This is a genomic window from Fibrella aquatilis (assembly GCF_017353255.1).
In the GTDB taxonomy this organism is placed as follows: domain Bacteria; phylum Bacteroidota; class Bacteroidia; order Cytophagales; family Spirosomataceae; genus Fibrella; species Fibrella aquatilis.
In genome coordinates this window covers 56,929-114,599 of the sequence record NZ_JAFMYU010000005.1, presented here as the reverse complement: position 1 = coordinate 114,599, position 57,671 = coordinate 56,929, and the positions used below count along the sequence as shown (strand labels likewise).

Annotated in this window: 49 protein-coding genes and 1 pseudogene (2 of these 50 only partly in view); 33 read left to right on the top strand and 17 right to left on the bottom strand. The window is 49.5% G+C overall.

The genetic code is table 11. From position 1 onward, the window contains the following. The 6 genes from J2I48_RS08210 to J2I48_RS08185 form a co-directional block, all read left to right on the top strand. Nucleotides 1-144 carry the final stretch of a sensor histidine kinase gene (locus J2I48_RS08210; RefSeq protein WP_207334936.1) on the top strand. The gene continues 1,839 nt to the left of window position 1, outside the view, so 144 of the gene's 1,983 nt are visible here — the last part of the coding sequence; its start codon lies off the left edge, out of view; it ends in the stop codon at nucleotides 142-144. Nucleotides 145-149: 5 nt separating this feature from the next. Next, entirely contained in the window at nucleotides 150-836 is a 687-nt protein-coding gene (locus tag J2I48_RS08205; protein ID WP_207334935.1) for a response regulator transcription factor, read from the top strand. Nucleotides 837-1,003: 167 nt separating this feature from the next. After that, the gene (hemB, locus tag J2I48_RS08200) at nucleotides 1,004-1,978 is read left to right on the top strand and encodes a porphobilinogen synthase (RefSeq protein WP_207334934.1); all 975 of its coding nucleotides are present in this window, start codon (nucleotides 1,004-1,006) and stop codon (nucleotides 1,976-1,978) included. Beyond that, nucleotides 1,975-3,066 carry an AAA family ATPase gene (locus J2I48_RS08195; RefSeq protein ID WP_207334933.1) on the top strand — a complete coding sequence of 364 codons (1,092 nt, stop codon included), beginning with the start codon at nucleotides 1,975-1,977 and terminating at the stop codon, nucleotides 3,064-3,066. Before hemB ends, J2I48_RS08195 begins: the two co-directional genes overlap by 4 nt. A 2-nt stretch (nucleotides 3,067-3,068) precedes the next feature. Continuing rightward, nucleotides 3,069-3,680, top strand: coding sequence for a DUF3226 domain-containing protein (locus J2I48_RS08190; RefSeq protein WP_207334932.1), 612 nt, complete (start codon nucleotides 3,069-3,071; stop codon nucleotides 3,678-3,680). A gap of 2 nt (nucleotides 3,681-3,682) precedes the next feature. Further along, on the top strand, nucleotides 3,683-5,020 hold the full coding sequence (locus J2I48_RS08185; RefSeq protein WP_207334931.1) for a dihydroorotase: 1,338 nt from the start codon (nucleotides 3,683-3,685) through the stop codon (nucleotides 5,018-5,020). Nucleotides 5,021-5,025: 5 nt separating this feature from the next. Here J2I48_RS08185 and J2I48_RS08180 read toward each other — a convergent pair whose 3' ends face one another. The 8 genes from J2I48_RS08180 to hisH all read right to left on the bottom strand — a co-directional run bounded on the left by J2I48_RS08180 (nucleotide 5,026) and on the right by hisH (nucleotide 9,956). Continuing rightward, entirely contained in the window at nucleotides 5,026-5,733 is a 708-nt protein-coding gene (locus tag J2I48_RS08180) for a VIT1/CCC1 transporter family protein (protein ID WP_310587260.1), read from the bottom strand. An 11-nt stretch (nucleotides 5,734-5,744) separates the two neighbouring features. Beyond that, on the bottom strand, nucleotides 5,745-6,080 hold the full coding sequence (locus tag J2I48_RS08175; protein ID WP_207334930.1) for a phage holin family protein: 336 nt from the start codon (nucleotides 6,078-6,080) through the stop codon (nucleotides 5,745-5,747). Nucleotides 6,081-6,179: 99 nt separating this feature from the next. Continuing rightward, a complete protein-coding gene (gene hisIE, locus J2I48_RS08170; RefSeq protein WP_207334929.1) occupies nucleotides 6,180-6,782 on the bottom strand; it encodes a bifunctional phosphoribosyl-AMP cyclohydrolase/phosphoribosyl-ATP diphosphatase HisIE in 603 nt (200 codons plus the stop codon). A gap of 150 nt (nucleotides 6,783-6,932) precedes the next feature. Then, the gene (gene hisF, locus J2I48_RS08165; RefSeq protein ID WP_207334928.1) at nucleotides 6,933-7,694 is read right to left on the bottom strand and encodes an imidazole glycerol phosphate synthase subunit HisF; all 762 of its coding nucleotides are present in this window, start codon (nucleotides 7,692-7,694) and stop codon (nucleotides 6,933-6,935) included. 1 nt (nucleotide 7,695) lies between these two features. After that, nucleotides 7,696-8,142 (bottom strand): GNAT family N-acetyltransferase, encoded by a 447-nt coding sequence (locus tag J2I48_RS08160; protein WP_229375956.1) that lies wholly within the window; start codon nucleotides 8,140-8,142, stop codon nucleotides 7,696-7,698. Continuing rightward, entirely contained in the window at nucleotides 8,132-8,854 is a 723-nt protein-coding gene (gene hisA, locus J2I48_RS08155) for a 1-(5-phosphoribosyl)-5-[(5-phosphoribosylamino)methylideneamino]imidazole-4-carboxamide isomerase (protein WP_207334927.1), read from the bottom strand. Before hisA ends, J2I48_RS08160 begins: the two co-directional genes overlap by 11 nt. Beyond that, nucleotides 8,854-9,306 (bottom strand): four helix bundle protein, encoded by a 453-nt coding sequence (locus J2I48_RS08150; RefSeq protein WP_207334926.1) that lies wholly within the window; start codon nucleotides 9,304-9,306, stop codon nucleotides 8,854-8,856. The genes hisA and J2I48_RS08150 overlap by 1 nt, the downstream gene beginning before the upstream one ends. Before the next feature lie 68 nt (nucleotides 9,307-9,374). Then, nucleotides 9,375-9,956 carry an imidazole glycerol phosphate synthase subunit HisH gene (gene hisH / locus J2I48_RS08145; protein ID WP_207334925.1) on the bottom strand — a complete coding sequence of 194 codons (582 nt, stop codon included), beginning with the start codon at nucleotides 9,954-9,956 and terminating at the stop codon, nucleotides 9,375-9,377. 243 nt (nucleotides 9,957-10,199) lie between these two features. Here hisH and J2I48_RS08140 point away from each other — a divergent pair, with 243 nt between their 5' ends. The 13 genes from J2I48_RS08140 (at nucleotide 10,200) to J2I48_RS08080 (ending at nucleotide 24,722) form a co-directional block, all read left to right on the top strand. Then, nucleotides 10,200-11,174 carry a GDP-mannose 4,6-dehydratase gene (locus J2I48_RS08140; protein WP_207334924.1) on the top strand — a complete coding sequence of 325 codons (975 nt, stop codon included), beginning with the start codon at nucleotides 10,200-10,202 and terminating at the stop codon, nucleotides 11,172-11,174. 71 nt (nucleotides 11,175-11,245) lie between these two features. Continuing rightward, nucleotides 11,246-13,636 carry an SLBB domain-containing protein gene (locus tag J2I48_RS08135; RefSeq protein ID WP_207334923.1) on the top strand — a complete coding sequence of 797 codons (2,391 nt, stop codon included), beginning with the start codon at nucleotides 11,246-11,248 and terminating at the stop codon, nucleotides 13,634-13,636. A 5-nt stretch (nucleotides 13,637-13,641) separates the two neighbouring features. After that, the gene (locus J2I48_RS08130; RefSeq protein ID WP_207334922.1) at nucleotides 13,642-14,715 is read left to right on the top strand and encodes a GNVR domain-containing protein; all 1,074 of its coding nucleotides are present in this window, start codon (nucleotides 13,642-13,644) and stop codon (nucleotides 14,713-14,715) included. 28 nt (nucleotides 14,716-14,743) lie between these two features. Beyond that, nucleotides 14,744-16,078 carry a flippase gene (locus J2I48_RS08125; RefSeq protein ID WP_207334921.1) on the top strand — a complete coding sequence of 445 codons (1,335 nt, stop codon included), beginning with the start codon at nucleotides 14,744-14,746 and terminating at the stop codon, nucleotides 16,076-16,078. A 32-nt stretch (nucleotides 16,079-16,110) separates the two neighbouring features. Next, nucleotides 16,111-16,842 (top strand): FkbM family methyltransferase, encoded by a 732-nt coding sequence (locus tag J2I48_RS08120; protein WP_207334920.1) that lies wholly within the window; start codon nucleotides 16,111-16,113, stop codon nucleotides 16,840-16,842. A gap of 10 nt (nucleotides 16,843-16,852) precedes the next feature. Then, nucleotides 16,853-17,785 (top strand): nucleotide-diphospho-sugar transferase, encoded by a 933-nt coding sequence (locus tag J2I48_RS08115; RefSeq protein ID WP_207334919.1) that lies wholly within the window; start codon nucleotides 16,853-16,855, stop codon nucleotides 17,783-17,785. A gap of 40 nt (nucleotides 17,786-17,825) precedes the next feature. Continuing rightward, nucleotides 17,826-18,602 carry a class I SAM-dependent methyltransferase gene (locus tag J2I48_RS08110; protein WP_207334918.1) on the top strand — a complete coding sequence of 259 codons (777 nt, stop codon included), beginning with the start codon at nucleotides 17,826-17,828 and terminating at the stop codon, nucleotides 18,600-18,602. A gap of 23 nt (nucleotides 18,603-18,625) precedes the next feature. Continuing rightward, a complete protein-coding gene (locus tag J2I48_RS08105; RefSeq protein ID WP_207334917.1) occupies nucleotides 18,626-19,723 on the top strand; it encodes a glycosyltransferase family 4 protein in 1,098 nt (365 codons plus the stop codon). Nucleotides 19,724-19,739: 16 nt separating this feature from the next. Then, a complete protein-coding gene (locus tag J2I48_RS08100) occupies nucleotides 19,740-20,474 on the top strand; it encodes a glycosyltransferase family 2 protein (RefSeq protein WP_207334916.1) in 735 nt (244 codons plus the stop codon). 72 nt (nucleotides 20,475-20,546) lie between these two features. After that, nucleotides 20,547-21,323, top strand: coding sequence for a glycosyltransferase (locus tag J2I48_RS08095; RefSeq protein WP_207334915.1), 777 nt, complete (start codon nucleotides 20,547-20,549; stop codon nucleotides 21,321-21,323). Nucleotides 21,324-21,406: 83 nt separating this feature from the next. Beyond that, nucleotides 21,407-22,741, top strand: a complete 1,335-nt coding sequence (locus tag J2I48_RS08090) for an oligosaccharide repeat unit polymerase (protein WP_207334914.1) — start codon at nucleotides 21,407-21,409, stop codon at nucleotides 22,739-22,741. A gap of 7 nt (nucleotides 22,742-22,748) precedes the next feature. Then, nucleotides 22,749-23,468 carry a glycosyltransferase family 2 protein gene (locus J2I48_RS08085; protein WP_207334913.1) on the top strand — a complete coding sequence of 240 codons (720 nt, stop codon included), beginning with the start codon at nucleotides 22,749-22,751 and terminating at the stop codon, nucleotides 23,466-23,468. Nucleotides 23,469-23,477: 9 nt separating this feature from the next. After that, on the top strand, nucleotides 23,478-24,722 hold the full coding sequence (locus tag J2I48_RS08080) for a WcaI family glycosyltransferase (protein WP_207334912.1): 1,245 nt from the start codon (nucleotides 23,478-23,480) through the stop codon (nucleotides 24,720-24,722). 22 nt (nucleotides 24,723-24,744) lie between these two features. Here J2I48_RS08080 and J2I48_RS08075 read toward each other — a convergent pair whose 3' ends face one another. The 3 genes and pseudogenes from J2I48_RS08075 to J2I48_RS28225 form a co-directional block, all read right to left on the bottom strand. Further along, the gene (locus J2I48_RS08075) at nucleotides 24,745-26,550 is read right to left on the bottom strand and encodes a hypothetical protein (protein ID WP_207334911.1); all 1,806 of its coding nucleotides are present in this window, start codon (nucleotides 26,548-26,550) and stop codon (nucleotides 24,745-24,747) included. Nucleotides 26,551-26,578: 28 nt separating this feature from the next. Then, the gene (locus tag J2I48_RS08070) at nucleotides 26,579-27,787 is read right to left on the bottom strand and encodes a hypothetical protein (RefSeq protein ID WP_229376021.1); all 1,209 of its coding nucleotides are present in this window, start codon (nucleotides 27,785-27,787) and stop codon (nucleotides 26,579-26,581) included. A 180-nt stretch (nucleotides 27,788-27,967) separates the two neighbouring features. Continuing rightward, nucleotides 27,968-28,207: pseudogene (locus J2I48_RS28225) on the bottom strand (glycosyl hydrolase family 28-related protein); the annotation flags it as partial. A gap of 83 nt (nucleotides 28,208-28,290) precedes the next feature. Between J2I48_RS28225 and J2I48_RS08065 the strand changes: the two are divergent. The 5 genes from J2I48_RS08065 (at nucleotide 28,291) to J2I48_RS08045 (ending at nucleotide 35,740) form a co-directional block, all read left to right on the top strand. Continuing rightward, nucleotides 28,291-30,138 carry a beta strand repeat-containing protein gene (locus J2I48_RS08065; protein ID WP_229375954.1) on the top strand — a complete coding sequence of 616 codons (1,848 nt, stop codon included), beginning with the start codon at nucleotides 28,291-28,293 and terminating at the stop codon, nucleotides 30,136-30,138. Between the two features lie 137 nt (nucleotides 30,139-30,275). Next, a complete protein-coding gene (locus J2I48_RS08060; RefSeq protein WP_207334909.1) occupies nucleotides 30,276-31,808 on the top strand; it encodes a capsule assembly Wzi family protein in 1,533 nt (510 codons plus the stop codon). Between the two features lie 155 nt (nucleotides 31,809-31,963). Continuing rightward, the gene (locus J2I48_RS08055; protein WP_207334908.1) at nucleotides 31,964-33,343 is read left to right on the top strand and encodes a sugar transferase; all 1,380 of its coding nucleotides are present in this window, start codon (nucleotides 31,964-31,966) and stop codon (nucleotides 33,341-33,343) included. 274 nt (nucleotides 33,344-33,617) lie between these two features. Next, nucleotides 33,618-34,763 (top strand): serine hydrolase domain-containing protein, encoded by a 1,146-nt coding sequence (locus J2I48_RS08050; RefSeq protein ID WP_510186075.1) that lies wholly within the window; start codon nucleotides 33,618-33,620, stop codon nucleotides 34,761-34,763. A gap of 56 nt (nucleotides 34,764-34,819) precedes the next feature. Beyond that, nucleotides 34,820-35,740, top strand: coding sequence for an alpha/beta hydrolase (locus J2I48_RS08045; protein WP_207334906.1), 921 nt, complete (start codon nucleotides 34,820-34,822; stop codon nucleotides 35,738-35,740). Nucleotides 35,741-35,833: 93 nt separating this feature from the next. Here the strand turns inward: J2I48_RS08045 and J2I48_RS08040 are convergent, their stop codons facing one another. After that, a complete protein-coding gene (locus J2I48_RS08040; RefSeq protein ID WP_445451882.1) occupies nucleotides 35,834-38,740 on the bottom strand; it encodes a serine hydrolase domain-containing protein in 2,907 nt (968 codons plus the stop codon). Between the two features lie 340 nt (nucleotides 38,741-39,080). Here J2I48_RS08040 and J2I48_RS08035 point away from each other — a divergent pair, with 340 nt between their 5' ends. Next, nucleotides 39,081-39,812, top strand: coding sequence for a DUF2490 domain-containing protein (locus J2I48_RS08035; protein ID WP_207334905.1), 732 nt, complete (start codon nucleotides 39,081-39,083; stop codon nucleotides 39,810-39,812). A gap of 1 nt (nucleotide 39,813) precedes the next feature. Continuing rightward, on the top strand, nucleotides 39,814-40,311 hold the full coding sequence (locus J2I48_RS08030) for a rhodanese-like domain-containing protein (RefSeq protein WP_207334904.1): 498 nt from the start codon (nucleotides 39,814-39,816) through the stop codon (nucleotides 40,309-40,311). Here J2I48_RS08030 and J2I48_RS08025 read toward each other — a convergent pair. After that, nucleotides 40,257-40,499: a hypothetical protein gene (locus J2I48_RS08025; RefSeq protein ID WP_207334903.1), complete on the bottom strand. Its 243-nt coding sequence runs from the start codon at nucleotides 40,497-40,499 to the stop codon at nucleotides 40,257-40,259. The two genes, J2I48_RS08030 and J2I48_RS08025, sit on opposite strands and share 55 nt — an antisense overlap. Nucleotides 40,500-40,687: 188 nt before the next feature. On the opposite strand from J2I48_RS08025, the gene J2I48_RS08020 reads away from it, so the two are divergent. Together J2I48_RS08020 and J2I48_RS08015 are read left to right on the top strand one after the other, a co-directional pair. Continuing rightward, nucleotides 40,688-41,218: a hypothetical protein gene (locus J2I48_RS08020; protein ID WP_207334902.1), complete on the top strand. Its 531-nt coding sequence runs from the start codon at nucleotides 40,688-40,690 to the stop codon at nucleotides 41,216-41,218. A 507-nt stretch (nucleotides 41,219-41,725) separates the two neighbouring features. Then, complete coding sequence (locus J2I48_RS08015) at nucleotides 41,726-42,286, top strand: low affinity iron permease family protein (RefSeq protein WP_207334901.1); 561 nt, start codon at nucleotides 41,726-41,728, stop codon at nucleotides 42,284-42,286. Here the strand turns inward: J2I48_RS08015 and J2I48_RS08010 are convergent. The 4 genes from J2I48_RS08010 to J2I48_RS07995 form a co-directional block, all read right to left on the bottom strand. Beyond that, nucleotides 42,283-44,433, bottom strand: a complete 2,151-nt coding sequence (locus J2I48_RS08010) for an ATP-binding protein (RefSeq protein ID WP_207334900.1) — start codon at nucleotides 44,431-44,433, stop codon at nucleotides 42,283-42,285. The two genes, J2I48_RS08015 and J2I48_RS08010, sit on opposite strands and share 4 nt — an antisense overlap. A gap of 155 nt (nucleotides 44,434-44,588) precedes the next feature. Further along, nucleotides 44,589-45,341: a succinate dehydrogenase/fumarate reductase iron-sulfur subunit gene (locus tag J2I48_RS08005; RefSeq protein WP_207334899.1), complete on the bottom strand. Its 753-nt coding sequence runs from the start codon at nucleotides 45,339-45,341 to the stop codon at nucleotides 44,589-44,591. Nucleotides 45,342-45,427: 86 nt separating this feature from the next. Next, entirely contained in the window at nucleotides 45,428-47,365 is a 1,938-nt protein-coding gene (locus J2I48_RS08000; protein WP_207334898.1) for a fumarate reductase/succinate dehydrogenase flavoprotein subunit, read from the bottom strand. Between the two features lie 25 nt (nucleotides 47,366-47,390). Beyond that, entirely contained in the window at nucleotides 47,391-48,089 is a 699-nt protein-coding gene (locus J2I48_RS07995) for a succinate dehydrogenase cytochrome b subunit (RefSeq protein WP_207334897.1), read from the bottom strand. Between the two features lie 426 nt (nucleotides 48,090-48,515). Between J2I48_RS07995 and J2I48_RS07990 the strand changes: the two genes are divergently transcribed. From J2I48_RS07990 to pbpC, 5 genes are all read left to right on the top strand, one after another. Further along, nucleotides 48,516-49,214: a hypothetical protein gene (locus J2I48_RS07990; RefSeq protein ID WP_207335130.1), complete on the top strand. Its 699-nt coding sequence runs from the start codon at nucleotides 48,516-48,518 to the stop codon at nucleotides 49,212-49,214. 258 nt (nucleotides 49,215-49,472) lie between these two features. Continuing rightward, nucleotides 49,473-52,370: a TonB-dependent receptor gene (locus J2I48_RS07985; RefSeq protein WP_229375952.1), complete on the top strand. Its 2,898-nt coding sequence runs from the start codon at nucleotides 49,473-49,475 to the stop codon at nucleotides 52,368-52,370. A 143-nt stretch (nucleotides 52,371-52,513) separates the two neighbouring features. Beyond that, on the top strand, nucleotides 52,514-55,402 hold the full coding sequence (locus J2I48_RS07980; RefSeq protein WP_207334896.1) for a TonB-dependent receptor: 2,889 nt from the start codon (nucleotides 52,514-52,516) through the stop codon (nucleotides 55,400-55,402). Between the two features lie 152 nt (nucleotides 55,403-55,554). Next, nucleotides 55,555-56,985, top strand: a complete 1,431-nt coding sequence (locus tag J2I48_RS07975; protein ID WP_207334895.1) for a DUF1501 domain-containing protein — start codon at nucleotides 55,555-55,557, stop codon at nucleotides 56,983-56,985. 7 nt (nucleotides 56,986-56,992) lie between these two features. After that, nucleotides 56,993-57,671, top strand: partial view of a penicillin-binding protein 1C gene (gene pbpC / locus J2I48_RS07970; protein WP_207334894.1) — the 5' end (the start) only. 1,625 nt of this gene lie beyond the right edge of the window; only the first 679 of its 2,304 coding nucleotides appear in the window; it begins with the start codon at nucleotides 56,993-56,995; its stop codon lies off the right edge, out of view.

The following is a 57,671-nucleotide window of genomic DNA, read 5'->3' as shown; positions in this document are numbered from 1 at the left end:
GGCAACCGCCACGACGTGAAAGGCTTTGGCCTGGGCCTGAGCTACGTAAAAAAAATGGCCGAAGAACACCACGGCCAAATCACCGTAACAAGCACCCCCGGTGAAGGCAGTGAATTTGAAATTGTTATACCGACCGCCCCCTGACCCTTATGCCCTCGATCCTACTTGTTGAAGACGACCCGAATCTGGGCCAGCTCACGCAGGAATACCTGACGATGAAAGGCTACCCCACCGACCGCGCCACCGACGGCAATGCGGGCCTGCAACAGTTTATGGCGGGGCAGTATGACCTCTGTATTCTGGACGTGATGATGCCCAAAAAGGACGGCTTCACCCTCGCCAAAGAACTCCGCATGGCCGGGCGCGACGTGCCGATTATTTTTCTCACGGCCAAGTCCATGCAGGAAGATACCATTCAGGGCCTCCGCGCCGGAGCCGATGATTACATGACCAAGCCGTTTAGCATGGAAGAGCTTTTGCTGCGTATCCAGGCCATTTTGCGGCGATACCAGCGCACCGGCTCCGTGCCTGACATGAACGTCTACGAGTTCGGCGCTTTCCGGTTCGACTACCCCCATCAGATGCTGTTTCGGGAGGGTGAACCCGCCGGGCAACGCCTCACCAGCAAAGAATCGGAGTTGCTGAAGCTGCTGGCACAGAACCTCAACCAGCCCCTGAGCCGCAGTTTTGCTTTAAAAATGGTCTGGGGCGATGACTCCTATTTCAATGCCCGCAGCATGGACGTTTACATTACCAAACTGCGCAAATACCTCAAAGAAGACGAACGTGTACAACTCGTAAACGTCCACGGCGAGGGATTTAAATTGGTGGTGTGATGGTTAACTGGTCATTCGCTTCGCTGTCATTGATCATTAGGCTTCGCCGTCATTTGTAACCGCTACCCTGGCCTGTGTCCCCACAGGCCGGGGTAGCGGGGCCAATGACGCCAAAGGCTAGTGACAGCGAAGCGAATGACTAATGACGCCCGCAGGGCTAATGACCAATGATTAATCTCCGTCGTCCCCGCCGCAACCGCCAGTCGGGTGTGTTGCGTGACATGGTGCAGGAAACGCGCCTGCACGTCTCTGATTTTATTCTACCCCTTTTTGTGCTGGAGGGGCGCAACGTTCGTACCGAAGTGGCCTCTATGCCAGGCATCTTCCGGCACTCGCCCGATCTGCTACTGGACGAAATTGGTCGGTGTATGGAACTGGGTATCAAGGCGTTTGATTTGTTTCCGAACCTGCCCGACGATAAGAAAGACTGCACCGCCAGCGAAAGCCACAACCCCGACGGGCTATACCTGCAAACGATCCAGCAGATCAAAGCCAAATACCCTGACGTGCTGCTCATGACCGACGTGGCCATGGACCCGTATAGCTCAGACGGACACGACGGGCTGGTGGAAAATGGGGTGATCCTCAACGACGAAACACTGGAGATTCTGGCCAAGATGGCCGTTGCCCAGGCACAAGCCGGTGCCGATCTGATTGGTCCTTCCGACATGATGGACGGGCGCGTGGGTTACCTGCGGCAGGCGCTGGATGGAGCGGGTTTTAAGCACATCGGCATCATCTCTTATTCGGCCAAATATGCCAGCGCGTTCTACGGCCCCTTCCGCGATGCGCTGGCCTCGGCACCCAAATTTGGCGACAAGAAAACGTACCAGATGAACCCCGCCAATAGCCGCGAAGCCCTCATCGAAGCCGAACTTGACACGCAGGAAGGCGCTGATATACTGATGGTTAAGCCCGCGCTGGCCTATCTGGACATCATCAGCCTGTTGCGCCAAAACAGCCAACTACCTATCGCCGCCTACAACGTTAGCGGAGAATATGCCATGATTAAAGCCGCCGCCCAAAACGGCTGGCTCGACGGCGAACGCGCCATGATGGAATCATTAATGGCCATCAAACGCGCCGGTGCCGACGTAATTTTGACTTACTTTGCCAAAGAAGCCGCGCAACTGCTCCGATGAATACGGATAAGCACATAAAAAGTATTGACATCGAAAACTTTCGAAGTTTCGACAAACTAACTGTTGAAGACTTTAGTCAGGTCAATGTTATTATTGGCCGTAACAATAGTGGTAAGACGGCACTCATGGAGGCTATTATTTTGGCTTTCATGAGTGCCGCTAATGAAGATATTTTATTTGCTTTGAATCAAATAAGAGGTATTACAAACAGAGACATCGAGAAAATACGGTTATTTTTTTTCAATCTTAATTTTTTAAATACTATTAAATTCAAAATAAATTTCAATAAAGAAGAAGAAAGACTAATAAGCATAAGAGCATTAGTCAGCAATCTGTATCCTTCGGAAAAGACTACTACGCAACATTTTGAAAAAAACAGTACAACGCTATTTTCAACACCTTCGTCATTTAATCAGATTATTATTTCAACAGAAATTGACTCATCCGGCAGATCGATTGATTTTTCATTTCTGTTCAACAAATCATCAAATACTTATTTAATCGATAAATCAAATGAAATTGATACGCTCAGATTTATTATTTACATTCCACCAACAAATACTGGATCTGCTGTACTCAATTTTGTCAAAGGATTAGTAAAGAGTAAACAGACTACTATGTTGCTATCTGCTTTACAATCAATTGACAAGCGAATACGGAATATAAGTGTGATTGGGGAAGAAATATTCTTTGATGTAGATGGTATAAGTGAGCTAATGCCCATGAGCCTAATGGGTGACGGCACAGAAAAAATTATATCCTGTCTTACTCCTGTAGTCGTTTCAAATACGTCAACCGCCGTTTTTATTGACGAAATAGAGAACGGTCTACATTATTCTGCCCATAAAACGCTTTGGAATGGGCTACTTGACCAGTCAAAAGAATCTGGTTGTCAGTTATTTGTAACGACACACAACATCGAAACGCTTCGTTATTTGGATGAAGCCTTATCTAACCGGCCTGATATGCAATCGAAGCTTCGTGTATTTGATCTTGTAAAAACTAAGAACGCTGGTTTTCAAGCATATAAGTACACCTATGAAGGTTTGAGTAATGCAATTGAGTTGGGAAACGAAATTCGATTATAAATATGGTTCGGCTATTTGTGGAAGGAGTAACAGACGTAAAGTTTCTGGAGGATTATATTTATTATAAATTTAACAGACGTATTATACAAGAGAATGACATCATAAAAACTGGAGGATATGGATCTTTATATTCAGAATCAAGTATTAATCAACTTCGTTACACACAAAATCAAGGTGGTATAAATTTGGTTATTTTCGATGCAGACTTAGATTTCGTTAATAGAAAAAATGAGTTAACAAAAAAATCAATTGACTATCAGATTGATTTAGAGTTGTTCCTATATCCTAATAACCAGGAGTCAGGTGACAGAGAAAGCCTGTTACAGAGCATAGCTAACCCAGAAAAATATGGCTCTTTTGCTACTTGTTTCGATCCATATGCTACTTGCATTGAAGCTTATAAAGCAGAATATGATTTACTGAATGCTCCTAAATTAACGCCGTTTCAGCAGAATAGTCGCAAAACAGCTATTCACAACTACCTAATTATGCACGGTCAGGAAGCGAGAGAAAAAAGCAGAAACTATGCAGATACAGCCTACTGGAACCTTGATAGTGACGCGCTGAATCCACTATACAGCTTTCTCGCTCCCCATTTTTCAAAGCCTATCTAAATATGCCCAATTACATCATCCGTAACGCCCGCCTTATCAACGAAGGCCGAATCATAGAAGCTGACCTGCGCACCGAAGATGGGTTCATTGCCGAAATCGGTCAGGCCGTGTCGGCGCGGGCGGGCGACGTGGTGATTGATGCGCAGGGGCAATATTTGATGCCGGGCGTAATTGACGATCAGGTGCATTTTCGGGAGCCGGGCCTGACACACAAAGCGACCATCGGCAGCGAGTCGCGGGCGGGCGTGGCGGGGGGCGTGACCACGTTTATGGAAATGCCTAACACCGTGCCCAACGCTCTGACGCAGCAGCTGTTGCAGGATAAATATGACATTGCCGAACGGACTGCTTTTGCCAACTACTCGTTTTTCATGGGTGCGTCAAACGACAACCTAGACGAGGTGCTACAGACTGATCCAGCTACGGTTTGCGGCGTGAAGGTGTTTATGGGGTCTTCAACGGGCAATATGCTGGTGGACAACGAGCAGACGCTGGATGCCCTGTTTCGGGAGTGCCCCATGCTGATTGCCACCCACTGCGAAGACGAGGCCACCGTGCGGGAAAACACCCAACGATTCCGGGCCGAGTACGGCGACAACCCGCCCGCCCGCATTCACCCCCTCGTGCGCGACGAACTGGCCTGCTACAGGTCGTCGAGCATGGCGGTGGAACTGGCCAAACGGCACAACACCCGGCTGCACATTCTGCACCTGACCACCGCCGATGAGCTTTCGTTGTTTCGTAATGACGTACCCCTAAGCCAGAAACGCATCACAGCAGAAGTATGCGTGCATCACCTCTGGTTTTCGGCAGATGATTACGAAACGCTTGGTAATCAGATCAAATGCAACCCCGCCATTAAGGCCCCGCACCACCGCACCGCGCTTTGGGAAGCCTTGCTGGACGACCGCCTCGATATCATCGCCACCGACCACGCGCCGCACACCTGGGACGAAAAACAGCAACCCTACTGGCCCGCTCCGTCGGGCTTGCCGCTGGTGCAGCACCCGTTGTTGCTGATGCTGGAAGCTGCCAAACAGGGTAAGATTTCGCCCGAAAAAGTGGTGCAGAAAATGGCCCACGCCCCCGCCGACTGTTTCCAGATTGACCGTAGAGGCTACCTCCGCGAGGGCTATTGGGCTGATTTAGTGCTTGTTGACCTTAATCAGTCTACCGCCGTTTCGCCCGAATCGATCCTCTACAAATGTGGCTGGTCACCGCTGACGGGCCAAATCTTCGGGCACAAGATCACGCACACGTTTGTGTCAGGCGAATTGGTCTATGCCAACGGCACTTTCCAGGCCGAACGGGCCGGGCAGCGGCTGGTCTTTGCGCGATAACCCTTTCACCCACCTACCAAGCGTGCAATGCCAAAGGCGGCAGCGGCGGCGAGAGCACCGATGAGCATGACTTTAATAGCCCCACCAATAGGCGGCTGGCCTGTCACTTTGCTTTTGAAATAGCCAAAAACAAATAGGCAAACGAGGGTGATCCCCGCCGAATAAAGTAGCCCCTCTTGCGGACTTTTGATCAAAAAATAGGGTGTAAGGGGAATCAGGCCACCCACCACATACGACAGGCCAATGGTGAAAGCGCTCTTGGTAGCACGGTTGGGGTCGGGTTCGTCGAGGCCGAGTTCGTACTTCATCATGAAGTCTACCCACTTCACTTTGTCTTTGGCCAGCTCGTCGGCAATGGTAATTTGGAGGGCGGGGCTGAGGCCCATTTCGGCGAAAACCTCACGAACTTCTTCCTTCTCTTTTTCGGGAACGGCCTCAACCTCAGCCACTTCGCGACGACGTTCAGAACTGTAATGATCTGCCTCCGTGCGGCCTGCCAGGTAGCCCCCCAGGCCCATAGCAATTGACCCCGCCACGATTTCGGCAATGCCCGCCGTGACCACCAATGATGAACTCGCCACGGCCCCGCTAAGGCCTGCCGCCAGTGCAAATGGCACGGTTAGCCCGTCAGACATGCCAATGACAATGTCGGAGATCACGTCGGAACTGCGGAGGTGTTCTTCGTGATGAACGTACCCGATGTCTGCTGCCACGAGCGGGTTTGTTAATTAACGACGGCGTCGATGAGCCAGGTTACTACAGATACTACGATACTAAACAGCAGGGCGGCAATGAACCCACTCACCCGGAAACCATCGACGAAGGCGGCGGTCAGGTACACCATCAATACGTTAAGTACAATGAGGAAAAGGCCCAGGGTCAGAATCGTGATCGGGATAGTCAGGATGGTGAGAATGGGTTTCACAAATGCGTTGAGCAGGCCCAGTACAATGGCCACAATAATGGCCGTGCCGAAACTGGCAACGCCTACGCCCGGCACAAATTTGCTGGCCGCAAAAACGGCTACGGCACTAATAAGGATACGGATAATGATGCCCATAAGTCAGGTCAACCGGTGCGCCGGTGCGGTTTAAGATTCAACGTTACACATGACCGAAGTCAATACCAAGACATCAAACCCCAAAGGAGGAACCCTTGTTTAGCTGGCGTGGCGTTGTTGTAGCACACCAATGATCTCGTCGAGGCTTATGTTCTTCTCTTCCAGCAGCACCAGGTAGTGAAAAAGCAAGTCGGCAGCTTCACCCCGAAACAGGTCGTCGTTGTTGTCTTTAGCTTCAATAACAAGCTCCACGGCCTCTTCGCCTACTTTCTGCGCAATCTTGTTCACGCCCTTTTTAAACAGTGACGCCGTGTAGGATTGGTCCGACGGGTTCACCTTCCGGTCATGGATAATGCCCTGCAAATAATTGAGGAACCGGCCTCTGCCCTGATTCACTTCGTTAAAACACGTATCGGCCCCGGTATGGCAGGTTGGCCCGTCGGGACTGGCTTTTATGAGCAGCGTGTCGCCGTCGCAGTCAACCAGTAACTCCTTCACATGTAGGAAGTTATTCGACGTTTCACCTTTGGTCCAGAGGCGCTGTTTACTACGGCTAAAGAAGGTCACGATGCCCTCTACCTGCGTTTTTTCGTAGGCTTCGGCGTTCATGTAGCCCAGCATTAGCACGTTGCCCGTTTGGTAGTCCTGCACCACGGCAGGCACCAGCCCATCCGGCGATTTTGTAAAGTCTATTGTGGTCATTGGTCATTGGTCGTTTCGTTGCGCTGTAATTCGGTAGTCAGTCAATGGCCATTCGATTGTCATTCAGTGTATTTACAACTAATGACCACTGAATGACAATCGAATGACCATTGACTGACTACCGGATGACAGCGCAAGGAAATGACTAGTTCAGTTTGTCAATCGCATCGGGATACCCTCGCCAGCTAGGTACTGTTTCAAGTCGGGAATACCAATTTCTTTAAAGTGAAAAATGCTGGCAGCCAGTCCGGCATCGGCTTTTCCAGTAGTGAACACCTCCGTGAAATGGGCCATTGTGCCCGCCCCACCTGAGGCAATCACAGGAATATTAGCCGCCGATGACACTGCCGCCGTCAGTTCCAGGGCGAAGCCCGCCTTGGTCCCATCGGTATCCATCGAGGTGAGCAAAATCTCGCCCGCCCCGCGTTCTTCTACTTCTTTCGCCCAGGCCAGCGTCCGCAGTTCGGTTGCTTTCCGCCCGCCGTGGGTGTGTACAATGTGTTCGCCGCTCACATACCGCGTATCGATAGCCACAATGATACACTGTGAACCAAATTCGAGCGCTAACTCATTGATTAAGCCTGGGTTACGCACCGCCGACGAGTTGATCGACACCTTATCAGCCCCCGCATTCAGCAAGGCAGATACGTCGGCAACAGATGAAATACCGCCACCCACCGTAAATGGAATATTGACCGCGTGAGCTACCCGGCGCACCAGTTCAATCAGCGTCTTGCGCTCATCGACGGTGGCCGTGATGTCTAGGAAAACCAGTTCATCGGCACCCTCAGCGGCGTAGATGGCGCCCAGTTCAACGGGGTCACCGGCATCGCGGAGGTTTACAAAATTGGTCCCCTTCACCGTGCGCCCATCTTTAATATCGAGGCAGGGGATAATACGTTTCGTTAGCATTTTAATAAGCCTCGAAAGGCTTGATAAACATAGTATTCTGCGGATTTTCGGTCGTGGGCTTGAAGCCAAACTGTTCGTAAAGCCCATGCGCGTCGTAGGTGATGAGCATCCACCGGCGTAGGCCCTGCAATGACGGATAGGCCATGATGTAAGCAATCAACTGTTTGGACAACCCCTTCCCCCGATGTTCGGGCAACACAAACACGTCGGCTAGGTAAGCGAAGGTGGCATAGTCGGTGATGACGCGGGCAAACCCCACCTGCTGATTGTCCAGATAAATACCGAAGCACAGCGACCCTTCAATGGAACGCTGCACCGTATCCAAAGGGATATTTTTGCTCCAGTAAGCCTCCTTGCTTAAAAACCGGTGAACCATCGCTACATCAAGCCGGGCCTTATCGGTACTTATCTCGACGTTTTCCATTGTACACCCTTGCTCATTGTTCATTGATAACGGCTAACTGTTTCAATGTGACCCGGCCTTCATAGATTGCTTTGCCCACAATGGCCCCAAAAAGACCCATATCGGCTAGGGTTTCCAGATCGCCCACGTTGCTTACGCCCCCGCTGGCAATTATGTTTAGGTTAGGCGACCGGTCTTGCAGGTTACGATATAGGTCGAACGAGGGGCCTTGCAGCAGCCCATCTTTTGCCACGTCGGTGCTGATGACATGAGTTATTCCCTTGTCCACCCAGTTATCCACAAAATCGTAGACCCAGATGTGGGTATCTTCTTCCCAACCGCTCACGGCTACTTTTTCGTTCTTGGCGTCGGCACCCAAAATCATAGCCTCGGCTCCGTAATGGCTCAGCCACCGCTCGAATACCTCTGGCTGCTTCACGGCAATGCTGCCACCCGTGATTTGCTTAGCCCCGCACTCGAACACAATTCGCAGGTCGTTGTCAGACTGTACGCCCCCGCCAAAATCGACGTGGAGGCTGGTTTTAGACGTAATTAGTTCGAGCACCTTATAATTGATCACGCGCTTGGCCTTCGCCCCATCAAGGTCAACCAGGTGCAGGCGCGTCAGTCCGGCGTCTTCAAACTGCTGGGCCACCTCCAGCGGACGAGCATTGTATTCTTTTTTCTGGGCATAATCGCCTTGGGTCAGCCGAACAGCCTTTCCGTCGATGAGGTCAATAGCGGGGATGATGTGCATTAGAGAGGCAAGATGTGAGAGGCAAGAGACAAGATCAGGCTACGTCTTAACAGACTTTTCAGAAGTGGGATGGGAAGAAAGAAGGAGCCGAGAAATGTTGCCGATAACTTTCGCTGGAAGCCGTAGACAACACGCTGTACTTCCTGAATCTGTAAAGACAGGGTTTCCAAGTCAGTTGACGATATTAGATTGAGGTCAGCAGACAAGATTAACTGGGTTTCTAATTCGTAAGCGGATGATAAACTCATCGATAGAAACTGATGAAAATCTTTATCTGTCCGGCCTGATCCCTCCGCAATGTTAGACGGTATGGATATAGCCGCCCGCCGCATTTGAGAACAGATTCCGTAACGCTCATCAGATGGGAACGTAGCTGTTAATTCATAGACCGCTTTTACCAGAGACCGACTTAACTGCCAGGCTTTCAAATTTTTGAAGTTATGATTTTGCATTGGTTAAAAACGGTTAAGTACGCCGCAAGCTACAGTACATCTTGTTTCTTGCTTCTCACTTCTCGTTTCTACAATGTCAGGAAGTTTTCCAGTATCAGCTGCCCCACGTTACCGCTGATTTCGGCGTGGAACTGGGCGGCGTAGAAGTTGTCTTTCTGGAGCATCGCGCTGAATGGACGACCATAGTCGCAGACGGCGGTGGTGTCGGGGCACACGTCGGCGGCGTAGCTGTGTACGAAATAAACGTAGGCCTCGGGCGGAATGCCTTCGGTTAGGGGGCCGCGCAAACTGTGCAGGCTGTTCCAGCCTGTGTGGGGCACTTTTCCCGCCGCCGCCGGAAACCGCCGCACGTCGATATCGAAGATGCCCATGCAAGTTGTGTCGTTTTCTTCCGAGTGGCGGCACATAAGCTGCATGCCCACACAAGTACCCAATACAGGCTGTTTCAGGCTGGGAATCAGCTTGTCCAGTCCGCGTTCGCGCAAGTAGGCCATGGCGGTGCTCGCCTCACCCACGCCGGGGAAAATCACCTTGTCGGCAGACCGGATAGTGGTCTCGTCGTCAGTGAGCGTATAGCTGGCCCCGATTCGTTCCAGCGCGTACATCACCGACTGCACGTTTCCAGCGTTGTACTTTATAATGACTGTCATATGTATGATAGAGCAACAAAAAGCCCGGCTCCTGAACAGAACCGGGCTAGATAATGTGGTACAATCACAAAGCCAACTCGTCGTTCTGCGTTAAGCAACGAAGGTTACGTGGACGTAATGGCTGGCTGAGCGAATAAGCATAGGCCAAAATTACGGTACCCCGCCCGAAACTCCAACCACAAACCAGACGTGGCAAGGTCCTTGCAAGCCATTATCTTTACTGTATCAATAGACCAAGAACTTATGAAAACAGCCTTGATTTGTGGCGTTTCAGGACAGGATGGTGCCTATCTGGCTAAACTTCTTCTCGAAAAAGGCTATACCGTATATGGTGGTTCACGCGATGCACAGATGTCGTCGTTTCGGAACCTCGAGCGCCTGGGCATCAGGCAGTCGGTAAACTTGCTATCCATAAATATCCACGATTTCCGGTCGGTGCTGCAAACATTGTTGAAAGTAAAACCAGATGAAGTCTATAACCTGGCCGGCCAAAGTTCAGTAAGCTTATCGTTCGACCAGCCCGTGGAAACACTGGAAAGTATCAGCGTGGGCACCCTTAACCTGCTCGAATCCATCCGGTTTAGTGAACAGCCCATCCGATTCTATAATGCGGGTTCCAGCGAATGCTTTGGCGACACCGGCAGCCTGGCTGCCGACGAGCAGACGCCCTTTCGGCCACGCAGCCCCTACGGTGTGGCCAAAGCCGCCGCCTTCTGGCAGGTAGCCAACTACCGCGAAGCCTACTCACTCCACGCCTCAACGGGCATTCTGTTTAACCATGAGTCACCCCTTCGGCCCGAACGGTTTGTGACGCAGAAGATCGTCGCCACCGCCTGCCGCATTGCCGGGGGCAGCGGCGAAACTCTCAAATTGGGCAACATCGACATTGCCCGCGACTGGGGCTGGGCACCCGACTATGTAGATGCCATGTGGCGGATGTTGCAACAAGATCAGGCCGACGACTACGTAATTGCTACCGGCCATACCCATACCCTGCGTGATTTTATCCAAGCCGTTTTTGCGCAGCTTGACCTCAACTGGAAAGACCACGTCAGCACCGACACGCAATTCTACCGCCCCACCGACATTGCCGAAGGCCACGCCTACCCCATTAAAGCCCGTCGGCAATTGGGTTGGTCGGCCAGTCACCAGATGGACGACGTGGCCCGGCTCATGGTCGACGCCATTCGGGTACGGCAGCAACCCCAGCCGGCTTAGCCAATGGGGCAATTTTTTGGGTAAAGGGTCGTAGCTTTGCGGCCTTATTGGTGGCTTCCTGGCCGATTGGTATGTCCGTAACAACCATTTTATTTCGTTTTTTGTCCTGTTTTTCATCCATCCGGATTCACCTGATTGTCAGCGCGTTGCTTATACTAGTGAGCAACCTGCCAGCCTTGGCTCAGTCGCGGGCCGATCAGCTTTCCGATGATCAGGTGGCCGAATTTTATCGTCGCGCCCAAGCTAGCGGACTTAACGAAGCCCAGATTGAAAACGCCGCCATGTCGCAGGGGTACACGCTTGATGACATTACCAAAATGCGGCGGCGCATTACCCAGATCAGGGCACAGGGCGGGCGAAACAACCAACGAAGCAGTGCCACTGATACCAGCGTAGTGCGCACCTCGCCAGGGGGCCTTTCGCGCCGGGCCGATACCCTCGGCCTTCCCCGGACAGATTCATCGGGCATACGCCGGAGCCGGGTGTTTGGGGCCTCGCTATTTCAAAACGCCGGTTTGTCGTTTGAACCTGATATTCGTATTGCCACCCCCCGCAACTATATCGTTGGCCCCGACGATGAGATTCTGCTGGACATTTACGGTGCTTCGTCTGAAAATTTCAAGCTGCGCGTTACCCCCGAAGGCACCGTGAAGATTCCTAACCTGGCACCCGTTCAGGTCAGCGGCCTCACTGTCGAACAGGCCGAGCAGCGTATCATTGCCCGGTTGAAGCAAGGTGGGTTTAAAGACCTCGGTACAGCGGGCAGCGGCACCTACGCCTCGGCGTCGATAGGCAAAATTCGCAGCATCCGGGTCACGCTGGTGGGTGAGGTAGTCCGGCCCGGCACCTATACGGTCTCTTCGCTGGGGTCAGCCTTCAACGCGCTGTATCAGGCGGGTGGCCCAAACCCCGAGACGGGTTCGTTCCGACGTATTCAGGTGATCCGGGGCAACCGCGTAGTGCGCACCATTGATCTATACGACTTTTTGCTCCGCGCCGATCAGCGCGACAATATCCGGTTGCAGGACCAGGACGTCATCCGGGTGGCCGAATACCAAACCCGCGTAGACATGCAGGGTGAAGTACGCCGCCCTTACCTCTTTGAGCTGCTGCCCGGCGAAACCTTTCAGACACTACTGAATTTTGCGGGCGGTTTCACCGACGAAGCTTACACTGCCTCGGTATCGGTGCGGCGCAATACCGCTAAGGAACGGCAGGTGATCAACCTCACCCCCGACGAATTTGCCAAGTTTCTGCCCCAACGTGGCGACCGGTTTACCATTGGCCGCATCCTGAACCGCTACGAAAACCGCGTCCAGATTGTTGGTGCGGTCATGCGCCCCGGCGACTACGCCCTTGAACCCGGCCTGACCACCGTAGGTGAGTTGATTCGGCGGGCCGACGGCCTTCAAAAAGATGCATTCACCAACCGAGCCACCATTTTCCGCGAACGTGACAATAGCGAAACCGAGGTCATTCCGTTTGATTTGAAAAGCCTGCTGGGTGGACAAACCCCCGACATTTCGTTGCATCGGCAGGATAGCGTGGTGGTGCAGTCGATCCGCAATCTGCGCGAAGCGTATTTCGTCACCATCGAAGGTGCCGTAAACAGGCCCGATACGTTCAGTTTTGCCAGCAACATGACTGTTTCTGACCTCATCACCCTGGCAGGTGGGTTTCAGGAGGGAGCCACCGCCAGCCGCGTTGAAATTGCCCGGCGCTTGCGAGGCGACACCACGTCGGGCAAAACCAATACCGAGATTTACCGCTTCTCGCTCGACCGGTCATTGCAATTGAATGAAGCCGACGCCCGTTTCGTTCTTCAGCCGTTCGACATTGTCTACGTGCGCACCCAGCCTTTTTACGAACCCCAACAGCAAGTTTTTGTAAACGGCGAAGTGATGCACCCCGGCCTTTATGCTATCCTGAGCCGCACCGAACGCATCGCCGATCTAATTCAGCGGGCAGGCGGCCTTAAGCAAGATGCCTATTTGCCGGGCGCACAGTTTATTCGTAATAGCCAGGTGGTGGGCACCAACATTGCAGCCGTAATTGACAATCCAAAAGTTGAAGGCAACCTGCTTCTCCAGAACCGCGATACCCTGCTGATACCCCGCCGGTCTGATCTCGTCGAAGTACGTGGAGGTGTGCTCAACCCGTCAACCGTAAGCTTTGAACAAGGCTTAACGCTTCGCGACTACATAGCTTTGTCAGGAGGTTATACAGAAAATGCCCGGGTTAGTCGTTCTTACGTTATCTATCCTAATGGCCGCAAGGACCGCACAGAGCGATTCCTTTTCTTTCGGCTACACCCCAAAGTTCAACCTGGGTCTGTCATTATTGTACCAATCAAACCGCTGGAGACCAGAGAATTAAGCCCAACGGAACGAATCGGTATGTTCTCGTTGATTGGCACATTGGCGGCTACGTTGACCACCATCATTATTAACCTCAGTCGATAACGCCTATGTCTGTTACAGAGCAGCACCGACCAATTGGGCATGAGGACGACGATGTGGTGTTCACCTTGACACTAGCCGACATTCTTGCCTTCCTGAAACGTAGCCGCCGGGCCATGCTGATTGGGGCATTGATTGGCGGACTGCTGGGAGCGCTTTATGCCTTTAATAAACCCAATGAATACACCTCGCAGGTAACGCTGCTGCCCGAAATTCAGGCTAAAAGTGGCGGAAATATGGGTGGTTTGAGTTCACTGGCTGGCCTGGCGGGTATCGACATCAATAGCCTGGGCGGCAACGCAGATGCCGTCCGGCCTGAGCTGTACCCTACTGTGTTACAGAGCGTTCCCTTTGCGTTGGCTGTGGCCAAACAGCCCGTTTATTCCAAAGAGTTTAAAAAAACGCAATCCTTGGAAGCGTATCTGGAAGCCAAAAACGAGCCGAGTTGGTTCAGCCGCCTCTTGTCAAGTTCAGCCGACTCAACTGCGGGCCTTAGTTTCGGACCCAATACGGGGGCTTTACGCCTGACCAAGCAGCAGGATGAACTTACCAAAACCATTTTGGCCAGAGTGACCGGGGCGTACGACAAAAAATCGGGGGTGCTAACCATCAGCGCGACCATGCCTGATCCGGTTGTGGCGGCAGCAACCACCCAGCAAACCCTCGCCTACCTCACTGACTACGTCACTGGCTATCGCACCGAGAAGGCCCGAATGGAAGTTGATTTTCTGACAAAGCAGGTAGCCGCTGCCAAACAACGTTACCAACAGGCAGAATACGCCCTCTCGGCCTACCGCGACCAAAACCGAAGTGTTTATTTGAACACTGCCAAAATTGAAGAGCAACGAATTCAGGCCGAATTCATTTTAGCGCAGGACCTCTACAATGCTCTGTCGAAACAGTCAGAAATGGCCAAGATCAAAGTACAGCAAGATACTCCCGTCTTCAAGATACTGGAACCCGCCCAGATTCCTTTAAAGAAAAGTGCGCCGAAGCGTACGGTGATTATATTGATTGCTACAATACTAGGCCTCTTCGTCGGCCTGATTGTTGTTGGTCTACGCACGTTTAGAAGCGTATAAATCAGGCCTGTATTAACGGCCTCTCATCGTGAACATTCTCCAAAAGTTATCCTCCAGCCAAATACGACTTAGTTTGCGCAATGCAGGATGGATGTTCTTCGACAAAATTTTCCGTATGGCCACCAGCCTTTTGGTTGGTATCTGGCTGGCCCGCTATTTAGGTCCCGAGCAGTTTGGCATCTTAAATTACGCAATATTATTCCCCACAATTTTTTTATCTATAGCAGGCTTTGGTTTAAATAACATATTGATGATAGAATACACAGCTGCTGCTGGTGACCTATTAAAGCAACGTAAATTAGTCAGCGGAGGGGTCTATATAAAATTCACAATAGGTTGTCTAACTTATTTGATGTCATTTCTAGCTAATTATATTCTAAATTATTCTAATGATGTTTTATTTGTAATTATTAATATTACTGGCTCCGTTTTAATATTTCAAAGTTCTGAGGCTATCGATACCTATTTTCAAGCTAGATCCAGAGCTAAATTATCCGTTATAGTTAAATCGTTAGCACTGTTTACAACTTCTATCTTTAGAATATATGCAATCATAAATAAACTAGATATTATATATTTCGTTATGATTAATTTTATTGAATTACTGATATCTTACATCCTCACGTTGATTGTTGTTCGTACCGCTTTAGAAGCAAATATTTTTGATATTATCAAAGAAATCGATCTCAGAATAATAAAAAAACTGTCAAGCCAATCATGGCCGATTATGTTGTCTGAGTTTTTCGTTTTTATTTACATGAAGATCGATCAATTCATGATTAAGTCGTTGTCTACCGATCATGAGATAGGCTATTATACTGCTGCCTTACGTTTGTCTGAAGTGTGGTATTTCATAGCAATTGCCATTACAGCGTCTTTCTACCCTAATATTGCCAAATATTATGATTCAGATAGAAAGAACTTCTTAGCACTATACCAAAAATTAATTAATATACTGTCGTTCATCAGTATTATAATTTCTATATTTATATCTATGTTTTCTTCTTCTTTAGTATATTTTATCTTTGGTGAGCAATATACTGGTGTAGCACCTATACTCAGTGTTCATATATGGAGTGGAGTTTTCGTATTTACAGGTGTTGGCATAAGTAATCTTATGGTTATCGAAAATTTACAAAAATTTATTTTGGTTAAAACAATTATAGGTGCATTTGTTAATGTTTTGCTTAACATTTGGTTGATTCCACGATTCGGCGCTTTGGGTGCTTCCGTAGCTACTCTCATTGCATATTCTCTATCTGCATACTTTCTCAATTTTTTTTATACAAAGGCCAAGTTTATATTTGCCATGCAGACTCAATCGTTTACAAACTTTCTTACATTGAAGTCATTTAGAGGTTAGCTTCTTATTTGTTTGGCTTAAAGTATTTCAACATGACAACCATCCAGACTCTTTTTAAACAGTTTTCCCTGCTTGATGCCATTAGATTTTCTTTACTAGAGCTTGCCCGCAAGCTATTATGCAATGATTCATACTATGCCTACTCACAAACAGGCGAAGACATAATCATTAATAGTATACTAAAGAATATACCAATAGGTTTCTATATAGAGGTGGGTTGTAATGAAGCAATACAGCACTCGAACACATTCAAATTGTATAGGCGGGGTTGGCGAGGCATCACAGTTGATGCTAGTAAAAAAATGGTTGACATGCATCGCTCACTCCGAAAAAACGACATACAAGTTTGTGCTGCCGTATCTAATGAAATTAAAGAAGTGGTTTTTTACGAGTTTGCCATGGATGAAATTAGTACTATAGATAATGATTTTTATGTTAAAAATGTGCAAAGTCAATCTATCAAAAATAAATCAATGGTTGTAACGCGCACTTTGGATTCAATAGTTTCCGAAACATTACCTCCAGGCTTTTCTATTGACTTACTTTCAATTGATGTAGAGGGTCATGATTACCCAGTGCTTAGTTCGATTGATTTACACAAATACAGGCCTAAACTTATTGTTATTGAAATGCACAATTTTGACCTGTCAAATCCAGAAGTTAACGATATATATAGCCGGCTTGTAGCACACGACTATGTGTTCGCAGGGTACGTCGTTTGGAATGGCTATTTTTTAGCCAAAGAATTTAGCTCTACGTTATAATCAACTTTCTATGACAACCAGTCATATTATCGATACTCCAATCCTTCTGATTTGGTTTAATCGACCTCAGCATTCAAGCCGAGTACTTGAACGGCTTCGTGAGTTGAAGCCGGCCACTCTGTTCGTAGCGATTGATGGCCCTCGCGAAGGCAGAGTCACTGATATAAAACAAGTTTCTGACACGATTTTGCTTCTTGATACTATTGACTGGCCTTGTACTATACAAAAGTTAATCAGAACAGAAAATTTAGGATGTAAATGCGGTGTTAGTTCTGCTATCGACTGGTTTTTCGAGCAAGTTGATATGGGCATCATATTAGAGGATGACTGCTTACCTGATCCTTCTTTCTTCTCTTTTTGCGCCGATCTACTGGAACGCTATCACGATAACGAACAAGTGATGCACATCGGCGGAGCAAATCTGGCCTCTGGCAAATGGTGGAGTCAGGATTCTTATTTGTTCACCAAGGTATGCCACATATGGGGATGGGCCACATGGCAACGAGCCTGGCAGCATTACGATGTAGCAATGGCCACTTATCCTAGTCGCCGTGATAGGTTGATTGACCAGCTTGTAGATAACAAAGCTTCCCGCAAACTATGGAAACAAGTATTCGATGATACTTACGCTGGGCGAGTTGATACTTGGGATTATCAATGGGTATATAGTATTTGGGCCGCAGGCGGACTAAGTATACTGCCCAGTGTCAACCTAATATCTAACATCGGCTTCGATAGTCAAGCTACTCACACTCACTTTGCCACTGAGTTTGCCAACTTACCCACTGGTTCACTGCCTATACTGCACCATCCGAACCACCTTGCTGAGCATAAAGAGGCAACTCAATGGTTATTTGGTCACCTATATCAACCGCTTTCAACTTGGGTTATTTGGCTCGAAAAAGTAAAAAGAAGGGTACCTTTGCTTAAAAAACGGCGATAGTATGGTTTGTAAAGTTTGTGGTGCCAATAGTACTCCCTGCATGGAAGCACAGTTGTTGGGCAAATACAGGGCCGTTTATTACCAATGTAATTCGTGCCAGTTTATCCAAACAGAACAACCTTACTGGCTCAATGAAGCGTATTCCAGCGCTATTGCAGGCCTTGACATTGGATTGATCCAGCGCAATGAAGTGTCTGTCAGTATTGTGCAATCCGTTATTTCTAGGTGGTTTGACCCCAAGGGCCAGTTTGTTGACTTTGGCGGAGGATATGGTATGTTAGTCCGCATGATGCGAGACCGTGGGTTTGACTTTTACCGGTACGACACACACTGCGAGAACTTGTTCTCTCGTACGTTTGAGGCTGTTTTACCTTCTGATGAAGAATCATTCTATACACTCTTAACAGCATTTGAAGTGTTTGAGCATTTGGTGGAACCTATGGAAGATGTATCTCTCATGTTACGTTATAGCCATAATGTGCTTTTCTCTACCGAAGTACAACCCGTAAACTGGGTACCAAAAATCGACACATGGTGGTACATTTTGCCTGAAACTGGACAACATGTATCTCTTTACTCAATTAAGTCGTTACAGATTATAGCAGAAAGATGTGGTTTACATTATGAGAAAGGTCAGAATAACATGCATCTGCTAAGCGAACGCTCTGTAAATAGTCAATGGTTTAATGGACTGACCAATTGGCGGGGTTCACAATTGTATAACCAAGCTACTCGGAATCGTCGGCCATCTCTTATTAACTCTGATTTTGCAAGATTACGTAATCAAAAGAGCGACGCAAATCCATTTGTAAGATAATTCGCTCATCAAGCTTTCCCACAATGAATATATTATATGATCATCAAACATTCTCCTTGCAAACTTACGGTGGTATCTCAAGATACCATGCGGAGTTAATTGGTGGCATAAATAGAACAACTAACGATCACGCGTCCGCATCAGTGTTAATTTCTAACAATGAATATCTAGAAGAAAATGGAGTAAATATTATGTCTTTTTTACCTGATTATCAAGTAAAAGGCAAAGGAAAGTTCATTTACTCAGTGAATCAATACTATTCCATAAAAAGATTAAAACTTAATAGATTTGATGTATTTCATGCGACTTATTACGATAATTATTTTTTACCGTATTTAAAGGGAAAACCTTATGTTGTAACTTTTCACGACATGATTTATGAAAAATTTAGTCATCAATATGCTGATCTTGCCAAAGATTTAAACATAGTCTCTAACAAAAAAAGGCTTGCGGAACAGGCAGCAAAAATTATTGCAGTTTCGCAACATACTAAGAATGATATTGTTGAACTGCTAAATATTGATCCTCATAAAGTAAGCGTTATATACCACGGCAGTTCACTTTCAATAAAAAAGAATGATTTTGTAAACGAACCTTGTAAATACATTCTGTATGTTGGAAACAGGCATATGTATAAGAATTTCATTGGTTTATTAAATTCATTAAATTACTTATTGAAAAAGTATAATATTAAACTATTGTGCGCTGGTGGTGGTTTCTTCACAAAAGAAGAAAAATCACTTATCAATTCTCTGAATATGTACGATAATATTGAACATTGTAATATTAACGACGAAAGTTTACAAACAATATATCAAAGAGCAATTGGCTTCATATTTCCTTCGTTCTACGAGGGCTTTGGTATACCCATCTTAGAAGCTTTCGCATGTGGTTGTCCATGTGTTGTCAGTAATGTGAGTTCATTACCAGAAGTAGCAGGAGATGCAGCTTTGTATATAGATCCAAAGTCACCTGAATCTATCAGAGACGCGGTAGAGCAATTAATAACTAAGCCTGAACTGAGAAGTACATTAATCCAAAGAGGTTACAAACAACTGTCTAAGTTTTCATGGGCACGTGCGGTCAATGAGACACTTATTGTTTACCAATCTATCGCATAACCTAAATAGACCACACATGGGAAAACCACTTATTTCAGTGATTACAGTCGTTTATAACGCCTATTCAACACTAGAAGCAACTATCAAAAGTGTTCTGGACCAAAACAGAGAGTTGGTAGAGTATTGGATAATTGATGGAGGTAGTACCGATGGATCAATAGAACTGATCCGACGGTACGAAAATGATCTTGCAGGATGGATAAGTGAACCTGACAAGGGGATCTACGATGCAATGAATAAGGGAATAGACCGGGCAAATGGTGACTGGATCTATTTTTTGGGTGGTGATGATACCCTGCGGCCTGACATAGTAAGTCAGGTAAAAGCTGAGCTGAGTAAGAATTATATCATTGTATTTGGCGACGTATTATTTGATAATGGACACAGAATGCGCTCATTTTTAGGTCCAAGAACCATTTTCCAAAATACTATTCACCACCAAAGTGCATTTTATCATAAGTCAATATTTAACAATTATCGATATGATCCAACTTTAACAATTGCCTCAGAGTATGATATTCATTTAAAGCTTTATATACTCAAATCTCCTGTGTGTTACGTACCAATAATTATAGCTAATTGCGCTGTTGGTGGAGCTAGTAGCGATCTATCCCAGTCATTAAAGGAGACAAACAGAATTCGGATGCGGTATGTAGCGGGTAACTGGAAGAATAAAATTCTATCTGTATCTTTGGCATTGTACTACGCCCAAAAAAGGTTAAGATATTTCCTTTATGGACATCGCGTATAGTAAACATAGTTTTGAGCGATCAATAGCCGTACCTACTGTTTCAGCAAACATATTAATTTTATAAACCAAACTATGTATTCTCCTTATATTTCAATCATTATTACGGTACTAAATGGAGAGAAGACAATACGAGAATGTCTACTTAGTATTGCCAATCAGACCTTTCCTGACTATGAACTGGTGATTGTTGATGGAGGCAGTGAGGATCGCACGGTAAGTATTATAGGCGAGTATACAATCATAAACAAAACGGTGCGTATTATACCTGGTATAGGACTGTACGCAGGTTTGAATACAGGCATAAGTCTATCAACAGGCAAATGGCTCTACTTTATTGGCGCTGATGATGAACTACATACGCCCAACACATTGCACGCTGTAGCTAACTTTATTAGATCAGGCGAGGCCAGTACAAAGATATTCGTCGGCAGTGTAGAATGTGTTAAACAGGAAATTATGCTACGTCCACTATTCGGATCGCCTCATCTTATGCGTCATCAGGTACATCATCAAGGTATGTTTTATGACAGACAAATTTTTGATAAATTATTGTATAACGAATCTATGCGGATAGCATCTGATTATGAATTCAATTTAAAATTATCGCTGATGAATATACCTCATCAAAGCATGGATATTGTAGTATGCAACTTTGGTGGAGACGGCATCAGTGAGAATCAAATGCAACAGGGCTACTCAGAAATGCAGCAGATCCACAGTCAGTTGTTCAGTGGATGGAAGCGTACTTGGGCAATGGGTTATTTCTGGCTGCGGCGAAAGACAGGTGCAGTACTTAGAAAATATAATTTATTGAAAATCAGCAAAAATCTTAAAGATTTTTTTGGCTGACGACAATTCGTACACTCTTTCGAAATTCAAATGTTTCTCGTTTACAGCTTCTAATAATTAATTTTTAATTAAACAAGAAAAACATGGATGTCAACTATGAAATATTACCAATGATAATTCTTTTGACTAGTGCTTTTTTTGTTATTTATTTTTTAATGTACTATAGATTTATTTACTCTGTTTTAGATCCTCTATTTCTTTTTGTTTTCACGACTTCATTTGCTAGCGTATTGGCAATACAAATAGTTCCTACTGTCAAGGATTTAATCCACTTCTTTGTATGTCAATCTTCGGTATGGGCTGGATTCGCAATTGCTCATCATCGTACGAATTATTCATTCTCAGGAATTAATATTACAAATAAAGTGCATGAGTTTTCTGGTCAATCATTACTAAAATGTATAACATACATATTTCTAGTATTATATATTCTATCAAATTTGGTAATAGGTTATGTAAAAGGGTTTGCTTTACTGTCAGAAGCCCCATCTTCGGCAAAATTCGCTAATTTTCAAGAAGGATTTGGCTTATTTAGAAAGATGAACTGGGCCTTAGGTACGTTTACTATTATTTCTTTCGTTTTTTTGTATCTTATTCAAGGGGGAAAGAAATATTTTTTACTTATATTGATTGTAACTTTTTTCTCTTCTCTTGAAGGTTCCAAAGCAGCACTATTACAGATTGCAATTTCAGCCGGCATAGTTATTTATCACCCAATGTTTTCGGTTAGAAGGGAAGCACTTAAGAAATTTCGACGTTATATGCCCCTTGCTTTCATAGGCATATTTGGTGTAGTTTTTACAGTGCTTTTGAAAGAGAATGATGGATTAAATGGAGCTTTCTTGGCATTTGTCCGTCGGCTATTATATAGCTCAGATTCTTTAATTTATTTTTATACACCAGTCAACATAGATTATTTTGGTGGATATTCTATCGCTGACTATTTCGCCCGATTGGTTAATCCAATTTTCGGATTTCTTCGATTACAGCCTTACCAGGAAGCACTTGGCAATATTTTATACGATAATTTACGACCACCGGGTTCTGTAATAGAAAGCATTACTGTAGGCCCTAACGCACCGTTTTACCTAGAAGGCAGGATCTATTTTTATTACTGGGGGGCTTTTCCTTACTGCGCGATTGTAGGGTATTTGTATGGAGCTATCAGAATTTACTTTTTCTCTCTGATGCGTACAAGTGCATTCTACTTTGTCTTTATAGGAAGTTTTTGTCATTTTGCTCAAGCTATATTGGTAGATTCTAACCTTGCTGTAACTCAATTTTTCAATTTATTCTTTTTCACTATACCAATATTTATCTTAGTTAGTTTGTTACTTACGGGTAAGCTTACTGTGCGGTTTAATAAAAATCTGAAACGCTTTAAATTTAAAATACTTCATAAATATGATTCCAATTAGTGTTTGTATGGCCACATTTAACGGTGAACGTTTTATTCGCGAACAAATCGAGTCGATTCTCGTTCAACTTGGTCCTGAAGATGAATTAATAATTTCGGATGATGCGTCAACGGATGCTACGGCAGCAATTATCTCTCAATTCAACGACAAGAGGATTAAGTTATTTATCAACAAATCGCCTCGCTCTGCAACAAGAAACTTTGAAAATGCATTATCTCAAGCGAGTGGCGATCTTATATTTTTATCAGATCAAGATGATATATGGTTACCTAATAAAATAAATATTATGTTTCCCTATTTACAGAAGTACGATTTGGTCGTAAGCAACTGCGATTTTATCGACGAAAATGGCAAATCAATGGGAGAATCGTTTTTTATTAGCTACCATTCAGGTTCTGGACTATTGAAAAATTTCATAAAGAATACATTCTTGGGTAATTGTATGGCATTTCGTCGTTCTTTGTTACATAAAGCTTTACCTTTCCCTGAAGAATTGCATCGGGCCACCAAATACCTCATCTATCAAGATGTTTGGTTGGGATTGCTAGCTAATTCTTTATACAAAGTAATATTTATTCCTGAAAAGCTTTCGGGTTTCCGGAGACATTCCGGGAATGCTAGCCCAACCGAAATGAGCACTAAAAGTCCTCAGCCTTTTATCAAGAAGTTGAGGGGACGTACTTTGCTGGCTATTGCCTTGTTTAAACGAGTTTTTTCTGTCATTTAATTTTGCATCATGCGTATTCTGTTATATAGTATCAGTTATTCTCCCGAAGTGGCCGGATCAGGAAGATTTAATGGCGAACTAACTAAATGGCTTGCGGAACATGGCCATGAAGTTGACGTGATTACTGCTCACCCATATTATCCTGAGTGGAAAGTTAAAGATGAATATAAGGGAAAAGGCTGGTTCAATGAGAAATCAGGCACGTTGACCGTCTATCGCACCCCCTTGTATGTCCCTGAGCATGTTACTGGTGAGAGTCGAATTTTACACGAACTGTCCTTTGCTTTCAATTCCTTATTTCATTGGATCAAGCTGTTATTCAAGCATTATGACGTGTTCATAGGCGTTTGCCCACCACTGCAAGCTGGTTTAGTTCCCTATATATTTAGTCGGTTGAAACAAACGCCATTTGTCTTCCATATTCAGGATTTACAGGTCGATACCGCTCGTAATTTAGGAATGATCAAGAATAGGAGATTGATTAGTTTTCTGGACGGCATCGAGCGTTATTTGCTCCGCAACGCGGATAGGGTTTCAAGCATCAGTGAGGGGATGAAGCGAAATATCCTATCGAAAGGAACGCCACCTGAACGGTATCGGATGGTTGAAAACTGGGTAAACATCGACATGTTTCAACCGATGTCTATGGAACAGTCCCTTCGGGCAGAACTAGGTTTTTCGTCGGAGGATCAGCTTGCACTTTATGCTGGCAATATTGGCGAAAAACAAGGACTAGAGGTCCTCGTCGATGCTGCAGTACTGTTAAAAAATCATCCTGCTATTAAGATTATTGTATTTGGGGAAGGAGCCGCTCGTGAGCGTTTGCAGGAGGCGGCAAGACAGCAATCACTTGATAACCTACTATTTTTCCCGATTCTTCCTTATGAGCAAATGCCACGTGTGCTTGCTATGGCAGATATCCATTTGGTTGTACAGAAAAGGGCTGCCTCTGACTTGGTAATGCCGTCGAAACTGGTTGGTATTTTGGCTGCTGGTGGAGCTTCAATTGTTTCAGCAGATAGCGGCACTTCACTAAGTGATGTTGTTTTAGATAATCGCCTAGGTTGGGTTATTGAACCTGATCAAGGCGACAAACTGGCCAATGCCATCCTAATGGCACTTCACTCTCCTATGTTACAGCAATACAAACTTAATGCCCGTACGTATGCTGAGAACCATCTAAGCGAACACGCAATTCTCCCTCGCTTTGAAAAAATGCTTATCGAACTTGTTAATGGTCCCAAGGTAATCTAAATTCAGTAATTGACTGACCTTTTCATTTTGCAGAAAATCGGTAATTAAATCGTCTGTCAGGCGCGCTATCACCGTTTAAAAAAAATTCAGTTACTGCGTTCCATTTTTGCACATTATCCGCCCAGTGGAAATCAAACGAAGGGGCTAAACGCAAACCTACTATATGGCTGGGTATGCTTAATTCTAACCTATTTCCTGCTACCCTGTATGTTGCCACGCTTACAGATTGCCACTTTCCTTTTAGCCAACGGTGAACGCTGGTTTTATTGTTTTTACTAATCAGCCGGTTTATAACCAAATCATACCCTTCCCACCCAGTTTTTTTTGAGCGATCTACATCGATAAACAACAGCATCCAGTTCTTGTCCGTTGGTGTGCTAATTGGCTTGACTGTCTTAGCAAACACATAAACAAATTCTTTATCATATGTAATGCGGCTTTCTACAATATCATTTCTGCCTGTCCTGTTAATTAACCGGCTTTTGTTATCAAACCGAAGCCAATTGCGATGATACGTATCTCCTTGAGGATCAGTAAATACTGGCTTTACTCCTTGCCATTCGTCAAACTTACCGTCAATAACTATTGTCACTGCTGGTGTAGCCGTAATTGGGATAGTCATTCCCTTAAAGCGACGTATGTTGGCCACGAGTTGGTAGTAATAATTATCCGTATAACCACCTCTCATCGGTTCGATATCCCGATTAAACTCTTCATTATATAAGTCCTGAAAAAAGGTTTCCCCATGGCGTAGCTTGTGGTCAATAAAACTTTTAAATACTTGATTTTTATCGTTGGTATCTGCTACGTATCGTTGTGCAATCCATTCATTCCATCCCGTAACAAAAACAATTGCTGGATCAATGGTTAAAGCACGTTTCCATTGTTCGGCAAAATGACGTCCTTCACTTGTCACTAAACTTGTAGCGTATTGATTCAATTTACCTTCCCGACTGTTTGCATTACTTTTTCCAACACCAAATACAGGGTGACTTGCCACGGCAACCGGTATCTCTTCAGGTACACTGGGGTTTTTGATCCAGCCAAAATTCTGCGGCGTATTATCAAGCCACTGCCAATGACTGGGCTGGGATTTAGCGTCAGTAAATTGCCAGCTATAGCGCCAAGTAAAAAAACCACGTTGGGCAAGATCATCAATTTCTTGTTGTTTGCCTAAAATAAGTGGCTTCCCCTCCCATCTAAACCATAAATCTGAATACTGCTTATCTGCGTAGAAGTTGAAATATAAATCAGATACTGTTTCTTTTGTTTTATAATTCGTAACAAAACAGATGTAAGGCGTTGGCTGCCCTTGCTTCCGCATCTCATTTGAGATGGCGCATAGTTTTTTTAAAGTATTTAGATAAGTATCTCTATTAGTAACATCCATAAATAGGACATCAACTCCTGCATTGGTCAGCATGCTAAGATTGCGCCTAATTAACCAAGGATCATCTGCTCTGTAATACCCTGCTTCGGGTTCCCCCCACCAGTGGAAAGCACCAATTGGTCCGTAAGTAGGTTTTGTAGGGTTTTGTTTAAGTATTTTGGTTATGTCGTATAATTTCTGATTATATTCTCCGTGCCACAAAAAATAAAACAACCCAACATATTTATTAGCGCGTGATAGGCCTGTTTCAGATTGATTGGGTAATGAACGTCCAAGTGCGTCCGTAGCTACCCAGTTACTGTTATTCAGTACGCGGGCAGGAGAATTTTTTTGGTAAGCAAATCTTGTAACCCGTACGTTTGAAACAGATACGTGTATCCCTAAAAAGCCAACCAGTACACTGAACGACGTAATGGCAGTGAGCAGATAGCGCATCATAAATCCACTAAATTAAGACGTCACTTTATCACCGAAAAACTACTGAATCATTAACCAGAAAGTCGGCTTGCAGTTCTGCCTGACCATTGTATGTTATTGGATCCCCTGTACTTGTACCCGTGATACGGGGAGTTAGCAAAACCGAACCCACGCCGTTTGAAAAACTTGCGTCCATAGAAACACCAACAATTGACATATAAGCAGCGTTGGTTGTTGTCTGATCAAGAGTGATAATGGTAATCGATGTTGGGCTAAAGACACCGTTATAGCTTTGGTTGACAAGTATTTGCGCTTGGAAAGCTAATGATGCTGATGCCTGGGTACCGTATGATCCTGCACTAATAGTTCCATCAATCCAAATTCGATAACTACCTCCATTGGTGTTATTTATAGTCGTAGCACTCGCTAATGAAAAACGTAATATAGTCGTTTGTGTACCTCCCCGTGTTTGGCCCAAGCTGGCAAAATTTGTAAATAACTGTCTGATGCGCCCGCCTCGCTTCTCAAATGGTTGGTCAGTGTTAAACACTACATTGTCAGCCCGTTTCAGCAGATTGGATGTAATCACATTTCGGTTATCTACCACATCCGTACATGTAATCACTGAATTAGTTAATACTCCGTTTGCTTGTTGAGTCCCACCGGCCACGGGTGCATGGTACACTAAAAAACGGTTGCGTTCAGAGGCAACCGGCAAGCTTACTTGAAGCAACAGTCCTTTTACCCCACAATTTGTGACATCCACTAATTCAGTGGCTGGTGCACTACTGTTAGCTATTACTACTTTTAGCTCATTGCCCTCGAACCCACCAAGTAAAGCTCTTAATATTCTAGAAAATGATTCAATTGTTGCAAAAATTTTGAGATTAGTTGTGTATCTGACGCACAGTATTGCCGTTTCGTTGTTACCATTATTAGATGAAGCGCGACTTATATAGCCTTGAAAACTAATGCTGTTTGTGCCTATTAGCACTAGAGCTGGCTGCCTTCGTTCAATATTTTGGAGTGAAGTGCCAGTAATACTGACCACCCCCATTGAACCAACATCAGTTGGAAGAGCTTGAAAAGGGCTTGACACAGTGAAATTGGTGCCCGTTTCAGACAAATCCCGTGTGTTGGAGAAAATCAAAGAAGTGTTGGCTTTGAGAAGGCATTCATGGATAAAGAACTCTTCACTCCGAACATTCATCAAACCTATAGAACCAAACCCTCCATTTGCCGTCGGGGTGTCATTCATCTCAAAGTAGCAGTGTCTAATGCCACAGTTTAGCCCCCCATTAGTTGTTAGAGCAAACAAAACACCAGTAGTAGATCGGCTGTTGCGGTCTGATGTTAGAAACGTGAAGTTCTCGCAGCCTGACAGAGACGACCCGCTAAAATCAAATATGACCCCACCTGTACTACCATATATTATGGTGTTTAAATAAGATCCCCCGTCTCCAGTTAGCCATATTCCATTGGTGTTGGTTAGGTTGATTGGACTCGCCAAGTAATAGTAGCCGGCGGGAAAATAGACTGTGGCTCTATATGTAGCTGGTGAACCAGGCACCGCTGGACGTGACTTTGCATAATCGACAGCCCTCTGTATAGCCGCAGAGTCATCTGTAGCACCATCACCAACCACTCCGAATTGAGGGTCTTTTACGTTTACTGACATAGTAGACTAACAACAGACTGTACTCATCTGTTGTTTTTTTAAATGTGTAATAAGTTTACATTTGACAACAAAACTAAGCAGGCATGAAACAACTACTATTTGTCGCAGGATTTATTATTGCAGGATCGGTTTGTCAGGCGCAGACAAACTATGTTTCAACTTCCCCAAGTTCAGCTACTCCAGGCTCTGACAACACTCTGGTTGGGGTGGGTGCAGGAAACTTAAATATGAGTGGAGCCAGCAACTTGTTTATTGGTAGGGGCACTGGCATCCAGAACATGGCGGGTACGCAGAATGTGTTTTTAGGTGCCAGCGCAGGCAGCTTGAATACCTCAGGGCAAGGTAACTCTTTTGTGGGTTACTCTTCAGGTTTCAGCAACGTCGGTGGCAACAACAATACGTTCATGGGTTCGGGGGCTGGATATTCAAACGACGCTGGCTTCAGCAACCTATTCATCGGTCAACGCTCTGGCTACTTCAATACAGGAGGAAGTAATAACGCTTTTTTGGGCACTGGGGCAGGGTATTCAAATGGGAGCGGTTCAAATAATGCTTTCTTAGGTTCAGACGCTGGTTCGAGCAACACATCGGGTGGAGACAATGTATTCGCGGGGTCATTAGCTGGTTCAGGAAACTCCACTGGACAACAAAACGTGTTTGTCGGTAGTAAGGCGGGTTCTGTCAACACAGGATCTCAAAACACTTTTGTTGGCTTCGAGTCAGGTGCGTCAAACATAAATGGACTTGAGAACACCTTTATAGGTTATCACTCAGGTTTTAATAACGTCAGTGGTGTCAACAACACATTTATTGGTTATAGTGCAGGTCTGACCAATACGGGGATAAATAATACCTTCATAGGTCAACGAGCAGGAGCTAACAACACCACAGGTATTAACAACCTATTTTTGGGAGCAACTGCAGGAGCCAACAATGTGTCAGGAAGCGGCAATTTCATGATGGGTAATGCTGCTGGTAATGCTAACTCTACGGGTAGCGGCAACATCTACATTGGTGATGGAGCAGGCTTAAAGGGTAATACGTCCAATAATATAGCTATTGGGCAGTATGCAGGAAACAACTTTATTGGTAACTCAACAGGTAACGTTGCCGTTGGACAGGTGGCCGGAGCCTTTGGTAATAACACATCCAACAGCGTTTTTTTGGGCAAAGATTCGGGGATTCCACAGTCATTCAGCACCGTGCAGTTAGACAATGTAGTAACCCTGGGTGCTGGAGCGCAGGTAACGCAAGCTAACTCGGTGATTCTAGGCAACAACGCCAATGTGGGTATTGGTACTACCGCACCGGGTAATAAACTGGAGATTGTTAGTGCCGCCGCAGGCACCAGCGGGTTGCGCCTGAAAAACCTGACTACGGCTAACCCTGGCACTATTGCCACAGCTACGCGCTTCCTCACCGTAAACGCGAATGGTGACGTGGTACTGGGCAGTACAACTGGTGCCCGTCTGGGAGCCGACGGCGTTGATGGAAACTGGTCAGTAGAGGGGGCAAACCTAACGAATACTAACGCGGGAGGCGTAGTAATTGGTCCTGGTGTCAGCAAGACGCCGGCGGGCTATCGTCTCTATGTAAGCGAGGGCATCCTGACCGAAAAGGTGAAGGTAGCCGTGGCCAACACCAGCGACTGGAGCGACAAGGTGTTTGATAAACAGTATAACCTGCGTTCGCTGGCCCAGGTAGAGCAACACATCAACGCGCATGGGCATCTGCCGGGTGTTCCTTCTGCAGAAGAAGTGGTACGCGATGGTGTAGATGTGGGTAAGATGGATGCCAAACTACTGGAGAAAATCGAAGAATTGACTCTATACATGATCGAGTTGAAGAAAGAAACGCAAGCCTTACGCCTTGAAAACAAGCGTATTAAACAGCAGTTACGCCGTGGTGCCTCGTCAGGAACCCGTAAATAAATAATAGGGACGAAACACCCACACTGCATCGTTAAAAGGCCGAAGCCACCTCCACGGGGTGGCTTCGGCCTTTTTGCGGCTATCTTTGGTGGTTTGTATACTGGCATGTTTCATTCACTCACCGCAAAACGGTAACGATGCGTAGTTGGCTCAACATCTTCATTATCAATAGCTTCTGCTTAGGCTCATTCCAGCTTTATGCTCAGTCATCGGCCATCCGGGCACCGAACCAATATCAGGTTGAAGCGGGCGCGTATTTCTCTACATCTGGGCAAACGCCGTTTTGGTTGCGAGCTAATCAATATGGATCGGTTCCTTATTATACGCCTTCGGCTACTTTTCGTGTCGGCTTAGCTAGTGACTACGATACCACCCGACACGGCTTTGATCTAGGCTATGGGGTGGACGTAATTGCTAACGGTGCTAACTACGGTAATTTACCTCCTGCGTCGCCCGTGATTTTGCAACAGGCTTACGTCAAAGCCAGGTTTGGCATTTTTGAAGCCTACGCCGGTCGCCGCCGGGAGATCTTTGGCCTGGTCGATACGCTGCTGACCTCCGGTTCTTATACCTGGTCGGGTAATGCGCTACCAATTCCTAAACTGCAAATTGGCATACCCATCTTTACACCGATTAAGTTTACTAAAGGCTGGGTATCGGTTATGGGTATGTTTGCCCATGGCTGGTTGGGCGGTGGCACCTACGTTCGGCACGCCTTTTTGCACCAGAAGTCGCTGTTTTTCAGGCTTGGCAAAGCGCAAAGCACTTTTCGGGCTTACGGTGGCATCAATCATGATGTAGTATGGGGGGGTAGAAGCCCGGAACTGGCCGCCTTGGGTGTAGTTAACTCGGAACAGTTACCTGCCAGTTTTCAAGACTATTTGCTGGTTATTACAGGACTACGCACAGGTAGTCAATCCATTTTTACTCCTTCGCCGGGCATTACAGACTTTGACTTGACTAACCGCATCGGTAATCACTTGGGATCAGTTGACCTGGCTTTAGAAATCGATTTACGAAGGCATTCGCTGTTCATATACCGGCAGAACCCATATGATTCAGGTGCCCTCTTCTACCTCACCAGCATTGCTGATGGACTCAATGGCATTCGTTTACGAAGCAATGACCCAGATGCCGTGGTGCGCACCGTTCTGTTTGAATTCCTAAACATTGCTAATCAGGGCGGGCCTGAATTCGTCATCGACGACCCGGCGCGGCGGGGGCGTGTTAATTATTTTAACAATGCCCAGTTTCGTGACGGGTGGGCATATCAGCGGCTGACTGTCGGCACTCCGTTCATCAATCCATATTATGACCGTGCGGGAAATACATCCTTTGGTGGTTTTACCAATAACAATAGAATTTATGCCTGGCATCTGGCCGCCGCGGGTACGTTGCCCTGGCGTGGTGGCGTATTGCCAAAGGGGCTTTCTTACCAGACAAAACTGTCAGTGAGCCGAAATTTGGGTACCTACGACACACCCTTCCGTATGCCAATTACACAGGTATCCCTGTTTGGCCAATTGTCTACGGTAATTCATTCACAAGGAAATTTTGGTCAGCTTTTTGATGGTACCGAAGTGATCGGAAGAGTAGCCTATGATACTGGTGGACTGTACCAAGATTCTTTTGGGTTATACGTAGGCCTTCGTAGACAGTGGACAAAATAGTACTGACTTAAGTGCCGACTACTCAAAGATATAGCCTGTTTTTGGGCGTATGGCCTTACCTTTATCAATGATGACATAAGGCCGTTGCCTAAACCGTCTCACTGTGATCGTTTCAATGCCGTATATTTCTGGCGGCATCGTTGTTGACGTTTTGTATGAAGCATCGTTATTCCGTATTGCTGTTCCCACTACACGTTTTCTTTGATTTCGTGTGCCTTAATGCCTCATTCGTGGGTGCATATGGGTGGGCTTTTGGCAATATTGATGAGATTGCTCAGCCACCCTACCAATCGTTGTGGATTGCCTTTAACGTTGCCTGGGCAGCTATTATTCTGCTCACCCAGCCGTATGTGTTTCCACGTCAACTATTTAAGGCGGGGCCATTGATGAGGAAACTGCTGATGCTCACATCTGTCCATATGGCTGTTATTGCCCTGTTTTGGATGCTTTTTCAGAATGTGTTTTTCTCTCGAACTCAGCTCTTAATCACTTATTTACTTTTTCTGATTACGGCTGGTCTGTTTCGTCTGGGCGGCTTATTGTTTTTGCAGGAATTTCGTGCCAGAGGTTATAACAGTCGCCGGTTTGTGGTGGTTGGCTATGGCAAACTAGCGCAAACGATAACTCGCTTTTATGACGTACACCCCGAGATGGGCTTTCGTTTTCAGGGTTATTTTGATTGGTCTACACCCGAAAACGCGGGTCAATTAGCAGGAGATTATACACAACTAGCCGCCTTCGTCAAACGCGAAGGCATTGACTGCGTCTACTGCTGTATGCCTTATATTGATAACGTACAGTTGAAACAGATCGTAGACCAATCTGAACGACTCGATTTTCAGATTAAACTACTGGTCGATTTCAGGGGATTTTTGACAAAAGGAGCTTCTGTTGAGTACCACGATTTCCTGCCCGTTCTAAACTTATCGACGAAAGATCTCGACAGTTTTCGCGTGGCATTTTTAAAGCGCTCGTTCGATATCCTGTTTTCGGCAGGAGTACTGGTACTGGGATCACCGTTGTATGTGCTGGTAGGTCTGATTACCCGCTTTGCGTCGAAAGGCCCGGTGTTATATGAACAGGAGCGGATCGGGCAGCATGGTAAGCCCTTCATGATCTATAAGTTTAGAAGCATGTATGTCGACGCTGAGAAAGCTGGGCCTTCGCTCTCGCAGGGATTACTCGACAATCGTATTACGCCTTGGGGTCGGTTTATGCGCCAGACTCGCATTGATGAGCTTCCCCAATTTGTCAACGTGTTGAAAGGCGACATGTCAGTAGTAGGCCCGCGGCCAGAACGGCAGTTTTTCATCGATAAAATCGTGGAAATAGCGCCAGAATATACTGACTTATTGAAGGTGAAACCTGGCATCACCTCCATCGGACAAATACGGTTCGGCTATGCCGCTACTATCGAGGAGATGGTACAGCGGCTTCGGTTCGATTTGCTCTACCCAAAACGGCGTTCACTGATGCTCGATTTATGGATCATCGCACAGACACTCCGTGTAATGGCTCAAGGCCGGGGTAGGTAGTTAGGCTATTGCTAATTTTTTCTCAAACACTACGCGATTTTACCCCCACTGGTCGTTATCGGGCCGGGAGGGCACTTATTTTTGTAGCTTGTAAGCAGTAAGGTTACGAATCTTCTCTTTCTTTTCAACTAGTTAGTGATCGCATTGAGCGACTGGATTTGTGCAGATGAGACTGTTGTTATGTCGCCGTTGGGCAGTTATTGCCGTTGTTGTTGGTAGTACTCTGGTTAGTATGTCATGTGGACAGTCTACTCAAACAACCAACCGTTCGACGGTGGAGTTGCGGAACTGTGCCGATGACCAGATTCTATCGCCGACAGAAGAGCAGGTTATTCGGGAATCAATCGGGGCTGACGAGAAAACCCGACAAATTGAAGCCATTATCCAGCAGAAAGTGCGCGGTGGGTTGAACGGCAACGTGCTGGTAGCTCAGAAGGGCATTGTCTTATATAAACATTGCTTTGGGCTGGCTCATTTCGAGAAAAATGACCGCGACACACTGGTCGAGCAGTCTAAATTTCAGCTGGCTTCACTCTCCAAAACGTTCACGGCCATAGCTGTGCTGAAATTGCAGGAAGCCCACAAATTAGCCTTTAGCGACTCTATTCAGCAGTTTTTTCCCGACTTCCCCTACCATAATATAACCATCCGCGACCTGCTAAGCCACCGGAGTGGGCTACCGAACTACGTTTATTCGTTCGACGATAGTATGAAGGTGAATTATTACCGTAAAGAGCCGCACCTGCCCACCAACGCCGATATTATGCACTGGTTTGCTACGGTATCGCCCACGCCGAAAAAATATAACGTGCCGGGCCGGGGGTTTTCGTATAATAACACCAACTATATGGTGCTGGCTGCCATTGTGGAAAAGGTAACCAAACAGCCTTTCGACGAATACCTGCGCCGCACCATTTTCTTGCCCTTGGGTATGCACGACACCTACGTAGCCACCACCAAAAACGATTCCATTAACCAGCACCGCACAGCCGGTTATCAGATGAATCGCCGTATTCCGAAAGATTACTTCGACGGGGTAGTGGGCGATAAGGGGGTTTATTCAACCATCGGCGATCTGTTTCGGTGGTACCGGGCACTCAACGGCGACTGCCTGCTGTCGCGGAAGACACTGGCTGAGGCATTCATTCCGCGCAGTTTCGAGCGAAAAGGTGCCCGCAACTATGGCTATGGCTTTAGGATGCAACTTAATACGCTCAACCAACCCGAATTTATTTACCACACCGGCTGGTGGAAGGGCTACAATACCATGTTTTGGTTTAGCCCCAAAGACGAGTATGTAATTATCATTCTGGGCAACCGCTTAAACTCTACCGTATATAGGGTTCAAGAACTGATTGATGTGTTGCATGGCAGTAAAAAGGCTGGTACGACAGAAGTAGATGGTGAAGTAGAGATCTAGGGGCACGGGCTTTTTTGGGACGGGGTTGCTGACTCTACCCTTAATTTCTCCAGACAATGCACACACTGATCGCCACAGGACTGGCCCTTTCGGTTAGCCTGCTTTCTTCAGCCGCAATGGCCCAAACTGTACTCCCACTCTGGCCTTCGGGTGCCATTCCGCTGGCCAAGCCGGGCGTAACGCTCACCGAAAAAAGTACCACCGAAGGGGGCATTCTCCGTATTAGCGACGTGACCGTGCCTACGCTGACGGTCTACCTGCCCACTAAACCATCATCGACCCAAAAAGCCGCCGTGATGATCTGCCCCGGTGGTGGATACTCTATTCTGGCGGCGGGGCACGAAGGCAGCGACATGGCCAAATGGTTTACCGACCGGGGACTAGTGGCTGTGGTGCTCAAATATCGCCTCCCCGACGACCGCACTCAAACCGTCCCCCGCGAAGTGCCCCTGACCGATGCCATGCAGGGCATGCGGATGATTCGGCAGCAGGCGAGTCAGTATGGCATTGACCCCAGCCGCATTGGCGTAATGGGATTCTCGGCGGGCGGGCACTTAGCCTCTACGCTGTCTACGCATTACAACAGAGGCCCCAAAGCCGACGAGCAGGCTAAGCCCAACTTCACCATCTTGCTCTATCCCGTGATCACCTTCGGCGATAAGGCGCATGGCGGTTCGCGCGATAAACTGCTGGGTCCCGACAAAGCCGATGCGGCCATGATTGAACTGTATTCCAACGAAAAGCAGGTAACGGCCCAAACCCCGCGAACATTCCTGGTGCATGCTATGGATGATAAAGGCGTGCCGGTTGAGAACAGTATCATGTACTATTCGGCCTGTGTACAACATAACGTACCTGCCGAAATGCACCTCTACCCTACTGGCGGTCACGGGTTTGCGCTTCGTACCAAGCCCGGCGAGTCGGTATCAGGCTGGCCCGCCGCCTGTGAAAACTGGCTGCGAAGCTTTCTAAAATAGTGGTGAGTGATGAGCGGTGAGTGATGAGTTTGCTTACGCCAGCATATTACTCAGGCGTAAGCAAACTCATCACTCACCGCTCATCACTCACCACTACTTTTCTTCCTTCAACGAGTTATAGATAACCTCGTGAATGCGCCGACGGAGGCGGGTGGTATTGATGGCGTTGTTGCCGCCGGTGGGATAGAGCCGGTTCGAGAGAAACACAAATACTAACTCTTCGGCGGGGTCAACCCACACCATGTTGCCGGTGAAGCCTGTATGGCCAAACGACTGCGCAGAGGCCTGTGGGGCCAGATAACTACTAGTAGTACTCTCGGGGTTGGGTTTGTCCCAACCTAACGATCGGTGACTACGCGTACTAATCGTCTGCGTGAAGTAAGGCAACGTTTGCGGTTGTAGAATTCGCTGTCCGCCATATACGCCCCGTTGCAGGTCCATTTGTAGTAGCTTGGCAATGTCGTGGGCATTGCCAAACAGGCCTGCATGGCCCGATACGCCGCCCTGCACCGCCGCCATCTGGTCATGAACGGTGCCTACAAGCAACTGATTTCTGAAGTAGGTGTCCTGTTCGGTGGGCGCACAATGAGGGTTGGTTAATTTCTGCAACGGCGTGAAGGTTAAATACTTAAGCCCCAGCGGCTGGTATATCTCACGGTCCACAAACCGGTCGAGTGACTGCTTGCTAACGCGCTCCACAATTTTTTGCAGCATCAGAAAACTCAGATCGCTGTAGACAAATGAAGGTTTACCGTCGGCATCTACCTTACGCGACAGGGGCGACTGAATGACCCATTTCCAGACCGAGTCTTTCACCGCTGGCCTGGCCCAGAGCGTGGGGGCAATTTGCAGGGTGTGCGCACTATCGGACTGATTACTATAGTAGGCCGGGTTCAAACTACCCGACGACGTGCGGGTGCGATCCCAGAGGGTAGGGTAAAATGAGATCAGCCCGGCCTGATGCCAAAGCAAATCCTGAATCAGCATGTTTTGTTTGTTGCTGCCCCGCAGTTCGGGTAGATAAACTGATGCTTTCTGAGTTATGTCGATTTTTTTCTGATCATATAGCACCATTACGGCCTGCAACGTACCCAACACTTTCGTCAGCGATGCCAGGTCATAGAGCGTCTGGTCGGTCACCTTTTCAGTATTGCCCGCGTAGGTAAGCCCGCCGAAATTATGGTCATACACGATCTTTCCCCTGCGGGCCACCAGTACCTGACAGCCTGGAATGACCCGGTCATGCACGGCTAATTCAACCATTTTGTCAATTTTGGCCAATTCAGACGACCGCATACCCACGCTTTCGGGCGAGGCGGGCAAGAGTCGGCCCGATGGGTCAGCAGATAGCCCTAGCCCCTCTTTAAAATCACCTGTCGACACGGGCAAGGCACCTTTCGAGGGTAGGTTGCCAAAGAGAACTTTGGCTGTGGCCTGTTGCATTTCGTCAAACTCCTGGTAGGCACACACAATGGCATCAGCTTCGGTGAGTTTATTGAGGCTATAGGCCGACCCAAACGCCGCTACGACCACCAATTTACCCTTTTCCTTGAGCCGTTTAATGAGCGACAACGATGGCTGATTGATACCATATTGCCGAAACGCCGACTGGTTCATCCCGTGAAAACTGATGATCACCGTACTGGCATCGCCTACGCTGGCCAGTAGTTCCTCTACCTCGGCATCGCCCTGCGGCCGTTCGGGCGACACAATCTGCTGAACCGGCGCCAGGCTGGCCAGTGCCTTTTGAAACACATTGCCCGGCATAGCGCCAATAGCCACCGAAGCCACCCGGCTGGTATCTAATTTGCTCATGGGCAGCAACTTACGAGCATCACTAACCACCGTAACGGCCTGTTCGCACAACTCACGCTTCAGTTGTTTGGCTGCTGGGCTGCTCAGATCCTGCGCCAAACTCGCCAGCGCAATGGGCTTGTACTGGTGCAAACCCGACCAATATTTGGCCCGCAGGATCTTCTTTACTTTTTCGTCGATAAACGACTGCGACAGCGTACCGTTCTGAATGGCTTCCAGAATGACGCGCGTGGCTTCGCGGATATTTTCGGGATAAAGCAGGATGTCGTTACCCGCGGCCAGCGCTTTCAGGTTCACAACCTCTGACCGCTGCGACCGGCTCACGCCCCCCATGTTCAGCGCATCGGTGAAGACTATACCCCGGAAACCAAGCTCTTTCTGCAACAAATCGGTCACGATCTTGCCCGACAGCGTGGCCGCTACGGCGGGGGTTTGGTTGTCTACGCCCGGCACGTGCAGGTGGCCTGTCACCACGCCCATGAGGCTGTCGGCAATGAGGCGGCGGAAAGGATACAGGTCAATGTCGTGCAGTTGTTCCGACGACCGACTGATAAGCGGCAGCGTATGATGCGAGTCGGTGCTGGCGTCGCCGTGGCCGGGGAAATGTTTAGCCGTGGCAATAATATGCTGCGCCTGCAACCCACGCATGTAGGCCGACGCCTTGCCCGCTACGTTTTCTTTGCCCTCGCCAAACGACCGGTTGCCGATGACCGGGTTTTGGGGGTTACTGTTGATGTCGGAAACAGGGGCGAAGTTGATGTGAATACCCAACCGGCTGCACTGACGGCCAATTTCGGCTCCCATCCGGTAGATCAGGTCGTTGTCGCGGATAGCTCCCAGCGTCATCTGCTTCGGAAACTCCATCGTGCTGTCAAGGCGCATGCCCAGGCCCCATTCACCGTCGATACCGATAAAGAGCGGAATCTTAGATGCGGCCTGGTAGCGATTTGTGAGCACCGCCTGCCGGTAAGGTCCACCCTGGAAAAATATGACCCCGCCAATGTGGTAATTATGAATCAGCGTTTCGATGTACTGCCGGTGGTTGTCGCTGTGGTTCGACCAGGCGGCGACCATAAAAAACTGACCGATTTTTTGCTCAGGCGTCATGGTCTGAAACACACTGTCTACCCAGTGTTCACCAGCCAACGGCATTTGCAGCACGTCGACGGGTTTGGGCAAGGCCATGAGCAACCGTCTGCGTAAGCTACGCTCTCCACCATCGTCGCCGGGCCTAATGGTCCATTTCGAGAGAGGTGTAGCCGCCGATGTACCGCGCCACCCCGTTGGAGAGCCGGTCGTATTTCGTAGAAAACCGCGCCCGTTCGTTCCCAGACTCGTTAAATAAGTGGCTAGCAGCAACGTGCCAGTAGCACACAGCAGAACAATACGCTTCCGCATAAGTACGCACATAGGTCAGTAAAATCGTACAATCTTACGGTGGTTAATAGGTTCATATTGGGTGATGGGAACCCTAAATTTAGCCGTTCAGTAGGTTAAACCATAGCTTTACTGGAAAATAAGGCCTATGCGCTACCCGTTTACCTGCTTTTTAATCCACCTGTTCCTACTGATTGGGCCGTTGGTTACTCGGGCGCAGACTTACCGGCACTCGGCAATTTGGCTGCGACTGGCCCCAACCTATTCGCTGACAACCCACTGGAGTTTGCTGGGCGACCTGTATTATCGCCGCCAAAGTAATCCCGACCAGAGTTTGTTAAACGCGCTTGATGCTCCCCTGGTACTGGCGGGCCGGTTGGGCGTGAGCTACCGCACCAAACACTGGCTTTATTCAGTTTATCCCGTTTCGCATTTCTACACCTACCCTGCGCTGGGCAACACCGCCGACTTAAAACGCCCCCCCGTGGCCGAATGGCGACCTACATTGATGGCTGAGTGGACACTGGATATGCCCCATAAATCGGCGTTGCGGCTACGAACGGGGTACGAATACCGTATATTCAACAGCCCCGACTTGCCTAACATCGGTCGATTTAGGGCGCGGGCACTGTGGCGGCGGGGCATTGGTCAGCACAGCTACGGGCAGCTTTGGAACGAAACGCTCTTCTACGCGCCCCCCCTGCTGCCTGGCATGAGCAACGTCTTCGACCTCAACCGCACTAACCTGGCTCTGGGTCATGCGTTCTCGAACTGGTCGACAGTGGAAATAGGTTATCAGTTCACGCACCGACAACGCCGAAGTCAGATAGAATTTGATAATGAACACGCCCTAACGCTGACACTTTTCCTGAAACATTGACATGAAAATTGCCCTTTTTATGGCTTTGATGGCCCTTTCGTTACCTACCCTGGCGCAGCGTACCAACAACAAAGCCTTTGGCATGATGGTCGACGCGCTCATTAGTGAGTCGGTGCCAGTGGTCACCTGCAATGAGCTAAAGCAGATGCCAGAGGCCGTTCGGCTTGATGCCCGTGAACGAAAAGAGTTTGACGTGAGCCACCTGCCGGGTGCCCGCTGGATTGGCTATAACGATTTCGACCTGAAGCGCGTAGCTGATCTGCCCAAAACCACACCTATTGTGGTTTATTGTTCAGTAGGATTCAGAAGCGAAAAGGTGGGCGAAAAGCTACAGGCGGCCGGTTATACCAATATACATAATCTGTATGGCAGCATTTTCGAATGGGTTAACCAGGGTAATCAGGTAGTAGACAGCACCGACAAGCCAACACAATACGTGCATGCCTACTCGCGTACCTGGGGTATTTGGCTGAAGCGGGGCAAAAAAATATACGAATAGCGGCTAAGGTCGCGTAGGCCTCTGGCTGGCTTTGTTTCAGTGCCGATGCCTGCCCGGTTAGCAGCGCTGTTGGCCCGGCGCTCTAAAATGGCTTTACGGGCCGCAAACAGGTTATGTGGCCTGCCAATACCATAGCCACTGAGGCTGGTGGCGGCCCAGAGAATGCTCACAACTAGTGCCGTTTTCATAATACGCTCAGTTTGCATTTGTTCTATAACGACACAAACATAATATATCGCTATGTACTATGCAATACAAAGTACCTGTTTTTGTTTTATGCCCTCAGTAGACCGTTCCCTCAATATAACCTAACATCCCTTTACTAAGGGCGTTCAGTAATTAGACTATCAAGACGATAGACATAAAGGCTAAACGTATGAAAAAGGTAATGATTTTCGCAGCTCTGCTACTTGCCGGGCTATCTTTTGGTGTTCAGGCACAAACAACACCATCTACCCCCTCAACCACAGGCGGGTCGACTACCGGCACTGGTACCCCCACAACGGGCAATACCGGCACTGGCACTTACAACAACTCGACAAATACGTCGACCAACTCAGGTACTTACCAAACGCAGCCCACCACGGGTTCGTCGTCGGGCACGTATCAGGGCACACAGCCTGCCACAGGCTCGTCGTCGCAAACGGGGACAATGCAGAATGGTACGATGCAAAACGGTACCATGCGTAGCGGCTCTTCGTCAACGCAATCAGACCGGACTATGCAAAACGGTACCATGCAAAATGGCAACCGTACGCGCACTACCGACCGCACCACGATGGACCAGATGGACACAACTACGCCAAACGGACAGGGAAGCATGAACCGCACGAACAGCAATTCACGGAGCCGGTCAACGCGTAGCTCGTCGGGTACGACCACACGGCCGAATTCGGCAACCAACTAGTTAGTCGTTCGGCACGTTGTGCGGTATTTAGCAATGCTCACAGGCTGTTTAGCTGTTGATCATAAATACGCCGTCTGGTCAATTAATTTATTAATTGATCAGACGGCGTTCTATTTTTGTACACATATTAACCTATGAAAACCGTAACGTACACTATGAAGAGCACAACCACTGTTGGTTTGCTTGCTATGCTGCTTGCAATAGCCTGCCCAGTCTATACGTTTGCCCAGGGGCAGCAGAACCCTGCCTTTAGGGCCGCCAAATCACCTGTTGATACACTAACTAAACGCTACCGGGTCAGCAAACCAGATAGTCTGCACCGACGGGCAAGCATGAGCCGGATCGACACTGTTAGGGGTAGTCGATAAACTTATTTTTTCTTACCTAGGGGACTTTAAGCCCCCTTTTTTATGCCTTTTCTATTTTTAAGCTGTCTTTAACTAATAAAATAACCGTCTGGACAGCCTTTCGCTGTTATAGGTTGAACTCGTTCACTCAACAATAACAATGGAAGATCTGACAACATGTAATGAACCGGCACCAGAGAAAAATTGGGCTGAACGGTTCGACCACTTCGCGCTATACATTACGCGTATCACGGGCAGTTCAACGGCTTTTATCCTGGCTATGCTGGTTGTGCTTGTTTGGGCAGCTACCGGGCCAATCTTTCATTACTCTGAAACCTGGCAGTTGGTCATCAATACAGGCACCACCATCATCACGTTTCTAATGGTTTTTGTGATTCAGAAAGCACAAAACAAAGAGTCATTGGCCGTGCAGCTGAAGCTCAACGAGTTGATCGCCGCCACCAAAGGAGCGAGTAACCGGCTGGTTTCGGTCGAAAATTTATCGGAGCAGGAATTACAAGTACTTTGCGAACACTACAATGCCATGGCCGAACTGACCCGGCAAGCCAGCGACCTACTAAAATCACACTCTGTAGAAGAAGCTATCCGCGACACCGAAGAAAAGCTGACCGACACGGGCACCCGCGACAGCAAAGGCCGCACCAGCTCTACAGAGGCGGCCTTATCGTCGTTAGCCTCCACCGTTAAAACCAAGCACTAGCTGACCAGGGGCAGGTTGATTACAAACGTGGTGCCTTCGCCCTCTACCGATTCCGCGCGGAGATTACCACCGTGGCCTTTGGTGATGATGTCGTAGCTGAGGCTCAGACCCAGACCGGTACCCTGGCCAGCGGGTTTGGTAGTAAAAAAGGGCTGAAAAATCTTGCCCAGCGTTCCTGCTGGTATTCCTGTGCCGTTGTCAGTTACTCGTATTTCAACGATATTACCTGCTGTTTTCGTCTGTACCGAAACCGTTGGCTCATACCCTGCCAGGGCTAAAGTAGCGCGTTGTTGAACAGCGTAGAAGGCGTTGTTGAACAAGTTTAGCAGCACCCGGCCCAGATCCTGGCTCACCACCGAAACGGGCGGCATATGTAGATCAAAATCAGTTAACAGTCTGGCATTAAACAGCTTGTCCTTGGCTCTTAGTCCGTGATAGCTAAGCCGCAGGTATTCGTCGGCCAGTGCATTCAGGTTGGTGGGTTCATGTTGGCCGCTGGTGTTACGGCTGTGTTCTAACATGCCACGGACAATGCTGGATGCCCGCTTTCCGTGCAGGCTGATCTTGCTCAGGTTCTGGGTCAGGTCGCCCAGCAGTTCGGTTTCCAAGGCTTCGTCCCGTTTGGCAGCTGGCTTTCGTTTTTCCTCCTGCATCTCCTCCACCAGTTCTGTGCTTACTTCGGTGAAGTTATTGACGAAGTTGAGCGGGTTCTGAATCTCGTGGGCAATGCCCGCCGTTAGTTCACCCAGCGAGGCCATCTTTTCGCGTTGCACCAGTTGCTGCTGCGTGGCCCGTAGTTCGGCTAATGATTGGCTCAGTTCGGCAGTACGTGCGGCTACCTGTTCTTCCAAAAATGCCTTTTGCTGCGTCAGGATGGCCTCTTTCTCTTCCGAAAGTTGCTTTACTTCGGCCAGATTGTGAGTCAGTGCGGCATTGGTCTGCGCATTTTCGCGAGCCAGCAATAAGGCCAGCGTGAGGGGTACGGTAATGAAAAACAGGGCGTTAATCGTTTCGTTTATGGTCGCGGCGTAAGGAGCTAGCGGCTCTGCGAATACATAATTGACAATGAGTTGGCTTGTCAGCATCACGATCAGGGAAATCAAACTTCCCATAACGATCCACCCGTCGGCCGACTTCGCTTTGATGGCCCTCACGCTCAGGAACATACCCTGGGTTAGCAACATCGTGATCCCAAATGAAAACAAATAGTTGACAAACATAGCGCCAGTATAGTTACTCAGGATGACGTTTACCAGCATGAGCAGAGATGTTATCCAGAACACTATGCCCGTACGTCGCTGCAAATAGGCGTAGTAGGTAAGCAGCAGGCAACAGAAGTAGAGCGTGAACGAGAGCAGGCTGAAGAAGCCCAGCCAGGCTATCTGCACAAGGCTGCTGGTGTATTTGATGGCATTCTCGGCAATAAAATACACCGCGCCAAATACCATCGTTAGCCCAAAAATGAGGCTGATTCGTTTTCGGCGATACATAAAATAGAGGGCATGAACCACCCCCAGCGCCAGGAAAAACCCGGCCAGCCAATAAGCCCCGGCGGCATCCCAAAACGTGCGAAGCACTACGCGGCGGGTAATACCTTTTGTTGGCGCAAGCCGCAGCCCAAACGCACCATTTACTTTATCGAGCCGGTTGGGTTCATACCAAGGCACGGGCCGGTGAGCCAGCCGAACGGCCAATACATGTATACCGGGACGCAACAGGGGCAGCACTTCGTAGTCACCCTGTGGGGCCGTGGCGGCCTCGATTACCCTGCCTGCCCTGTCCATTCGGCCATAGGCCCGCAACAGTTTTCCATCCAGATATACTTCCGAAGCCCCAATCTGCGCAATGCGAATAGACAGTGACTGTGCAGTAACGGACGAATCAAGGTCAACCGTTAACCGGAGCCAGCCGATACCTGTTTTTCTGAAACTAGGCAACTGATCTATAGTAGGATAGCTCGATATGGTATCCCAACGTGCATCATCTATTGCTGGAGAAGCCCAGGTGGGGTTATCGCCAGCATGCCAGCGCCAGCCTTTATCAGGAACAACTCCCTGCTTTGGCAGGCTGTCGATAGGAAACGTTTGGGCAGATGCAGTAACTGCGGTTAAACCACAGACAACGAGCAGAAATAAGGTGGGTTTCATGCCCCAAATTAGGTGCTGTCGTCAGTATTTCCACTCAGCCGTTTTTGAACAGGCATGAAAAAACCTCCTGCTTTAAAGACAGGAGGTTTTTTCATGCACAAGATACTGTAAACTGTAGCGTTGAATTGATAGCTGAGCAGTGTTCCGCTAATCAATCAGACAGCTTCAGATGTGATTTTAGCACCGAGGTATTCGCGGTTGAGACGCGCAATATGATCTAGCGAAATCGACTTGGGGCATTCTACCGAGCAAGCCCCCGTGAAGGAACACGCACCAAAACCCTCGGCGTCCATCTGCGCCACCATACGCTCGGCCCGAATGCTCGACTCGGCCTGTCCTTGTGGCAATACAGCCAGGTGAGACACTTTCGCTGCCACAAACAACATAGCCGACGCGTTTTTGCAGGCGGCTACGCAGGCACCGCAGCCAATACACTGAGCGGCATCCATAGCCTCATCGGCAATGGTGCGGGGAATTGGTGTCTCGTTGGCATCGCGAGCCGAACCGGTATTGACCGATACAAAACCACCCGACTGCACCACCCGGTCAAACGCCGACCGGTCGACCATAAGGTCTTTAATGACGGGAAAAGCCCTTGCCCGCCAGGGTTCCACAATAACGGTGTCGCCATCGGCGAAGCTCCGCATATGCAATTGGCAAGTGGTGGCACCCGTCTGCGGCCCATGCGCCCGGCCGTTGATGTACATCGAGCACATGCCGCAGATACCCTCGCGGCAGTCATGGTCAAACGCCACCGGCTCGTCGCCTTTGTGCATTAGTTCATCATTCAGCACGTCGAACATTTCCAGAAACGACATGTCGGGCGAGATGTTATCTAACTTATAGTCAACGAGTTTGCCCGCCGCATTCCCGTTTTTCTGTCTCCAGACTTTGAGATTGATTTTCATTTTTGAAATGGATGCTGGACGTTAGATGCTAGATGTTGGACTGTTGAACGGATCCAACATCCAATGTCCAGTATCCAACATCTAGTTTATTTGTAGCTCCGTTGCGTCAGTTTCACGTTTTCGAAGATCAGGTCTTCTTTGTGCAACACTTCGGGCTGGTTTTCACCTTTGTATTCCCAAGCCGCCACGTAGGCAAAGTTGGCATCGTCGCGGAGGGCCTCACCGTCTTCGGTTTGGTACTCTTCGCGGAAGTGCCCGCCGCATGATTCCTCCCGCGCCAGCGCATCGTCGACCATCAGTTCGCCCAGTTCGATAAAGTCAGCCACGCGGCCGGCCTGCTCCAGGGCCTGGTTCATTTCTTCGGCGTCACCCACCACGCGCATATTGGTCCAGAACTCTTTTTTCAGGTCCTGGATCATACCCTTGGCTTTTTTCAACCCTTCGGCCGAGCGCGACATGCCGCAGTAGTCCCACATGATGTGGCCCAGTTCGCGGTGCAATTCTTCCGGAGTGCGTTCACCTTTGGCGCTAATCAGCCGGTCGATCATGTGCTTCACATTCTGCTCAGCTTCTTTAAAAGCGGGTGCTTCAGCAGGTACCTTGTCGGCGTGACCAATGGTGGCCAGGTAATCGCCCAGGGTGTAGGGCACCACAAAATAGCCGTCGGCTAGGCCCTGCATGAGCGCCGAAGCACCCAGGCGGTTAGCACCGTGGTCAGAGAAGTTGGCTTCACCCAATGCGTAAAGCCCTGGAATAGAAGTCATTAAATTATAATCGACCCAAAGACCGCCCATTGTGTAGTGCACGGCGGGGTAGATCATCATCGGCGTTTCGTACGGGTTGTCGTCGACGATTTTTTCGTACATCTCGAATAGGTTACCATACTTGGCTTCAATCGTGGTACGACCGTCGCGCTTGATGGCATCGGCAAAATCGAGGTAGACAGCCAGGCCGGTAGCGGCCACGCCACGACCTTCGTCGCAAACGTATTTGGCATTTCGGGAGGCCACGTCGCGGGGTACCAGGTTACCAAAAGCCGGATAACGGCGCTCCAGGAAATAGTCGCGGTCTTCTTCTTTCAGGTCAGTTGCTTTTAACTGCCCCTTCCGAATTTTCTCGGCATCTTCTTTGGTCTTTGGTGCCCACACCCGTCCGTCGTTCCGCAGTGATTCCGACATCAGCGTCAGCTTCGACTGGTACTTGCCTTTCACCGGAATACAGGTAGGGTGAATCTGCGTGAAGCAGGGGTTGGCCATCAGCGCGCCTTTCTTGTGCGCCCGCCACGCCGCCGTCACGTTCGACCCCATAGCGTTGGTGCTCAGGTAGAACACGTTGCCGTAGCCACCCGTACACAGCAGCACTGCGTGCGCCGAGTGCGACTCGATCTTACCCGTTACCAGGTTACGCGTAATAATGCCGCGGGCTTTTCCGCCTTCCACTACCACGTCGAGCATTTCGGTGCGGGGGAACATCTTCACTTTGCCGTTGGCAATCTGCCGACTCAGGGCTGAATAGGCACCCAGCAGCAGTTGCTGACCAGTTTGGCCCCGCGCGTAGAATGTACGGCTCACCTGCGCCCCGCCAAATGAACGGTTGGCCAGCAGCCCGCCATACTCACGGGCAAAAGGTACGCCCTGCGCCACGCACTGGTCAATGATGTTGACGCTTACTTCGGCCAGACGGTATACGTTGCCTTCGCGGGCGCGGTAGTCGCCACCTTTGATGGTATCGTAGAATAACCGGAAAACAGAGTCCCCGTCGTTCTGGTAGTTTTTGGCGGCGTTGATACCACCCTGGGCCGCAATGCTGTGCGCCCGGCGGGGGCTATCCTGAAAGCAAAAAGCCTTCACGGTGTAGCCCAGTTCGGCCAGCGAGGCGGCCGCCGAGGCGCCCGCCAGACCAGTACCAACCACAATTACTTCATACTTCCGCTTGTTGGCCGGGTTTACCAGCTTCAAGCCGAACTTGTGCCGCGCCCATTTTTCGGCTAACGGTCCTTCCGGAATTTTTGACTCTAAGTTCATAGACGCTCGTTGTTAGGAAAGCTACTTATCCGATGACACCTACGTGTTTAAGGAAAAAATAAACCGGCATGGCTGCAAAGAGGGCCGGAATCAATATAGAAAAAACCCAAACTCCCAAAAATTCGATCAGGGGCGTGTACTTCTTGTGGCGCAGCCCCAGCGTTTGAAAACCACTTTTGAAACCGTGCACGAGGTGATAGCTCAGTGCGGCCATGGCAATCACGTAAAACAACACATACCACCAGTTTGAGAAGGCCTCCAGCACAATTTTGTAGAGGTCTTTGTACTCCTTGCCGTCATATTCGGCCATGGGGATGGGGCCGAAGTGCATGGTGTACCAGAACGTACGCATGTGGATGACAATGAAAATCAGGAGCACCGTACCCAGAATACCCATGTTGCGCGACGACCAGGGGCTGTTGGCCTCCGGGCGAGCATACGCATACTTTACCGGGCGCGAAGCCTGATTGTGGCGAGTTAGCAGCAGCGCCATAATGGCGTGAACAACAATAGACGTGTAGAGCAGATACGACACCGTCATGATCACCGGGTTGTGGGTCATGAAGAAGCTGTACTCGTTGAACGCCCGGCCACCGTCAGCCTTAAACAATTGCAGATTACCTGCCACGTGTACAATTAGAAACGTACACAGAAACAGGCCCGTCAGCGACATGATCACTTTTCGTCCAAGCGAACTGGCCAACGTTTGGGTTACCCAAGACATAGGTTATTAAGCAGATATACAGTTGAAAAACACCAAATTAAGCCCCTCTAAACGATGACTGTCAACGCCCGAAAGACCCCGCAAAAGTACAGGCCAATGCCTGCGCAAACAAGGACAAAAAACCCGTTTTCAGGGCCATTTGAGACATATATGGTACCTGTTTTGTCAACGACCTGTTTGCATCATTTGTTCATCATTTTCGGGACAAACTTAAACAAAGCAGGCCGTCCTGTCTATGTCTACGCTGCAAGGGCCACAATACCTTTGGCAGCACGGATACAGGCAAGATAGCCTGCTGATTACCAGTCGCTTTTGGCGGTCATCAATCACTTGCAAAAGTCGGAACTGGGGGGTAACTTTACTATGTTACATCAGTATACTAACAACACTAATGAACGCCGGCAAGACCCGGCTTTTTTCGCGCTTATGGCCCGTACCAAACAGCTTCCCGGTCAACTTCAGATTGATTTTCTGGCCAATTTCCGCCAGATGCTTGTGAGCCTCGGCAACGCCGAAAACCTGCCCCATAATGAGGCTCTGTTCGTACGCATGACTGATCAGTGGGAGAGCGCGCGCGTATTACCTGCTGACCTGCTGTTTCAGAAAAGCCCGGTAGATGCCGTAGTCTACAGGCTGCAAAAAGATGAGCTGTCGGCAGGTGAAAGTCGGCTGCGTTTTCCCGCCGAACTGATTGCGGGTGAGTTGCGCGGCACGCCGGGCCTGACGGGCTTCTCGGCCAAATTTCGAGAGCAAGGTTGGATTATTATGCCCGCCGAACTGTCGGGTATGTATAAAAACCTGTTTCTGAATATCCTGGCGGCCTCTATCGGACTAGAGTACCTCTACCCCAACCGCCGCGAATTATTGGCCGAAGCCGAACGCATCGCCTTGGCCTCGCTCCTGCCCGAAGCCGAGATGAAAAAATTCTTTGGCATTAAACTCTCCCGCTTCCCCGACTCGTTCCGCAGTGAGGTGTCTACCTATTTCAACCTCCCCTTCGACTATGTGCTGAAGCGGGCCGAACACATGGGCGCGGTATCGGCTGAGGCCGTTGAAGAGGCTAATCAACCCCGTTCGGTGCGGCCGGGTACGTTGCGAAAGCCAGTTAGCTCACGAGCAGCTTAATAAGCCAGCGTTTTTTATGGACGAGGATGTTCCTATTCGATGTAGGGGCATCCTCATTTATTTTTAGTCGGATTCCGCGATTTTATTTCACTCTCTAGGGATTTCTGGCCTTTTTACCCCTTAATCCATCACTTCGTTTGGACGATTGAATAAGCATATCCTTTATTTGTAAACTCTATTAAATCAATAGATTATAAGTACTAATAGTCTATCTGGAATAGGGAGTAGTTAACGAAAGGCGATATTGTACTCAATCAAATGAAGAATAACCTACTCATTGTTAAACAGTTACTGTTTACTAGTACCCTGTTTATGGCTTCCATCGCCTATGCGCAGGACGACCTGGTTCTGCTGTCGGGGCGGGTAGATGATTACGAGACCAAGTTGCCACTTCCAGGCGCGGGCATACGCATCAAAGGCACCGTAGCAGGCACCACCACCAACGAAGCGGGGGAGTTTGCCCTGAAAACGCGGGTTAAGTTTCCCATTACGCTTACGTTCCAGATTATCGGCTATGCCGCCAAAGAGATTGTGCTGGAACGTCCGGGCACGGCGGGCGCGGGGCAACCCATTGCGGTGTCGCTGAGTACCGAGGCTATTTTGGGCAAAGAAGTGGTCGTGACGGCCTCGCGGGTGGAGGAAGACATCCTGAAGTCGCCGGTGGCGGTGGAGAAACTGAACCTGCGGGTGCTGAAAGAAAGCCCCGCACCCAGTTTCTACGATGCCCTGGAAAACGTGAAAGGAGTGCAGATGACCACCTCCAGTCTGACCTTTAAGGTGCCCAATACCCGCGGGTTCAATATCCCCAACAACTTCCGGTTTATGCAGCTCGTAGATGGGGTCGATATGCAGGCGGCTACGCTGGGTGTACCGCTGGGTAACGCCATCGGGCCAACGGAACTAGACATTGAGAGCGTAGAAATCACGCCAGGGGCGGCTTCGGCACTCTACGGCATGAACGCCATTAACGGCCTCGCTAACCTGCAAACCAAGTCGCCGTTTCAGTACCAGGGCGTGAGTTTATATCAAAAAACGGGCGTGAACCACGTCGACGGCATCGACCGGAACCCGTCTATGTTGACTGAATCGGCGGTGCGGATTGCCAGAGCGTTTAACAATAAGTGGGCGTTCAAGCTCAATATCAGCTATTTACAAGGCACCGACTGGCTGGCTAACACCCAAACTGATCAGAATCCGCAGCCGCTGGCGTCGGCCAATCCGCGTTTTCCGGAGCTATCGGGCGCCAACAATCCCGCCGCCGATTTGTGGAACCGCTACGGCGATGACCGCAGTTCACGGTCGGCGATTGCGATTCAATATCAGGGCAAGACCGAGACGGTCAACGTGAGCCGCACGGGCTACTATGAAAAGGATCTGGTGAACCCCCAAGTGCGCAACCTGAAGTTCGACGGGAGTGTGCACTACCGCGTTACCGAAAAAATGGAACTGACCTATGGCTATCGTTACGGCCTTATGGATGGCATCTTTCAGCGGGGCAACAAGATTCAGCTCAACGGCGTGACGGTGCAAAACCACAAGCTGGAACTCCGCAGCCCCGACTTGCTGGCGCGCGTGTATGTGCTCTCCGAAAACACAGGTAACTCCTACAACCTAAATCCGCTGGCCTACAACCTCGACCTGAACAATGGCACCAACACGGCTTGGGCGGGCAAGTTCCAGAAAGAATTGCAGGCACAGGTAAACAACGGCACCGACCTGGCTACGGCCATGAACCGCGCCCGCGCCGTGGCCGATGCCGGTCGTGCAGAGCCGGGCACGGCAGCATTTAACACCCTTACAACCACCATCGTTGGCGTCAATAACTGGGACATCGGCTCAGTCATTCCGGGTGCACCGGCCACAGGCGGGGCGGCCCTCTGGCAGCAAAGCCACACCTATCACGCTGATATTCAGTACAATTGGCGGCAAGTCAAATTCGCCGATGTGCTGGTAGGGGCCGATTTCCGGCAGTATGCCGTGGTGCCAGACGGCAATAACTTCGTCGATTTCTCGAAACCCCTAGATCAGCGGGCCACGCCAGGCGGGGACAACCAACTGTATACCAAATATGGCGCGTTTGTATCAGCCACAAAGCTGCTGCTGGCTGACAAACTGAAAGTATCGGCATCCGTCCGGGTGGATAATAACCCAGAGTTTTCGCCCAAAGTGAACCCCCGGCTGGCGTTTGTCTATACCGCTGCCGAGAAACACAACATCCGGCTGACGTACCAGAACGGCTACCGGTTTCCGGCCCTGTTCGAGGCGCTTTCTTACGTAAATAACGCCGGGGTGCGGCGCGTGGGTGGCCTGGCGCGGGTAAACGAAGGTCTCGGTTTCCTCGACAACTCCTACACACTCGCTTCCCTCGACCTCTTCAGCGCCGCCGTCAACACAGATGTGGCGGGGGGGATTTCACGCAATGCGGCGGCGCTGAAAAATCGGGCTATCCTGAAAGTAGCTAACCTCAATACCATTGAACCTGAGCACATTAACTCGTTTGAAGTGGGCTATAAAAGCGTAGTGGCTAACAACCGGCTTGTGATAGACGGGGAGGCATATCTGAACCAGTACGATAAATTTCTGGGTCAGGTAGACGTGGCTGTGCCTACCAGTGGTGCCGTGGGTACCGATGCCGCCGTACTCGACATGCTCACGCGGGCCAGGCAAACGCGCTACCGGGTCTATACCAATGCCAAAAACACCTATACCAGCTACGGCGCGGCCCTGGGAATGACCTACAATTTCGTCGGGAAATTTGTGGCTTCGGGCAATGCCAACTACAACAACATCAGCCGGAACCCCAACGGTGCGGCGGCCCCCCCCGACGTGTTCGTCACGGGCTTCAACACGCCCAAATTCGTGACTAACCTTAGTATTGGTAACCGCGAACTCCTGCGCAAGGCCAACGGGGCTTCGACGGGGTTCAACGTGGTATGGCGCTGGCAGGATAGCTTCCTCTGGCAAAGTCCCCTCGCCGACGGCATCGTGCCTGCTTACCAGACCGTCGATGCCCAAATTACAGTGCGTGTACCCCGCCCGACGCTGACTATCAAGACCGGCGCGGCCAACGTCTTCAACAATCGCTACATCCAGTACGCCGCCGGCCCAACCATCGGCGGGCTGTATTATGTAGCGTTAACGTGGGAGGTTAAGTGAAAGAGTGAAGGGTGACGGTCCGGCGTCCCGGAGAGTGAAAGAGTGTTTGCTCCAGCCGGAGTGCCGGACCACACTCTTTCACTCTTTCCCCATTCACTCTTTCACTTTTATTGCATCTTTACCAGAAATTTTATCAATTACCTATGCAAACATTACGCTACTTAACCTTGCTCCTGTTTTTCGTAACAACAGCAGCACAAGCCCAAACTGTAACGATTACCGGCCGGGCATCAGATAAGAAAACAAACGAACCCCTGGCGGGTGTGACGGTGCTGCTACGAGGCACCAACATCGGGGCCAGTACCGGGGCCGATGGTACGTTTTCGCTTAAAACCGACCGCAGGCCACCGCTGGTTATTGTGGTTTCGTCGGTGGGGTTTGTGAGGCAGGAAATCATCGTGACCGACCCCACCCAGCCAGTCGCCATTGCGCTGATGGAAGATGCCGTGACCCTCACCGAAGACGTGGTTGTGTCGGCTAGTCGGGTGCCGGAGGATATTCGGAAAGCGGCCGTGACGGTGGAAAAGTTGGGTGCCCGGCAGTTTGCCAACTCGCCCGCCGCCACGCCGTTCGACGCCCTCCAGAACCTGAAAGGCGTGGACCTGCTCACCCAGAGTTTGACGTTTAAGTCGGTGAATGTCAGGGGCTTTGGGGCCAACAACAACAACCGCTTCGTGCAACTCACCGACGGTATGGACAACCGGTCGCCGGGGCTGGGGTTTGGCTTTGGCAACGTAGCGGGTATTTCTGATCTCGACGTAGAAAGCATCGAGCTGATTCCGGGGGCCTCGTCGGCGCTGTACGGTCCCGACGCCTTACAGGGTCTGATGCTCACCACCAGCAAAAACCCGTTTGTTTATCAGGGCCTTAGCGCCCAGGTGAAGGTGGGCATGAACAACGTGGGCAAGACCAATTTTGGCCCGAAAGGCTATGCCGATCTGGCCATTCGCTACGCCAAGGCTTTTGGCAAGTTTGCTTTCAAGGTGAGTTTTCAGCGCCTGAGCGGCACTGATTTCATTGCCGATGATTACAACGACCGGTCGACCAGTGCCCGTAGTCCTTTCTGGACTACCGACGCTGGCCGGGGCGGCGTGGCAACGGGCATTGCCTACATCCCCAACAACGACCCCAACACCAATCTCCAGTATGATGGAGTAAACATATACGGTGATGACATCAACGCGGGTGGTGCGTTTACGTTTCCGGCTACGTTTGCCAATCCGTCCTTACAGAACAAAGTGGTGACCCGCACCGGCTACACCGAACTGGACGTGCTGGGCAACAACGGCAACGTGTTTAACAACCGGGCTAACGTGTCGCTGCATTACAAGCTCACCAACAAGATCGAGGCATCACTGGGCTGGTACTACGGCAACGGCAATTTCATCCGCACGGCCGGTTTCCGCGAATATTTCCCTGACTACGTCCGCAATCAGTTTAAGGCCGAAATCAGGGGCGAAAACTTCTTTGTGCGGGCCTATTCGACCCGTCAGAACGCCGAGGGATGGAACATTGGCCAAACGGCTGCCGCCATCAACAACGTCTGGAAACCCATAGGAACAGCCACCACGGGCTGGGCGGGCGACTTTGCCACGGCTTTTGGGGCTAACGGGGGCAACATTGCCGCCGCCCGCGACGCGGCCAATCAGGGTCGGATTTTGCCGGGTTCGGACCGGTTTAACCAACTGCGCGATCAGCTCACAAGCACGTTCAACAACCAGCCCGTGGCCGGTCTGGGACGCAACGGCCTGCGTTTCCGCGACAACACCCGGATGGATCATTATGAGGGCATGTATAACCTCACAAAGCAGATTCGGGTGGCCGAGCTGCTGGTGGGTGCCAGCCTGCGGCAATATTTCCTGAATACCGGGGGCACCGCCGTGGCCATCAACACCGACGGATCAGAATATTCGATCAACGAATACGGGGCCTATGCGCAACTGGCCAAGGAGATTTCGCTGGGTACCATTGGCACACTACCCTTTTCGGTGAAGCCTACGGTGGCCATTCGCTATGACAAAAACGAGTACTTCAACGGTGGCTTTACCCCCCGCGCGTCGGGCGTGATTAGCATCGGGCCGCACAATTTCCGGGGGTCGTGGCAGTCGGCGTTTCGGAACCCCTCGCCGGGGCAGTTGTTTGCCGTACCGGCGGCTGGGCAGGGTGGCGACGTAGGCGGTTCGCGGCTGGCGGCCGAACGGGCGGGCCTGCTGACCAACCCCGCCTACCTAAGCAACGACGTGGCCGATTTGCAGGCGGGGCGCATTACGGCTGCTCAGCTGGCGGGCAAGGCCTATGACCCTACGCGCTTCACAACGGAGAAAATTACGACCTGGGAGATCGGCTATAAAACGCTCATCAGCAACAAGTTGTACGTTGATGCTTTCTTGTTTCGCAGCAAATACACCGACTTCATTGCCGCCCAGACGTTCTACCAGTTGCTCACGCCGGGTGACGTGGCCAACCTAACTAACACAGCCACCCGGCGCACGTTGCAGGTGAATTTCAACAACTTCAACGAGATCTTCGTGAACGGCTGGGGCCTGGGGTTAGAGTATGGACTGGGGCGGAATTTCACTGTCAGCGGCAATTACGCCCGACAGGTGGGCCTGATCACCCTCCGCGACGCGCAGGGCAACGTGCGCACCAACCGAGCGGGCGACCCCATCATTGAACGCCGCATGAGCGACCCCGACGTGGCGCAGTTAGGCCGTAACTTCTTTATTTCACCCGAAAACCGGTACAACATCACGCTGGCCAATCCCCGCATCACCGACCGCCTGGGCGCCAACATTACCTACCGCTGGACCGATCAGATGTGGGTAGAGCAGGGCACAACGCAAGGCGATATCTGGCTCCCCAGCTGGAACACCGTCGATGCGCAGGTTAGCTACAAACTGCCCGCCCTGAAAACGGTGGCCAAGCTGGGTGCCGCCAATCTGCTGAACCAATATTATTCGCAGGGATATGGCCTCGCCCGCATCGGTGGCCTCTACTACTTAAGCCTGACGTTTGATGAGCTGTTTCGGTAGCGGTTTTGTAGAGTAACACGCTGCTATATTATTGCTTTTTCGAAAAGGATAGGGTCAATACCCTGTCCTTTTTTCGTTAAATTTCATTGACGTTATGCTACGGAACAGGCAGACTTCCTGCTTAATCCGTGTTCCATTTTATCCCCAGCAACATGACCTGGAATCGACGGGAATTTTTGCAAAAAACGAGCGCAGCCACGCTGGCAGCCCTGGCGGCTAGCGCACCGGTGGCGAACCTGTTGTCGGGCTGTAGCCGGGCTACAAAGCAGGGCCAAACCAACGGCACCGCCGACACCGTGATCCTGCTCTGGATGGCAGGCGGCATGGCCCATACTGAAACATTCGACCCCAAACGCTACACGCCGTTTGAGACGGGCATGGAGGGGAACCGGGTGCTAAGTACTTTTAAGTCAGCGCCTACCGTACTCGACGGTATCCATTTTTCTGACGGGTTGCAGCGCATTGGCAACGTAATGGATAAGGGTACGCTGATCCGGTCGTATATGGCTGCCGACATGGGGCATATCCTGCATTCGCGCCACCAGTATCACTGGCACACGGGCTACGAACCGCCCCAAACCGTGGCCGCGCCACATCTGGGTGCCTGGATCGCCAAAGAGTTGGGGCCAAAGAATCCGGTTATTCCGGCCTTCGTAGACATTGGGCAGCGATTTACCGTGGGCGAGGCCGAAGAGCTAAAGGCGTTTCATACGGCGGGATTTCTGGGCCATGAGTTCGGTCCGTTTTTTATTCCCGACCCCAGTCAAGGCCTCGAAAGTGTTCGGCCACCGGTGGGTATGGATAGCAAACGGTTCGAGCGGCGGAATCAACTCTACAACGACCTCATCAGCAACGGCCCCGTTGGCGAGTTCGGCAGTGACTACCAGAAGGCCTCGCTGAAGCGGTCGATGGAGCAGGCGTACCGGCTGCTGAACTCACCCGAAGCAAAAGCCTTTGACCTCAGTAGCGAACCTAAAGCTAGCTACGACACCTACAACACCGGCAAGTTTGGCCTGGGCTGTTTGCTGGCCCGCCGCCTCACCGAGCAGGGTGCGCGGTTCATTAGCGTCACCACCGAATATGAACCGTTCAAGGGCTGGGACACCCACGAAAATGGCCACACGAGGCTGGAATTGATGAAAAAACAGATCGACGGCCCTGTGGCACAACTCATCAAAGACCTCGACAAAACCGGCCACCTCGACCGGACGCTGGTGATTCTGGCCAGTGAATTCAGCCGCGACATGATGGTAGAAGGCCGCCCTGATGCCAAAGTGCTGGAGCAGGTCAATCAGCCTGACATCCTCTCAGAACCGAAATTCTATGGGATGCACCGCCACTTCACTGACGGCTGTTCGATTTTGATGTTCGGTGGTGGCATCAGAAAGGGGTTTGTTTACGGCAAAACCGCCGACGAACGCCCCTGCAAAACCATTGAAAACCCGGTGCGCATCGACGGCATTCACCAAACCATCTACCACGCCCTCGGCCTGCCACCCGACCTGCATTACGACGTAGAAAAACGCCCGTTCTACTCCACCCCCGACGGCCTGGGCAAACCCGTTATGGACCTGCTGGCGTAAGTTCAGGATGATCAACAGCAGCCCTTTTCTCAACTACATTCGCACACATCGCTGGCCTAAAGTGGCTCTTGCGGTGCTGCTGGGGCTTTTTTTGCTGGACAGGTTGTTTCCGCCGCCGCTGAACGTGCCGTATTCCAGCATTGTAACGGCCGCCGACAGCACCACGCTCCACGCTTTTCTGAGTCGCGACGACAAGTGGCGGATGTACGCTACCCTAAGCGAGATTACGCCCACGTTGCGGCAAACGATTTTGCAGAAAGAAGACCGCTGGTTTCGGTGGCATCCGGGCATCAATCCCGTGGCCATGGTGCGGGCGTTGGGGCGGAATCTGTTGTCGGGAAAGCGCACGTCGGGGGCCTCTACGATCACCATGCAGGTGGTACGGTTGCTGGAGCCGCGCCCGCGTACGTATGGGAGCAAAGTGATGGAGGTGCTACGGGCGCTTCAGCTGGAACTGCACCTGAGTAAAGACGAAATCCTGCAATTGTACCTGAATCTGGTGCCCTACGGCGGCAACATCGAGGGCATTAAGTCGGCGTCACTGCTTTTTTTCGGGAAACTGCCGCAACTGCTTAGCCTGGCCGAAATTACCACGCTGGCTATCATCCCCAACCGCCCGTCGAGCCTGCGGCTGGGCGAGAACAACGCCGCCGTGGTAACGGCCCGCAACGCCTGGCTGAACCGGT

Coding starts and splice junctions, on each gene's coding strand:
- J2I48_RS08205 (WP_207334935.1), top strand. CDS start 150: ATGCCCTCGATCCTACTTGTTGAAGACGACCCGAATCTGGGCCAGCTC.
- hemB (WP_207334934.1), top strand. CDS start 1,004: ATGATTAATCTCCGTCGTCCCCGCCGCAACCGCCAGTCGGGTGTGTTG.
- J2I48_RS08195 (WP_207334933.1), top strand. CDS start 1,975: ATGAATACGGATAAGCACATAAAAAGTATTGACATCGAAAACTTTCGA.
- J2I48_RS08190 (WP_207334932.1), top strand. CDS start 3,069: ATGGTTCGGCTATTTGTGGAAGGAGTAACAGACGTAAAGTTTCTGGAG.
- J2I48_RS08185 (WP_207334931.1), top strand. CDS start 3,683: ATGCCCAATTACATCATCCGTAACGCCCGCCTTATCAACGAAGGCCGA.
- J2I48_RS08175 (WP_207334930.1), bottom strand. CDS start 6,080: ATGGGCATCATTATCCGTATCCTTATTAGTGCCGTAGCCGTTTTTGCG.
- hisIE (WP_207334929.1), bottom strand. CDS start 6,782: ATGACCACAATAGACTTTACAAAATCGCCGGATGGGCTGGTGCCTGCC.
- hisF (WP_207334928.1), bottom strand. CDS start 7,694: ATGCTAACGAAACGTATTATCCCCTGCCTCGATATTAAAGATGGGCGC.
- J2I48_RS08160 (WP_229375956.1), bottom strand. CDS start 8,142: ATGAACAATGAGCAAGGGTGTACAATGGAAAACGTCGAGATAAGTACC.
- hisA (WP_207334927.1), bottom strand. CDS start 8,854: ATGCACATCATCCCCGCTATTGACCTCATCGACGGAAAGGCTGTTCGG.
- J2I48_RS08150 (WP_207334926.1), bottom strand. CDS start 9,306: ATGCAAAATCATAACTTCAAAAATTTGAAAGCCTGGCAGTTAAGTCGG.
- hisH (WP_207334925.1), bottom strand. CDS start 9,956: ATGACAGTCATTATAAAGTACAACGCTGGAAACGTGCAGTCGGTGATG.
- J2I48_RS08140 (WP_207334924.1), top strand. CDS start 10,200: ATGAAAACAGCCTTGATTTGTGGCGTTTCAGGACAGGATGGTGCCTAT.
- J2I48_RS08135 (WP_207334923.1), top strand. CDS start 11,246: ATGTCCGTAACAACCATTTTATTTCGTTTTTTGTCCTGTTTTTCATCC.
- J2I48_RS08130 (WP_207334922.1), top strand. CDS start 13,642: ATGTCTGTTACAGAGCAGCACCGACCAATTGGGCATGAGGACGACGAT.
- J2I48_RS08120 (WP_207334920.1), top strand. CDS start 16,111: ATGACAACCATCCAGACTCTTTTTAAACAGTTTTCCCTGCTTGATGCC.
- J2I48_RS08115 (WP_207334919.1), top strand. CDS start 16,853: ATGACAACCAGTCATATTATCGATACTCCAATCCTTCTGATTTGGTTT.
- J2I48_RS08110 (WP_207334918.1), top strand. CDS start 17,826: ATGGAAGCACAGTTGTTGGGCAAATACAGGGCCGTTTATTACCAATGT.
- J2I48_RS08105 (WP_207334917.1), top strand. CDS start 18,626: ATGAATATATTATATGATCATCAAACATTCTCCTTGCAAACTTACGGT.
- J2I48_RS08100 (WP_207334916.1), top strand. CDS start 19,740: ATGGGAAAACCACTTATTTCAGTGATTACAGTCGTTTATAACGCCTAT.
- J2I48_RS08095 (WP_207334915.1), top strand. CDS start 20,547: ATGTATTCTCCTTATATTTCAATCATTATTACGGTACTAAATGGAGAG.
- J2I48_RS08090 (WP_207334914.1), top strand. CDS start 21,407: ATGGATGTCAACTATGAAATATTACCAATGATAATTCTTTTGACTAGT.
- J2I48_RS08085 (WP_207334913.1), top strand. CDS start 22,749: ATGGCCACATTTAACGGTGAACGTTTTATTCGCGAACAAATCGAGTCG.
- J2I48_RS08080 (WP_207334912.1), top strand. CDS start 23,478: ATGCGTATTCTGTTATATAGTATCAGTTATTCTCCCGAAGTGGCCGGA.
- J2I48_RS08075 (WP_207334911.1), bottom strand. CDS start 26,550: ATGATGCGCTATCTGCTCACTGCCATTACGTCGTTCAGTGTACTGGTT.
- J2I48_RS08070 (WP_229376021.1), bottom strand. CDS start 27,787: ATGAATGACACCCCGACGGCAAATGGAGGGTTTGGTTCTATAGGTTTG.
- J2I48_RS08065 (WP_229375954.1), top strand. CDS start 28,291: ATGAAACAACTACTATTTGTCGCAGGATTTATTATTGCAGGATCGGTT.
- J2I48_RS08060 (WP_207334909.1), top strand. CDS start 30,276: ATGCGTAGTTGGCTCAACATCTTCATTATCAATAGCTTCTGCTTAGGC.
- J2I48_RS08055 (WP_207334908.1), top strand. CDS start 31,964: ATGAAGCATCGTTATTCCGTATTGCTGTTCCCACTACACGTTTTCTTT.
- J2I48_RS08045 (WP_207334906.1), top strand. CDS start 34,820: ATGCACACACTGATCGCCACAGGACTGGCCCTTTCGGTTAGCCTGCTT.
- J2I48_RS08040 (WP_445451882.1), bottom strand. CDS start 38,740: ATGGCCTTGCCCAAACCCGTCGACGTGCTGCAAATGCCGTTGGCTGGT.
- J2I48_RS08035 (WP_207334905.1), top strand. CDS start 39,081: ATGCGCTACCCGTTTACCTGCTTTTTAATCCACCTGTTCCTACTGATT.
- J2I48_RS08030 (WP_207334904.1), top strand. CDS start 39,814: ATGAAAATTGCCCTTTTTATGGCTTTGATGGCCCTTTCGTTACCTACC.
- J2I48_RS08025 (WP_207334903.1), bottom strand. CDS start 40,499: ATGAAAACGGCACTAGTTGTGAGCATTCTCTGGGCCGCCACCAGCCTC.
- J2I48_RS08020 (WP_207334902.1), top strand. CDS start 40,688: ATGAAAAAGGTAATGATTTTCGCAGCTCTGCTACTTGCCGGGCTATCT.
- J2I48_RS08015 (WP_207334901.1), top strand. CDS start 41,726: ATGGAAGATCTGACAACATGTAATGAACCGGCACCAGAGAAAAATTGG.
- J2I48_RS08010 (WP_207334900.1), bottom strand. CDS start 44,433: ATGAAACCCACCTTATTTCTGCTCGTTGTCTGTGGTTTAACCGCAGTT.
- J2I48_RS08005 (WP_207334899.1), bottom strand. CDS start 45,341: ATGAAAATCAATCTCAAAGTCTGGAGACAGAAAAACGGGAATGCGGCG.
- J2I48_RS08000 (WP_207334898.1), bottom strand. CDS start 47,365: ATGAACTTAGAGTCAAAAATTCCGGAAGGACCGTTAGCCGAAAAATGG.
- J2I48_RS07995 (WP_207334897.1), bottom strand. CDS start 48,089: ATGTCTTGGGTAACCCAAACGTTGGCCAGTTCGCTTGGACGAAAAGTG.
- J2I48_RS07990 (WP_207335130.1), top strand. CDS start 48,516: ATGGCCCGTACCAAACAGCTTCCCGGTCAACTTCAGATTGATTTTCTG.
- J2I48_RS07985 (WP_229375952.1), top strand. CDS start 49,473: ATGAAGAATAACCTACTCATTGTTAAACAGTTACTGTTTACTAGTACC.
- J2I48_RS07980 (WP_207334896.1), top strand. CDS start 52,514: ATGCAAACATTACGCTACTTAACCTTGCTCCTGTTTTTCGTAACAACA.
- J2I48_RS07975 (WP_207334895.1), top strand. CDS start 55,555: ATGACCTGGAATCGACGGGAATTTTTGCAAAAAACGAGCGCAGCCACG.